We start from the raw sequence: 57,671 nt of genomic DNA, 5'->3' as shown, positions 1-57,671 counted from the left end.
ACCAGCTCCGTGTACCCGAAGTGCCCCCGCCACAGGTGCGCGATGTTCGAGTCCGCCGCCGCCAGGTCCGCCACCAGGTGCGCGAGTTCGACCAGCGTCACGCCGAAGCCGCCGCGGTCCTCCGGCACGCGCAGCCGCCCGAACCCCGCGTCGGCGAGCGCCCGGACCTCGGCGTGCGGCAGCGGCCGGTCGCCGGGCTTCCCGGACGCGAGCTCACGCTCGACCGCGCCGTCGCGGATGGTCGCGAACACGGGCGCGAAGCGTTCGCGCAGGGTCGCCAGACGGTCGGCCGGGAGGCCCGTCACGGCTCCGTCGGTCGTCGTCGCGGCCGTCATGCGGGCACCTCCACCGCACGGGTCGCGTCGTCCGGGTGGGTCGCGTCGTCGGGGTGGGTCGCGGTCGCGCCGGCACCGCCCGTGAACGCCCCGCGCCACCGCCTGGCGGGGTGCGAGTCCGGCAGCTGTGCGTGGCCGAAGAGCTTCTCGCGCAGGGTCCCCTCGCGGTACTCGGACTGCATCAGCCCGCGCTCCTGCAGGGTCGGCGCGATGTGGTCGACGAACTCCTCGTACGAGCCGGGCAGCGTCCAGTTGATGACGTTGACGCCGTCGACGCCCACGCGCTGCCAGTCGGCGAGCTCGTCGGCGATCTGCTCCGGCGTCCCGACGACCCGGGCGCGGAGCTTGGCGGACAGCCGGGCGAGGTCGGCGATGGTCGGTTCGCGGTCCCCGGCGGCCTCGCGGAGCCACTGCAGGTGCGACTGCCCGGCGTGGGTGCGGACCTCGGACAGCGGGGTGTCCGGGTCGAGGGGCTCGCCGGTGTCCGGGTCGAAGCCGAGGTTCGAGTGCACCAGGAACCCGTCGGCGGCCAGGTACTCGTCGATCTCCGCTTCCTTGGCCTTCGCCTCGGCCTCGGTGGAGCCGGTGACGAAGGTCAGGCCGAGGAAGAACGCGATGTCGTCCCGCTGTCGGCCGGCGGCCTCGGCCAGGTCGCGGGTCTCGCGGATGAGCTGTTCGGTGGCGTCCCGGTTCGAGGTCAGGATGAACTGCGCCTCGGCGTTCCGCGCGGCGAAGGCCCGGCCGGCGGGCGACGACCCCGCCTGGAACAGCACCGGGGTCCGCTGTGGTGACGGTGCCGACAGGTGCGGGCCCTGCACGTCGTAGCGCTTGCCGTGGTGGTCGATGCGGTGGACCCTGTCGGGGTCGGCGTAGCCGCGGACGGGGTCCTTCAGCACGGCGCCGTCCTCCCACGATCCCTCCCAGAGCTTCGCGCAGACCTCGAGGTACTCCTCGGCCCAGACGTAGCGCTCGTCGTGCTCCTCGAGCCGGTCGGCCCCGAAGTTCCGGGCGGCGCTGTCGAGGGCGCTCGTGACGACGTTCCAGCCGATGCGGCCCCGGGTGATGTGGTCGAGCGTGGAGACCTTGCGGGCGAAGTCGAACGGGTGCGCCTGGATGACGCTCGAGGTGAACGCGAGCCCGAGGTGCTCGGTCGACACGGCGAGCGCGGAGAGCAGCACGGAGGGGTCGTTCGAGGGGATCTGCAGCCCCTCGCGCAGGTTGGTCGAGTAGTCGCCACGACCGGGGCCGTAGGTGCCCACGACGTCGGCGAAGAACATCGCGTCGAACTTGCCGCGCTCGAGGGTCCTCGCCAGGTCGGTCCACAGCGTCACGTCGTCGAAGTCCGCCTGCCGGGCGTCGGGGTGCCGCCACAGGCCGTGCTGGATGTGCGAGGTCGTGTTCATGACGAAGGCCGCGAAGCGCAGCGGGCGGTTCGGTGCATCGCTCATGCGTCCCATGGTGGTCGGCGGGCACCCCCCGACGACAGCGACGTGACCTCCCGTTACGCGCGGTGTTCCCCGCGGCCCTGGACGCGACCATGCTCCTGAGGCATGCCGAGCCAGACCACCGTCACCGCGCCTCCAGGCCGTCCCGCCGCACCGTCGACCACCGCGACCCGTCGTCGGGTCGCCCTTGCGTCGTTCGTCGGGACGACCGTCGAGTACTACGACTTCTACCTCTACGCGACGGCCTCGGCGCTGGTGTTCGCACCGACGTTCTTCCCGTCCGTGACGCCGGCCGTCGGGGTCATCGCGTCGTTCGCGACCTACGGCGTCGGGTTCGTGGCGCGGCCGCTCGGCGGTGTGATCGCCGGCCACCTGGGTGACCGGATCGGGCGGAAGAAGCTGCTCGTCGCGTCGCTGGTGCTGATGGGCATCGCGTCCACGTTGATCGGGGTCATCCCGTCCGCCGCGACCATCGGGGTCGGTGCCGTCGTGGCCCTCGTGTTCCTGCGGCTGCTGCAGGGCGTCGCGGCCGGGGCGGAGTGGGGCGGCTCGGCGCTGCTGTCCGTCGAGCACGCGCCGGAGCGGCACCGGGGGCTGTTCGGGGCGTTCACGCAGATGGGGTCGGCCGGTGGGATGCTCCTGGCGACCGGGGTCTTCACGCTCGTGCGGTCCCTGCTCGGCACCGAGGCGTTCCTGGCCTGGGGCTGGCGGCTGCCGTTCCTGTTCTCGGCGGTGATCGTGGCGGTCGGGCTCGTGATCCGGCTCGGTGTGCAGGACGCCCCGGTGTTCCAGGAGCTGCGCGCCTCAGGTGGGGTCGAACGGTTCCCGGTGTGGCAGGCGATCCGGCAGCACCCGCGGTCGATCCTGGTGACGGCGGGTCTGCGCCTCGTGCAGCCGGCGCTGTACTCGATCCTGACGACGTACTCGCTGACCTACCTCGGCAACGTGCGCGGGCCATCGGGCTCGGACGCGGGGCTGCAAGCCGTGCTCGTGATCTCGGCGGTGTCGCTCGTGTCGACGCCGTTCTGGGGGTGGCTGTCGGACCGGGTCGGGCGGCGGGTGCTGACGATCTGGTCGGCGGTGGGCATCGCGGTGCTCATCTGGCCGTTCTTCGCGTTCCTCGACGCCGGGCCGCTCGTGCTGCTGCCGCTCGTGGCGCTGATCGGGATGTGCGTGTTCCACGACAGCATCTACGGGCCGCAGGCGGCGTGGTTCGCGGAGCAGTTCCCGACCGGGCGGCGGTACTCGGGGATGTCGCTCGGGTACCAGATCGGGTCGATCTTCTCGGTGGGGCTGACGCCGCTGCTGGCCGCGGTGTTCGTGCAGCTCGGGGGCGGGTCGCCGTGGATCCTGTGCGGGTACGTCGGGGTGTACGCGGTGCTGACGATCGTGGCGGCGGTGTTCGCGGTGGATCCGCGGGCGGTGGCGCGGCGGGAGGGGCGGGCGGGCGCGGGCGCGGGCGCGGCGGGTGCGGCGGGCTGACGTTTCGCGCTGGGCGACAGTTCTCGCCTTCCGGAGGCCGTGAGGTGTCGCTGAGCGCGAAACCTCGGTGCTCGCCGCGGGGCAGCGCGCGCCCGCGCCCTACGTCCGCAGGACCACGTCGGCCAGGGCGGCCGGGTCCTCGGCGGCGATGAAGGCCTGTTCCTGCGCGGCCCAGCGGTCCCACTCGCGCGCGAAGACCTCGCCGTCGCGGCCGATCGCCCGGTCCCACCGCACGGCGTCGTCGGCCTCGAGCCACACCCGCAGGGACGCCAGCGGCGCCGAACCCCGGGACAACGCCCCGCACCCCTCGACCACGACCGGCAGGTCGGGGTCCACCGACGCCCAGTCCGCGGGCGCGTCGGCCGCCCAGTCCCAGCGTCGGTACCCGCTCGGCGTTCCGAGGACGTCCGTCACCACGGCATCGGCAGCCGCACGTAGGCCGTCCCACCCCGGGTACAGGTCGTCCAGGTGCACGAGCTGCGCACCGAGCTGCTCCGCGACCTGTGCTCCGAGGGTGGTCTTGCCCGTGCCGGACCGGCCGTCGATGAGCACGACGGCGCGCCGACCCGTGGCAGCGGCGACACCGGCAGCAGCAGCGGCCAGGCCGGGGGCGAGGTCACCGGCGGTCGTACCCGTCGCGCGCTCGCCGTCCGTCGTGCCGGCTGCCGGCGTCGCGTCAGGCACGCCACGTCCCCACGCTCACCGCGACGGCGATCGACACCACGCCGATGCCGACCAGCACCGCCACCATCGCCCACTCCGGCCCGGCGAACCGTGCGACCCGCGCCCAGGTCCGCCGTCCGGGAGCACCGAACCCCCGTGACTCCATCGCCACCGCCAACGTCGTCGCCCGGCGCAGCGCGAGCACGAGCAGCGCGAACGCCATGGTCGCGCCGCGGCGGAGCCGTCCGGAGTCGGCGAGTCCTCGGGCACGCCTGGCCATCGCGAGCTGTCGCCAGTCGTCGACGAGCAAGGTCATCATCCGGACGGCGGCGAGCGCTCCGAGCACGAACCGCGCGGGCAGCCGGAGCACCTGCGCGAGCCCGTCGGCCAGGTCGGTCGGGTCGACCCGTACGAAGAGCGCGATGGCCGGCACGCCCACCGCGAGGACCCGGAGTGCCGTCGCCAACGCGAGTGTGAGCGACCCGTCGGTGACGTGCGCGAACCCGAGGTCGAACCACTCCCGCCCCGAGGGCCTGCCGTACAGCGCGATGCTCACCGCCGTCAGCGGCACCGCGACGAGCACCGGTGCGAGTCGGAGCAGCAGGGTCCGGACCGGCAGGCGCAGGAGCGGCAGCAGAGCGAGTTCGAGCGCCAGGGCGACGGCGGCGGAGACGACGTCGAGACTGAGCACCAGGCAGACGCCGAGGGCGAGCACACCGATCAGGGAGGCGACCGGCTGGACGCCGAGGATGCCGGTCGCGCGGGCCGGCAGCGGTCGTCGCGCCGGGTCCGTTCGGTCGGTTCCGTCCGCCACGTCCGCCCCATCCGCCGCGTCCACCGCGTCCGCTGCGTCCACCGCGTCCGCTGCGTCCGCTGCGTCCGTCCGGTCGTCCGTGTCGGTCCGGTCTGGAGGCCCGGGGCGGCGTCCGGCTGGCGGTCCCGTCTCCGGGGCGGTCGCGACGGACGGCCCCTGGTCGCGCCCGACGGTCCGGGCGCCGTCCGTCCCGAGCACGACCTCGTCGGCGTCGAGTGCCCGGACGAGATCGCGGTCGTGGGTGACCGCCACCACCGCGGTGCCGGCGTCAGCCAGGGCCCCGAGCCGCCCGACGACGGCCTGCCACGTGGCTCGGTCCTGCCCGGAGGTCGGTTCGTCGAGCACGACGACCGGCGGCCGGGCGGCGATGACCGAGGCGATCGCGAGTCGTCGTTGTTCACCCCCGGACAGGGTGAAGGGGTTGGCGTCGGCCAGGTGTGCCAGCCCGAACTCGTCGAGCAGCGCTGTGGCTCGTTCGGCGGCGTCAGGCGCATCGAGTGCTCGGGGGCCGGCCTCGATCTCCTCGCGGACGGAGCGGGCGACGAACTGGTGCTCGGGGTCCTGGAACACCGTGCCGATCCGTGCGGCGAGTTGGCGGCTCGTCCAGGTGTGCGGCGCCGCGCCGAGGCCGTCGGCGAGGGTGTCGGTGGCGTCGAGCTCGCCGGCGGCCGGTGCCAGCAGGCCCGCGAGGGTGAGCCCGAGCGTCGACTTGCCGACGCCGTTCGGGCCGGTGACCGCGAGGACCTGCCCTGCCCGGAGCCCGAGGTCGATGCCGTTCCCGACCGCTTGCTTCCCCCGTGCCGTGCCGAGCCCCCGGGCTTCGAGCAGCACCGCCGCCGCCTCGCCGAGCTCTCCCTCGCTGGGCTCTCCCTCGTCGAGCGCCCCCTCGCCGCGCTCCCCCTCGCCGAGCGGGCGGAATGCCGCGGTCGCCCCGCCGGACGTCCCGGGCATTTCGCCCGCTCGTCCGCGCGACGTCATCTCACGCGCTCCCTCGCCGAGCGCCGCCTCGCCGGGCTCTCCCTCGCCGAGCGGGCGGAATGCCGCGGTCGCCCCGTTGGACGCTCCGGGCATTTCGCCCGCTCGTCCGCGCGCACGCCGCAGCTGCCGAGCCGAACCACGCGCCGGCTCGGCACCGGGCACCCAGACCCCGGCCGCCGTGAGCGCCTCGCCGTGGTCCGCCAGCACCCGGGCCGGCGGGCCGTCCGCGACCACGCCGCCGCCTGGTTCGAGCAGCACGAGCCGATCGACCAGGTCCAGCCAGGTGCCGATCCGGTGCTCCACCACGAGCAGCGTCGCTCCGGTCTCGTCGAGCAGTGCCCGGACGGCGTCGTGCACCTGCGCCACGCCGTCCGGGTCGAGGTTCGCGCAGGGTTCGTCGAGCACGAGCGCACCCGGCCGCATCGCGAGCACGCCCGCGAGCGCCAACCGCTGCCGCTGCCCACCGGACAGCTGCGCGGTGGAACGGTCGAGCGGCAGGTCGAGGCCGACGACGTCGAGCGCCGTCCGCACCCGGTCCCAGGTCTCGTCGCGGGGGACGCCGGCGTTCTCGCAGCCGAAGGCCACGTCGTCGCCGACGCGGGACATCACGGTGTGTGCCTCGGGGTCCTGCATGACGAGACCGACACGCCCGCGGACCGCGCGGGGGTCGGCCTCGTCGACCAGGAGTGTCCCCTGCACCGAAGCAGCGGTGTCGTCGGTGGCGTCGGGCTCGTCGGGCAGCACGCCGGCCACCGCTCGCAGGAGCGTCGACTTGCCGGCACCGGACGGCCCGACGACGGCGACCCGCTCCCCCGGCTCGACGGTCAGGTGGACGTCACGGACGGCCCAGGCGTCTCGCTCCGGGTACCGCCAGCCCCAGCCACGGAACACGATCCGCGCCCCGCGGACGCCAGCACCTGCGCCGGCGTCGCCGCCGGTGGAAGGGGACGTCGCCGACGGAGCGCGCACGGTCACACCAGGGCGCGGGGCTCGCGGCGGCTGTGCTCACGGCCGGCCGCGAAGGACGACAGCACCCCGGTGCGGGCGAGAGCCCGGACGATCAGCCACGAGCCCGCCCCCGCGATCACGGCACCGGAGATGACCGCACAGATCACGTAGACGACCTTGAAGGCGACGTCGAGCCCCGGGTACCAGAGGACGGTGTCGTTGATGCCGAGCGCGAGTCCGGCCGCGGCACCGGCGAGCACGACGACCGGCAGGCGGTAGACGCGGTACAGGAACAGCGCGAGGACGATCTCGGCGCCGAGACCCTGGACGAGCCCGGCCTCGAGCGTGAGCCATCCCCACTGGGTGCCGAACAACGCCTCGACCGAGGCGGCGACCATCTCGCCGTAGAGCGCGGCGCCGGGCTTGCGGACGACGATCGCGACGATCGGTCCGGCGAGCAGCCAGACCCCGCCGAACAGGGCCTTCGTGCCGGGGAGCACGAGGTCCATGACGGCGCTGATGGGTTCGTAGCCGAACTCCCAGAGCCGGAAGACGACTCCGAGGGCCACCGCGAGGACACTCGCGACGACGATGTCGACGACCCGCCAACGCAGCGATCGCCGCGGAGCGGTGGTGACGGTTGTGGACGTGCCTGAAGGCATGCTGCTGACTCCTCCCTGCGCCGGCATGATCCGGATCAGGTTCGACGGTCGGAGCGCCGATCGCTCCCTCTCAGCCCGGCGGTCCCGGACTCCCGTGTGTGTGCCAGCAGTCTAGACGCGGTCGCGACCGCGTGACGGACGGGAGGCCCGTGGCGGCGTCGCCACGGGCCTCCCGTTGCGTCAGGTGCTCACTTCTTGAGCGCGCGCACCAGCTTGCGGAGGACACGCCCGGCCACCCACACGAAGGGGATGCCGACGACGATCAGCGAGATCGGGTTCGGCTCGAACACGAGGTCCTTGCCCGGGCGGCGGACGTAGGCGCCGACGGGGGCCGACAGGCCGCCGCCACCGCCGCCACCGTTCTCGTCGTCCCCGCCGCCTCCGAAGCCGAACCAGCTGACGGACACGGGGATGAGGGTCTGGTCGCCGACCTCGACGGGTTCTCCGTAGTTCGTGGAGACCCCGAGCGGGCGGACCTGGTCTGCGATCTTCGAGACGATGTTGGCCATGCGCGCGACGCTACTCGTCCGTTCCTCCACAGGCCGCGGGGCGCCGTGGGCATCCACAGCTGGGGCTTGTCTGCGGACGCGGACGAGCGCCGCCGATATGTTGGCCGCACCCACACCTGGAGGACCGTTTGCACACCTGGCCCGGAAACCCGTACCCGCTCGGGGCGACCTACGACGGGAGCGGCACGAACTTCGCGCTGTTCTCCGAGGTCGCCGAGCGCGTCGAACTCTGTCTGTTCGATTCCGACGGCAACGAAGAATGCGTCCGCCTGCTCGAGGTGGACGCCTACGTCTGGCACGCGTACCTCCCCAACATCGGCCCCGGTCAGCAGTACGGCTTCCGCGTGCACGGCCCGTACGACCCGGACTCCGGCGCGCGCTGCAACCCGTCGAAGCTCCTGCTCGACCCGTACGCCAAGGCGACCAGCGGCGAGATCGACTGGGACCAGTCGCTCTTCTCGTACACGTTCGGCGACCCGGACTCGACCAACGACGAGGACTCCGCGTCGCACATGATGAAGGGCGTCGTGATCAACCCCTTCTTCGACTGGCAGGGGGACCGTCCGCCGCGCACGCCGTACGGCGAGACCGTCATCTACGAAGCACACGTCAAGGGGCTCACCGAGACCCACCCGGACGTGCCGGAAGAGCAGCGCGGCACCTACGCCGGCGTCGCCCACCCGGCGGTCATCGAGCACCTGCAGCGCCTCGGCATCACCACGCTCGAGCTCATGCCGGTGCACCAGTTCGTGAACGACTCGACCCTGCAGGACAAGGGGCTGTCGAACTACTGGGGCTACAACACCATCGGCTTCTTCGCGCCGCACTCGGCGTACTCGTCGTCGGGCGACCAGGGCCAGCAGGTCCAGGAGTTCAAGACGATGGTGCGCGAGCTGCACCGCGCCGGCATCGAGGTCGTCCTCGACGTCGTCTACAACCACACCGCCGAGGGCAACCACCTCGGCCCGACGCTGTCGTTCCGCGGCATCGACAACGCGGCCTACTACCGCCTGGTCGACGACGACAAGAAGTTCTACATGGACTACACGGGCACGGGGAACTCGCTCAACGTCGGGCACCCGCACTCGCTGCAGCTCATCCTCGACTCGCTCCGCTACTGGGTGACCGAGATGCACGTCGACGGGTTCCGCTTCGACCTCGCCTCGGCGCTGGCCCGCGAGTTCTACGAGGTCGACCGGCTGTCGGCCTTCTTCGAACTGGTGCAGCAGGACCCGATCGTGTCGCAGGTCAAGCTCATCGCCGAGCCGTGGGACGTCGGCCCCGGTGGCTACCAGGTCGGCAACTTCCCGCCCCAGTGGTCCGAGTGGAACGGCAAGTACCGCGACACCGTCCGTGACTTCTGGCGCGGTGAGTCGTCGACGCTCGGTGAGTTCGCCTCGCGGATCTCCGGCTCGGCCGACCTGTACGAGCACGACGGCCGCACGCCCAAGGCGAGCATCAACTTCATCACCGCGCACGACGGCTTCACGCTGTACGACCTGGTGGCCTACAACGAGAAGCACAACGAAGCCAACGGCGAGGACAACAACGACGGCGAGAGCCACAACCGGTCGTGGAACTCCGGGGCCGAGGGCCCGACCGACGACGAGGCCGTGAACGCCCTGCGGCTGCAGCGTCGCCGGAACTTCCTGGCGACCCTGCTCCTGAGCCAGGGTGTGCCGATGATCGCGCACGGCGACGAGCTCGGCCGGTCGCAGTCCGGCAACAACAACGTCTACGCGCAGGACTCCGAGCTCAGCTGGATCGACTGGGACAGCGCGGACGAGGACCTCATCCAGTTCACCGCCGACGTGGTGAAGCTGCGGCACGACCACCCCACGTTCCGCCGGACCCGGTACTTCAACGGTCGTCCGGTCCGACGTGGCGAGGGCGAGCCGCTGCCCGACGTGGTGTGGCTGACCCCCTCGGGCGACGCGATGGACCCCGAGGACTGGGACTCCGGCTTCGGCAAGAGCGTCGGCATGTACCTGAACGGCGAGGGCATCCGCGGACGCGACGCCCGTGGTGAGCGCGTCACCGACGTCGGCTTCATCACGTACTTCAACGCCCACGACGACGTCGTGACCTTCACGCTCCCGCCCGAGGAGTACTCCCCCGGCTGGACCGTCCGGATCGACACCGCCGACCCCGGCGCCCGCGACGAGGTGCTCGACGCGGGTACCCCGCTCGACGTCCCCGCCCGGTCGATGATCGTGCTGCGTGCTGAGCCCGACCACGAGGTCACCAGCACCCCGGTCGACGCCGAGCAGGACGGCGCCCCCGCACCGGACGCCCCGCAGGACGCCGTCACACCGGTGAACCCGGCCGGTTCCACCGCACCGAGCGGAACCGCCCGATGACCGCCGGAACGCCCGGCGCCGCGAACCGCGTCCCCGCGTCGACCTACCGGCTGCAGGTCTCGGCCGACTTCGACCTCGATGCCGCACGCGACCTGGTCGACTACGTGCACGACCTCGGCGCCGACTGGCTGTACCTGTCGCCGGTGCTGCAGGCCGAGTCCGGGTCGAACCACGGCTACGACGTGGTCGACCACACGCGGGTCGACACCGACCGCGGCGGCGACCAGGCGATGCGGGCGTTGGCCGAGGCCGCGCACGCCGTCGGCCTCGGGGTCATCGTCGACGTGGTGCCGAACCACGTCGGCGTCGCGACCCCCGAGTCGAACCCGTGGTGGTGGTCCCTGCTCGAACTCGGGCAGGGCTCCCCCGTGGCCTGGGCCTTCGACGTGGACTGGGAAGCCGGCGACGGCAAGCTCCGCGTCCCCGTGCTCGACGACCGGCTGCTCGACGCCGTCACGCTCGACACGTCCGACGCCGAGCGTCCGGTGCTCCGCGTCGGCGAGACCGCCTACCCCACCGCCCCCGGAACGGTGCACGACGGCGACACCGTCGAGACCGTGCACGACCGCCAGCACTACGCGTTCGTGCACTGGAAGCGCGCCGACCACGACCTGAACTACCGCCGGTTCTTCGCGGTGAACACCCTCGCGGCGATCCGCGTCGAGGAGCCCGAGGTCTTCGCGGCCTCGCACGGGGTCATCGGCGCCTGGTTCCGCGACGGACTCGTCGACGGCCTGCGCATCGACCACCCGGACGGGCTGTACGACCCGGCGGGCTACCTGCAGGACCTGGCGGAGCTGACCGGTGGGGCCTACACCCTCGTCGAGAAGATCCTCGAGCCGGGCGAGCAGCTGCCCAGTTCGTGGCCGGTCGACGGCACCACCGGGTACGACGCCCTCGGGGTGCTCGACCGCGTGTTCGTCGACCCCGCGGGCGAGCAGGCGCTGACCGCGGCGTCGGGCGCCGAACCGACCGACTGGCAGCAGCTCACGCACGACACCCGACGGGGCATCGCGGACGGCATCCTCGGCAGCGAGGTCGAGCGGCTCGCACGCCTGCTCGCACCGAGCGCCGTGACGGAGACGATCACGCACGAGCGGATCGTCGACGCGGTCGCCGAGATCGTCGCCTCGTTCGACGTGTACCGCACGTACCTGCCCGAGGGCGCCCACCACCTCATCACCGCGCTCGAGCGCGCCGTCGAGGCCCGCCCGGACCTCGACGACGTCATCGACCGGATCGCACCGGCACTCGTCGACCCGACGGACGCCGCGGCGGTCCGACTGCAGCAGACCAGCGGCATGGTGATGGCGAAGGGTGTCGAGGACACGGCGTTCTACCGCACCTCGCGCCTGTCGTCCCTGAGCGAGGTCGGCGGTGACCCGAGCGTCTTCGCGGTCTCGGTCGCGGACTTCCACCGGGCCCAGCGCGAACGGCTCGGCAGCTGGCCGCACACCATGACGACGCTCACCACGCACGACACGAAGCGCAGCGAGGACACCCGCGCCCGCATCGCCGTGCTGGCCGAGCTCGGCGACGAGTGGGCCGCCACGCTCGAGCGTCTGCAGTCGCTCGTGCCGTTGCAGGACCGCGTGTTCGCCGACCTGCTCTGGCAGGCGATCGTCGGCGCCCGGCCCGCCAGCCGTGAGCGTCTGCACGCGTACGCCGAGAAGGCCTCCCGCGAAGCCGGTGACAGCACCACCTGGACCGAGCCCGACGAGGCGTTCGAGCAGAAGATGCACGCGATCGTCGACGCCGCGTTCGACGACCCGGACGTGGTCGCCGTGCTCGACGCCCTCGACGAGCAGATCGACGCCGCCGGGTGGTCGAACGGTCTCGCCCAGAAGCTCGTCCAGCTCACCGCCCCGGGCGTCCCCGACGTCTACCAGGGCACCGAGTTCTGGGACCGCTCGCTCGTCGACCCCGACAACCGTCGTCCGGTCGACTACGCCGAGCGGCGTCACGTGCTCGCCGAGCTCGACGGCCCGGACGACGACGGCCCCGAGGACCTGCCGACCATCGGAATCGACGGTGCCGCGAAGCTCCTGGTCACGACCCGCGCACTGCGCATCCGTCGGGACCGCCCGGAGCTGTTCACCCGGTACCTGGAGCTCGAGGCCACCGGCAGCGCGGCCGACCACGTCATCGCGTTCGACCGCGGCGGTGCCGTGACGATCGCGACGCGTCTGCCGATCGGCCTCGACCGGGTCGGCGGTTGGGGCGACACGCTGGTGCACGCCGTCCCCGTCGAGCGCATCGACCTGCTCACCGGCCGACGCGTCCCCGCCGACCGCGGGATCGCGCTGGCCGACCTGCTCACCACCTACCCGGTCGCGCTCCTCGTGCCCACCGACGCGGTCGGTGCAGCCGGCCACGCCGACGCGGTGACCGCCGTGTCCGGCGCGAGCGGTGCCTCCCGGCCCGCCGCCGGCCGCACGCCGGACGCCACCGAGACCGACGCGCAGGCCGAGATCGACATCCTGGAGGGTCACGCATGACCGCACCTGACCGTTACGCCGTCTGGGCGCCCGAGCCGGACCGGGTCCGGCTCGTCGTCGACGACGTCGAGTACCCGCTCACCAAGGGCGACGACGACTGGTGGTCCACCGACGCCGTGATGCCGGTCGTCGGCGCACGGTACGGGTTCCGCATCGGCGACGACGACGCGGTCCGACCGGACCCGCGCAGCCGCTACCAGCCCGAGGGCGTGCACGGCCCGTCCGAGGTCGTCGACCCCGCACGGTTCGCGTGGACCGACGAGTCGTGGACCGGACGCCCGGCCCGCGGCGCCGTGATCTACGAGATGCACGTCGGCACCTACACACCCGAGGGCACGCTCGACGCCGCCGCCCAGAAGCTGGACCACCTGGTCGAGCTCGGGGTCGAGTTCGTCGAGCTGCTCCCCGTCAACGCCGTCAACGGCGACTGGAACTGGGGCTACGACGGGGTCGGCTGGTTCTCCGTGCACGCCCCGTACGGCGGCCCCGACGCCTACGACCGGTTCGTCGACACGGCGCACGCGCTGGGGCTCGGGGTCATCCAGGACGTCGTCTACAACCACCTCGGACCGAGCGGCAACTACCTGCCGCTGTACGGCCCGTACCTGCTGGCCGGGCTCGGCAACACCTGGGGTGACTCGGTGAACGTCGAGCACCCCGAGGTCCGCCGGTACGTGCTCGACAACGTGCGCATGTGGTTCCGCGACCACCACGTCGACGGGCTCCGGCTCGACGCCGTGCACGCGATCCGCGACACCACCCGCCCGCACGTGCTGGCCTCGATGGCCGACGAGACCGACGCCTACTCGTCGTTCATCGGGCGTCCGCTGTCGCTCATCGCGGAGTCCGACCTCAACGACCCGGTGATGTTCCGGCCGCGCGAGGCCGCCGGGTACGGCCTCGCCGGGCAGTGGTCGGACGACTTCCACCACGCCGTGCACGTGGCGCTCACCGGCGAGACGAACGGCTACTACGCCGACTTCGCTCCGCTGTCGGCGCTGGCGAAGGTGCTCGAGGACGGCTTCTTCCACGACGGCACCTGGTCGTCGTTCCGCGGCAAGCGGCACGGCCGGCCGATCGACCGCGGGACCTCCCCCGCGACGGCCCTGGTCGTCGCGAACCAGAACCACGACCAGATCGGCAACCGCGCCGCCGGCGACCGGCTCGCCGCGACGCTCGACGACGAGGGGCTCGTGATCGCCGCGGCTCTGACGCTGCTCGGGCCGTTCACGCCGATGCTGTTCATGGGCGAGGAGTTCGCGGCCTCGACACCGTGGCAGTTCTTCACCTCGCACCCGGAGCCCGAGCTCGGCAAGGCCACCGCCGAGGGGCGCATCGCCGAGTTCGCTGAGCACGGGTGGGACGAGTCAGCGGTGCCGGACCCGCAGGACCCGACGACGTTCACCAACTCCAAGCTCGACTGGGCCGACGTCAGCTCGGAGCGCGGTGCGGCGATCCTGCGTGCCTACCGGGTGCTCATCGCCCTGCGGCGCACCGACCAGGCGTTCGTCGACCACCGCTACGAGGCGAACGCCGTCCGCTTCAGCGAGGACCGGCGTTGGCTGGTGCTCACCCGCGGGCTGCTCGGCCCCGACGTGGCGCCGGTGCACGTCGTGGTGAACTTCGCCGACGACGCAGCCGAGGTCCCGGTGCCCGATGCCGTGGGCGAGGAGCTCTACGGCTTCGGCGCGACCGAGGTTGATGCCGGCGTCGTCCGGTTCCGCGGCCGCGGCGTGGTCGTGCTGCGCTAACCGACCGCGTGCTGCGCGAGCCAACCGCGAGCCGCAGCTCCGCACGCACGAACGGCGACGAACCCCTGGGTCCGTCGCCGTTCGTGCGTTCGTGTGTCCGCAGCCTCAGCCGGCGTGGTCGGAGACCGCGTGCGCGTTCTTCCGCACCGAGGGCAGCTTGCGGTGGTCCTTGAGCAGGGACCGGGTCTCGCGGATCCGGCGGTCGATGCCCCACTTCGTCACGAGCGCCAGGCTCTCGCGCACGATGTTGCCGCTCATCTTCGAGACGCCGAACTCCCGCTCGGTGAAGGTGATCGGCGTCTCCACGACCCGTAGACCCGCCTCGAGGGCACGCCAGCACAGGTCCACCTGGAAGCAGTACCCCTTCGACGCCACACCGGCGAGGTCGATCCGCTCGAACGCCCGCGACGTGAAGACCCGGAACCCGCCGGTGGCGTCGCGCACCGCGATGCCCAGGGCGAGACGCGTGTAGAGGTTGCCACCGCGCGAGAGCAGGAGGCGGTACCAGGGCCAGTTCTCGACCTTGCCGCCCTTGATCCACCGGGAGCCGAGCACCAGGTCGTTCGAGTCCGCGAGCTCGAGCATCCACGGCAGGTACTCGGGGTGGTGGGAGCCGTCGGCGTCCATCTCGACGAGCTTGGCGTAGCCGTGTTCCAGGCCCCACGCGAAGCCGGACAGGTACGCGCCCCCCAGGCCGTCCTTGACGGTGCGGTGCATGACGTGCACCCGATCGGTCTCGCGGGCGATGGCGTCCGCGATGTCGCCGGTGCCGTCCGGTGAGTTGTCGTCGACGACGAGCACGTGCACGGAGTCGTCGGTCGCTGCCAACGTGCGCTCGACGATCGGCCGGACGTTCTCGGCTTCGTCGTAGGTCGGGATGATGACCAGGGTCTCGCTCATGGTGCTCCTCGTGCTCGCAGTCGAATGTATCGCTGGCTTGGTGGGTCAATCCGACGAGAGGTCTGCGAACACGATCAGATTGTCCGTGTAGTGCCCGGTGGCGGTGTCGAACGTGCCGTCGCAGGTGATGAGTCGGAGTTGCGGAGTAGGGGTGGGGCCGTAGACGTCGCTCGTCGGGAACGCCGACTTGGCGGCGCGTTCGGAACGGTCGACGGTGAAGGTGCGGGTGCTGCCGTCGGACATCCGGACGTGGACCTCGTCGCCGGCGACCAGTTCGTCGAGCCGGAAGAACACCGCGGCGCTCGTGGGGCTGTCGACGTGACCGGCGATGACGGCGGGGCCGACCTCGCCGGGGACGATCCCGTCGCTGAACCAGCCCGCGCTGTCCCAGTCGACGGGCGGGTCGAGTTCTCCGGCAGCGCCGCGGTGGAGGTCCTCGAGCGAGGATCGCACGCCGATGGCCGGGATCGACACGCTGACCGGGGTGGCCGTCGAGCGGGCCTCGGGTGCGGCCGGGTCCTGGAACCCGTCGGTGCCGGAACCCGAGGACGACGAAGAAGACGACTGCGACGAGGACGACTGCGACGGGGACGCCGACGCCGACGACGCGGCACGCTCCCCCGCGCCGCCGCCCACCGTCGACGCGACCGCCACCCCGGCCACGCCCCCGACCACCACGACGGCGGCGACCACGGCACCGATGACCACGCCTCGGCGCCGGACGGCCGAGACGCGCCCGGCGCTCCGACGGCCGCTCACGAGCCGGCTCCGACGTCGCTGGCACAGCCCCCGAGCACGTCGGAGGTCAGCATCGTCGAACCGAGGGCCAGCCAGGCGTCTCCGTAGTAGGTCGGTGTGGTCGCCGCCGTCCGGGCGGCCCGCTCGAGGTCGTCGGCAGCCGCACGGGAGGAACCCGCGGCCTGCTCGGCAGCGGCCCGCGCGGTGTAGGCCAGCGCGTTCGTGTCCTGCGTCACCGGGGTGCCACCGAGGTCGAGCTGCGAGGCGAGCCGCGTCGTCCGTCCGAGCGTGGGCGCGAGGGCCGCCGCGAGCTCCCGGTCGGGCGCCGAACACGCCTCGGCGTACCGGAGCGGCGTCCGCATCGCGTCGTACCCGTAGAGCACGCGCCCGTCCCCACCGACGGGCGGCATCGGGTCCACCGATCCGTCGGCGTGGACCTGGGACCAGTCGCTGGGCAGGTCGGAGGCGTCCAGCACGGCGGCCGTCACGGCGCGCGAACCCCGGTTCAGCGCGTTCCAGCGGTCGTCCCCGGTGGCGTCCGCCAGCACCGAGAAGGCCACGGGCGAGGCGTACGAGGCGTTGTACCGGTAGGGCTCCTGATCCGCCCACGGTCCGGGCAGCAGGATCGTGCCGAGGTCCGTCCGGGCCGTCTCGTGCTCGAGGATCGCCGCCGCGATGCGCTTCCCCGCGGCGGTGTACCGGTCGTCGTCCCAGGCCTTCCCCGCGAGCACGAGGGCCCGGGCGGCGTCGAGGTCGGCGTCGCTCGCGGACTGCTCGTCGGCGACGCCCTCGTCGGACGTCCACCGCCACGCCAGCAGGTCGTCGTCGGTGAGCAGGTGGTCCCTCGTCCACTCCCAGATCGCGTCGAAGCGCGCACGGTCGTCGTTCGCGTAGGCGATGAGCAAGCCGTACGCCTGCCCCTCGCTGACGGTGTCACCACCCTGGTCGGTGCGGACGACGCGACCGTCCTCGACGTAGCGGTCCAGGAACGCCGACCGCAGCTGCCGCGGCGAGCGCGCCGCGTCGGGCGCGGTGGTCGAGGTCGGGGTCGCCGTGCCGCGAGCGGCGGTCGTGGTGCTCGACGACCAGGGGCGGACCGCGACGATCGCGACGACGATGGCGACGATGACGGCCGCCGCGGCGGCGACCGGTATCCAGGTCCTGCGGGTCATGCTGGCCTGCCTCTCCGGGGATGGTGGGGGGGGGGGTCGAAGAGGAGGCGCGGATCGCGTGGGCCGTGCAGCGCACGTGATCCGCGCCTCCAGTCCGGGGCGTCAGCGGAACAGCGAGCGGAGCATCGCGACGGCCGCGTGGACCGTCTCGGTCACCGGACGGTCAGCGGCTGTGCCGCCACCGCCGGTCTGCACCCCGCCGGACGGGGTGGCGGCGGTCGCGGCGGCGTCCGTCACGGGCACGACCGTCAGGTTGCCCTTGCTGTCGTCGAGGACGAACAGGGTCGAGACGGTGTTGCCGGCGAGGTCGACCTTCGCGGTGCCCCGCTGGCCGCTGCCGGAGACGTCGAGCGACCACTTGCCGGCGTCGACCGTTGCGTACTTGGTGGCGGTGCCGAAGGTGGCATCCTCGGCGATCGGGGTGCCGTCGGAGGTCTGCACGTCGACGCGCTTCGCGGTGGTGGCGGCCTGCACGAGCCGGAGCTTCGCCTTGCCGTCGCCGGGCTGCTGCAGGTCGTCGGTGAACGCGGTCGTCTTCAGCCCGTCGTTCTTGCCGTAGGCGACGACGGTGCTGGCGTCGCCCTTCTGCACGGTGACGTCGGTGGAGATGACCGGGGTGGAACCCGGCGCGTCGGCGGCGCGCATCGACAGGACGTAGGTGCCGACCGGCAGCTTCTCGTACGGGCTGACCTGGCCGTAGGTGACGTCGTCGAGTTCGAAGACGGTCTTCCCCCCGGCGAGGCTGGACAGTTCGACGTCGACGCCCTTCGTGTCCGGCGACAGGTGTCCGACGCGGAGCCAGCCCTGGTCGGCGGTCGCGGCGGAAGCGGTCTGGGGGGCGGCGAGCCCGACGGTCGCGGCGACGAGTGTGGCGGCGAGCGCTCCGATGACGACGGTGCGGCGGCGGTTCGTGGTGCGTGCGGTCATGATGGGGCTCCTTCGGGTCGAGGTGCGGTTGGCGTGCGGTCGTCGTGTCGAGGTGTGGTTCGTGGGGTTGTCATCCGGGCCGCCGCGCGAGCGGGCGGAATGCCAGGGTGTGCGCCGGAGTCCCCCGGGCATTTCGCCCGCTCGTCCAGCGGGCGTTCCGCCCCGACGTGTTCGCGGGGAGCGGTTCCGCGGCCGATCCGTCGAGCGGGTGGAATGCCGGGGTGCGTGCCGGAGCCCTCCGGGCATTTCGCCCGCTCGCCCAGCACCAGCACCAGCTCCAGCCCCGGCGCGGCCGAGCGATCAGGGGTCACGAGGCGCTCGTCGCGGTCGTCGTCGGGTCGGCCGGGGTGTACGTCACCGTGAGCCGTGCTCCCTCACGCTCGACCGAGTCCGGCCGGAACGCCTGGGACATGGCGTCGAAGGTCCGAGCGACCCGTGCTGCCGACGCGTCGTCGCTCGTGTGCAGGACGACGGTGCGGAACGGCTGGCCGGTCTCCCCGGTGCGCGGGGTGAACCGGTCGACCCGCACGTCCTGGTCGGCGAGCACCTGTCCGAGCGCGATCATCGCCCGCGAGTCGACCTGTCCGGCACGGAACTGCGACTTCGTGCCGTCGTCCGCACGCAGGGCCGGGTTCGACGCGAGCTCGGTTCCCAGGGTCTTCCGGACGTCGGTGGCCCGGGTGATCGCCGTCTCGGCGGCGCTGGCTCCCTCGGCATGGATCCGGCGGACCTCGACCTGCTGGTCACCGGTGCCGAAGGTCGCGACGGCCGTGGAGTTCTCGATCGCCTGTCGGACGTCGGTGGACGAGTTGCCGCCGGTGCGCATGGAGTCCGTCGTGATGACGTAGTCCGAGTCCTTCCAGCCGTTCGGGGACTGCCGTTCCACTGCTCCGTCGGTGTCGAGCTTGTAGTACCAGACGACGTTGTTCCGGGCGAAGCCGTCGTCCACGAGGTCGACCCACATGGCGTCGTCGACCAGCAGACGCGAGGACTTCGGCACGTTGTCGCCCACCCACTGCTCGGCCTGCTGCATGGGCAGGTCGAGGTTGCCCAGCAGGAAGCCCCGCAGCTGTGTCCCCCACAGCGGCACCGCGACGACGAGGGCCGCAGCCGCGACGACGGCCCAGGTGATGCCGAGGCCGCGCCGTGCCCTCGGGCCGAACCGGCCCCGGGTGTGGACCCGACCGGCGATCGTCAGGACGGCACGCTCGACGGTGTACGCGACGAGGAGCGCTGCGAACGGGATGAGCATGATGACGTAGGGCACCGGCAGGTACCCGTTCGGCCGGAACATCACCGCGAGCAGGAACACGAGCATCGCGGCGATCGGTCGGACCCGTCGCAGGAACAGCCCGACGACGGCCGCGACCGAGCCGAGCACGATGAACACCGGGTCGAGTGCCCACCACTGCGCGGCCGCCTCGTTCGCCAGGCTGCCCCCGTCGAACACGGATCCGGAAGCGGTCCGCGACCCGAGCTGGTAGGTGACGCCCTCCCACAGGCTGACTCGCCCGTTGCCCGGCACGAGTTCGCCCTTCACCGCGGCGAGCAGCAGGTACCCGCCGCCGATCAGCACGAGCACGGCCCCGGCGACGCTGAGCGTGTACCGGCGGGTGCTCTTGTCGGCGCGACGCACGGCCATCCAGATCAGGAACGGCAGTGCGAGCAGGTAGGTCTCCTTGGACAGCACGGCGATGCCGAGGCAGGCAGCGGCACCGGCGAACCCGGCGAGCTGCTGGCGACGGCTCAGCACGAGGACGAACGCGGCGAGCAGCCAGGGCGTCGCGACGTTGTCGATGTACACGGTGCGGTGGTACTGCAGCGCGAGCGGTGACAGCGCGAAGACGAGTCCGGCCGCGGCCGCCGTGATCCGTCCGGCACCGAGACGTCGGGCCAGGACGAACAGCAGGATGCTCGAGACAGCGGAGAAGAACACCATGGCCTCGCGCCCGGCCTCCACCGCGAAGGGGTACCGCGCGAACGCCCCGGTCAACCCGGTGTACCCGGCGATCTGGATCCATCCGAGCGGCGGGTGGTCGTACCAGTACGTGTAGTGGGTGAGCTCGCCGAGGTTCGTGATCGCCCACGCCTGTGCGGTGTAGGTCCCCTCGTCGTCGATGCGCTGCGGTGTGCCCGACATGTTCCAGGCCTGGACGAGCACGGTCACCGCGACGACGGGCAGCAACCACGTCAGGCTGGCCGCGTGCCGGCGGAACCACGCCCCGACGCCGGCCCGGTGCGCGGTGGTGCCACCACGGATCGGGATGCCCGTGGTGTCGGTGATGCTGGCGGTCATCGGGTGCCTCCCGTGGTGGTGCCGGCGAACGCACGATCGGACGACGCTGCGCCCGCGGACGACGCTGCGCCCGATCCGGCGCCCGCGGACGACGCTGCGCCCGATCCGTCCAGGTCCGAGGCGAAGCCGACCACCTGTCCGGTGCGGTGCTGGCCGGTGTGCTCGGTCTTCTCCCACCCGTTCTGGCCCTTGGCGTGCCGGACGACTGCCCGGACCGCCGCGGCGGCGAGGAACACCTGGTACGGCACCAGGCCGAGCACGAGCCGCACGTAGTCGCGGAACCGGACCTTCTCGCCGTACAGACGACCGAACTCGTTCAGCCCGACGATCTCGACGGCGAGCAGCATGAGCGTCGGCGCCACCGGCACGAACGACACGAGGGCGATCGCCGTCGGCACCTTGACGAACAGGATCATCAGGACGCTCAGCGGGATGAGCAGCCCGGTGGCCGCCTGGATGAACGGCATCGTGAGCATGTAGCGGGCGAAGAACCGCTGCCGGAAGGACGGCAGCTTCTTCCACTCCCCCTTGCCCAGCACCTGCAGGAAGCCCTGGTTCCACCGCGTGCGCTGTTTGAGCAGCGAGGCGAAGGTCGGCGGGGTCTCCTCGCGGGTGACGGCCTCGGGGCTGTAGGCGACGACGACCTTCGCGCCGTCGGCGGAGAGCCGCACGCCGAGTTCGCAGTCCTCGGCGAGGCAGTGTGCATCCCAGCCGTTCGACCACTCCAGGCGGGAGCGGGTCACGAAGACGGTGTTGCCCCCGAGGGGGATGAACTTGGACCCGGCGTGGAAGTGCAGGCGCGAGCGGAACCAGAAGTAGTACTCCAGGACGTTCCGGAGCGACCACCAGCTCGACCTGAAGTTCATCAGCTGGACGCCGCCCTGCACCACGTCGGCGTCGGTCTCCTGGAACCGCGAGTCGACGAGGGAGAGCAGCCGCGGGTAGACCTCGTCCTCGGCGTCGAACACCCCGACGATGTCACCCGTCGCGTGCTGGAGCGCCAGGTTCATCGCCTTCGGCTTGTTCTTCGGCAGGGTGTCGTCCACCACGACCTTGATCAGGGAGGGGTGCCGAGCCGCCGCAGCACGCACGACGGCGTCGGTCTCCGGGTCGTCCTCCCCGACGATCGCGATGATCTCGAAGTCGGGGTGGTCCTGGGTCGCGAGCATGTCGAGCGTCTGCCCCATCACGTCCTGCTCGTGCCGACCGGGCACCAGGAGCGTGAACCGGTGCGTCGCCGGACGCGGGGTCTGGCTGAAGCTGGTGGACTTCAGCGCGTCCCGGGAGCGCCAGGCGTGCAGCATCCACCAGAGGGTGGTCAACGCGATGATCGTGAGCAGCACGGAGAGGGCGATGAGGGTCGAGTAGCCGAGCCACTCGCCCAGCGACCAGGCGGCCTGTGGGAGCTGCCCCGAGCCTCCCGTCGGCACGTCCGTGGTTCCTCGGTTCGGGACGTCCCCCGTCGTCCCGGTGTCGTTGTCGGGCTGGAGCAGCGGCCCTGCGGCCGTCAGCAACACGGCTGAGATGGTCATTCGGGGAACCCCTTCGGACGTGTGTCGGTGGACCGGAAGACGAGGGCCTTGTACGCGGCGAACCGGAACGCGGTGCCGAGGACGAGGCCGACGCCGTTGCCGGCGACGTTGTCGGCGAGGGTGGACGTGAAGCCGAGGACGTAGTGCGAGACGAACAGGCAGGCAGCGGCGATGCCGAGGCCGACGAGGTTCGTGGCAGCGAAGAGCAACCCCTCGCGGACGGTCTCGCGGCGGCCGGTCTGGCGCTGGGCGCGGAAGGTGATGAAGCGGTTGCCGATCCACGCGATCGAGGTCGCCACGATGGCCGACACGATCTTCGCTGCGATGGGACCGTCCGACATGACGGTGGCGCGGAGCAGGTTGTAGACGCCCAGGTCGACGACGAAGCAGACGGCACCGATGGTGCCGAACGACGCGAGTTGCCTCGCGGTGGCGAGCAGGCGCGGGACCGTGCCAGGGCGCACGGTCCGCACCGCACCGGTGTCGGGTGACACCAGAACGGGGGTATGAGTTCGGGTCATGCCCCCGATTCGGGGGACGCGGACGGGTGGTTTGGGCGGGGTACGCGATTTGCCAGGCCCCTGCCAGATGCGCGACACATGCCGTTCATCTTGACGATCCGTCAGCTGCGGTGGTCATGGGGCGGGCACGACGGACGGGAGGCCCGGTGCCAGCTGGCACCGGGCCTCCCGTCCGTCGGTCGGTTGCGTCTACGCGGGGCGCGACGACGGGGACACGTTCTTGGACGCGTCCCGTTCCGGGATGTCGCCGAGTGCCTCGTCGATCGCCGCGAGGGCGTCCGCGTCGAGCTTGACGCCGGCGGCCTTGACGTTGTCGGTGACCTGCTGCGGACGCGAGGCGCCGACGATGGCGCTCGCGACGTTCTCGTTCTGCAGGGTCCACGCGATCGCGAGCTGCGCCAGCGTGAGGCCGGCCTGGTCAGCGACGGGCTGCAGGCGCTGCACGGCTTCGAGGACCTCGTCGCGCATGAACCGCTTGATCATGTCCGCGCCGCCCTTCTCGTCCGTGGCTCGCGAGCCCTCGGGCAGGGGCTGACCCGGCTTGTACTTGCCGGTCAGGACGCCCTGCGCGATGGGCGACCAGACGATCTGCGACAGGCCGAGCTGCTTCGAGGCGGGGACGACCTCGCCCTCGATGACGCGCCACAGCATCGAGTACTGCGGCTGGTTCGAGATGAGCTGGAAGCCGAGCTCCTTGGCGAGTGCGGCACCGGCGCGGATCTGCTCGGCGGACCACTCGCTGACGCCGATGTAGAGCGCCTTGCCCTGGCGGACGACGTCGGCGAAGGCCTGCATCGTCTCTTCGAGGGGGGTCTCGTAGTCGTAGCGGTGTGCCTGGTAGAGGTCGACGTAGTCGGTCTGCAGTCGCTCGAGCGAGCCGTTGATCGACTCCATGATGTGCTTGCGGCTGAGGCCGACGTCGTTGTGCCCCTTCGGGCCGGTCGGCCAGTAGACCTTCGTGAAGACCTCGAGGGACTGGCGCCGCTCGCCCTTGAGCGCCTCGCCGAGGACGGTCTCGGCGGCGGTGTTGGCGTACGTGTCCGCGGTGTCGAACGTGGTGATGCCGGCGTCGAGCGCTGCCCGCACGCACTGGGTGGCGACGTCGTTCTCGACCTGCGAGCCGTGCGTCAGCCAGTTGCCGTAGGTGATCTCGGAGATCTTGAGTCCGGAGTTGCCCAGGTACCTGAATTCCATGGCTCCGACGCTACTGGAGTGAGCGCGCACGTGAGGGGTCCCGCGAGTGCCTGTCGGGGCCGGGGTGGGCGGGGGCGCGGGGCTGGGCGCGCGCGGGCGAAATGCCAGAGTGCCGCCGACGGCACACCCGGACATGTCGCCCGCTCGCCTGCTCGCCTCGGGCGACCCCGGCATCGGCTTCCGTGCAGCGGGTCCGGAACAGCGGGTCCAGAGCTGTCGGTGAGCGGGCCGCGCGAACGGGCGAAACACCGCCGTGCAGCCAGGCAGCCGGCACGGTGTTTCGCCCGCTGGCGGAAGCGACCATCCCTCCACAGCGGTGAAAGCGGGCCAGCCATCCACAAAGGAGGCCCGACTCACGTCCGCAAGACCGGCTCGCCGTCACGCTGTGGAGATGACCGCAAGACGGCGACTCCCGATGGCACTCCGCGACGCTTCGTTCCGAGTACGCGATGCGCTGCACCGAGGCGTTTCGCGTGGCCGACTCGACGCTCGCGATCTCATCCGACCGTTCCACGGCATCCGATCAGCGTTCCCACCGGTGTCCGTGGATGAACGTGCGAGAGCGCTCGCTCCTCGGCTCCGCCCCGATCAGGTGTTCAGCCACGTCACCGCCGCAGCGATCATCGGCGTCCCGCTGCCCAGACGTCTCGAACGCGACCAGCGGTTGCACGTCACGACGATCGGGACCGATCAAGCGCTCCGGGTTCGCGGCACGGTCGGCCACCGGGCTCGGTACGGATCAGTCCGCGCGACGATCGCACGAGGAGTGCCACTGACCACTCCGGCCGACACGTTCGTCGCGCTGGGCTCGATGCTGACGCTCGACGAACTCATCGTCGCGGGCGATGCACTCGTGGGGTGGCTCGGCTGGACGACGCTCGATGAACTCGCGCAAGCCGTCCGACGACGACGTGGCATCCGCGGGATCGTGAAGCTCCGCCTCGCGCTCGATGAGATCCGGAGGGGATCTCGGTCCCCCGGAGAGACCCGGACACGGCTGGCACTCATCCGCCGCGGACTCCCGGAACCGGCGCTCAACCACGATGTCGTCGTCGACGGGCAGTGGATCGCATGTGTGGACCTCGCCTACCCCGATGCCAGGGTCGCGATCGAGTACGAGAGCGATCTGCACCGCACCGATCCAGCCAGCTTCCGAAAGGACCTCACGCGCGGCGAGCATCTGAAGGACGTCGACTGGTGGCTCGTCAGAGCAACAGCAGACGACCTCGATCACGGGGTCGAGCGTTTCGTGCACCGCGTCAGGCGGCTGCTCGAGGTCGGTGCCAGAGGAGCTCACGACACGCGGTTTGCGACACTTGGGTGAACAATGGTTGACGCTTCAACCAAAACGGTGCACACTGTCGTAGTATCAACTCGATGCAGGCGCATGGAACGCGTCGCACCGCAGACTCTCGTTCGGAAGAAGGACCACCATGACGCTCACCGCTGACACCGTTCCCGGCTACAAGACCGGCACCTGGAAGATCGACCCCACCCACTCCGAGGTCACCTTCTCGGTCCGCCACCTCGCCATCAGCAAGGTCAAGGGCAAGTTCGAGACGTTCGACGCCACCGTCGTCACCGCCGAGAACCCGCTCGAGTCGACCGTCGAGGCCAACATCGACGTCGCGTCGATCAACACCGGCCAGGAGCAGCGCGACCAGCACCTCAAGACGAGCGACTTCTTCCTCACCGAAGAGCACCCGCAGCTGACCTTCCGTTCCACGAGCATCGAGGCGAAGGGCGACGACCTGCACATCGCGGGTGACCTGACCCTGCGCGGCGTCACCAAGCCGGTCGTCCTGAAGGCCGAGCTCGGCGGCTTCACCACGGACGGCTACGGCCAGGTCAAGTTCGGCGCCGAGGCGACCACGAAGATCGACCGCACCGAGTTCGGTGTGAACTGGAACGCGGCGCTCGAGGCCGGCGGCTTCACCCTGGGCAACGACGTCACGATCAACCTCGACGTCCAGTTCGTCCTCCAGGCGGCCTGAGCCGCCTCTGACGCAACGCCCGACTGAGGGCACCGAGCGTCACTCCCCGAACCCGAGAAGAACGCCCCGACTCCGCACGGAGTCGGGGCGTTCTTCGTTGCCCGCGCGGGGTCCCCCGACCACGAGCGGGCGAAATACCCCGGAGCTTCGTCCTGGCTCGTCGGGCATTCCACCCGCTCGCCGACGCCGGGGCCGAAGTCGATGCCGATCCCCGCAATCACGCCCACATCCACGCCCACGCCAACGCCCACGTCCACGCCCACGCCCACGCCCACGAGCGGGCGAAACACCATGCCGGCCCCCGTGGCGCGCCTGACATTTCGCCCGCTCGCGCAAGGACCCGAGCGCCGGGTGCGAGCGACCCCGGCGGAGATCGGAAGCGCGGCCGAACGGGCGGAATACCCGGGACACGGCGGGGACGAAGTGCGGCATTTCGCCCGCTCGCGCACAGGGGCGCTCGCGCGCAGGGGCTCGCGCGCAGGGGCGCGCGGAGGGGCACCAAGCGCGAGGCAGAGGCAGAGGCAGACGCAGAGGCAGAGCAAGGGCACCAGCGGGGACGAGCGGACGAGCAACGGCCGAGCGCCGCCCCCGCGTAACGTTGGCGCGTACGACAACAGCGCGGGGAATCCACACTCCGGACCCCGAGTTGCACCAAGCGCACCCGCCCGCACGACGAACAGGAGCACCACCATGGCCACCGACTGGATCGCGATGCAGGCCCTCGCGGCAGCCGAGTTCGGCCGCCGCGTCGCCGCCGTCACCGACTGGGACGCCCCGACCCCCGACTCCGAGTGGACCACCCGCGACCTCGTCGCCCACGTCGTCGACGAGCAGCGCTGGATCCCGAAGCTCCTCACCGGGTGCGACTACGCCCAGGCCCAGGCCGACCTCGAGCCGATCGGCGACGACCTGGTGGCCGAGTGGCACCGGTTCGCCACCGCGGCCACCGACGCCTGGCGGAACGCCCCGCAGGACACCCCCGTGCACCTCAGCACCGACGTCGTGCCCGCCGCGCAGTACCTCACCGAGCAGACGAGCGACATCACGATCCACACGTGGGACCTCGCCCGGGCGACCGGCGCCGAGGAGTCCCTGCCCGACGAGCTCGTCCGCGCCGTTTGGGAGTACTTCGAGCCGCAGATCGAGGACCTCGCCGCCACCGGTCTGTACGCACCCCCGGTCGACGTCACCGAGGACTCCCCGCTCCAGGTCCGCCTGCTCGCCGTCACAGGCCGCGATGCCAGAGTGACGGCATGACCACCGACACGAAACGCCTCGGCAACTCGGGGCTCGAGATCAGCAGCGTCGTCCTCGGCATGATGTCGTACGGCGACCCGGACCGGGGCTCGCACGCCTGGAGCGTCGGCATCGACGAGGCCCGCCCGTTCGTCCGCCGCGCGTTCGAGGCCGGCATCACGACCTTCGACACCGCGAACGTCTACTCGGACGGCAGCAGCGAGGAGATCACCGGCACGCTCCTCGCCGAGCTGGCTCCGCGCGAGGACGTCCAGGTCTTCACGAAGGTCTTCAACCGGATGCGTCCCGGCCGGAACGGCGCCGGGCTGTCCCGCGCGGCGATCATGCACGAGATCGACGCCTCCCTGACCCGGCTCGGCACGGACTACGTCGACCTGTACCAGATCCACCGCTTCGACCCGGTGACGCCGATCGAGGAGACCATGGAGGCCCTCCACGACGTCGTGAAGGCCGGCAAGGCGCGCTACATCGGCGCGAGCAGCATGTGGACGTGGCAGTTCGCCGAGATGCAGCACACCGCCGAGCGCCACGGCTGGACGAAGTTCGTGAGCATGCAGGACCAGTACAACCTGCTCGAACGCGAGGAGGAGCGCGAGATGCTCCCCTTCTGCGAGCACACCGGCGTCGGCGTGATCCCGTGGAGCCCCCTCGCCCGCGGCCGCGTCACCCGCCCCTGGGACGCCTCCGGGTCGGGCTCGCGCGCGCAGACCGACGAGTTCGGCAAGACCCTCTACAAGCAGGACGAGGACGCCAACCGCGCGATCGTCGACGCGGTCGAGGCCGTCGCCACGGAGCGCGGCGTCCCGATGGCGCAGGTCGCCCTGGCCTGGGTCGCCGGCAAGCCCGCGGTCTCCGCGCCCATCGTCGGCGCGACGAAGGAGCACCACATCGACGACGCGGTGGCCGCAGCGTCGCTGACGCTCACCGACGACGAGGTCACGCGACTCGAGTCCGCGTACACGCCCCGGGTGCCGTCCGGTTTCTGACGCCCCCACGAGCGGACGGGAGGCACGGTGCCAGCTGGCACCGTGCCTCCCGTCCGTCAGGTGGTCGCGGTGACGGCCGTGGTCAGGCGACCGCGCTGCCGTCAGTGCGCTGCAGGCGCGCGATGCGCCGCCGCGCGGCTCGTTCGGACCCGGTCTGGTCGTCGAGGACCGCACCGATCCCGTCGAGCACGAGCTTCGTGGTGCGGACCACCGGCAGCTCCAGCGGGCCGACGATCGGCGCACGGAGGCCGAGGAGTGAGCGGTGCCGCGGGTCGAGCGTGGACACCGCCCCCTGGAACACGGCGCGGTAGCCGGGTCGCAGCAGGCGGGACAGCGGCGGGTCCTTGATGAACCGGACGACGTCTCGGGTGCGCGAGTCGACCAGGAGTTCGCCGCGGTCGAGGTACCCGTTCATCTGGGCACGGAGCTCCGCCTCGGACTCGGGCGGGTCGACGATGCGCATGAGGCGCCCGGCCTCGGCCCACTCGCGCACGTAGGCGTCCGCGCCTCCGGGGATCGGGCCACCCCAGCGCTGGGCGGCGCGGAGGAACGCGTCGGTGAAGGCGAGGTGTACCCAGCGCGCCAGGTCCGGGTCGTTGGCCGCGTAGGGGCGGGTGGTGCCGTGCGCGTCGACGTACTGCCCACGGACCCGCTCGTGCAGCCGGAGCACCCAGTCGCTGCCGCTGCGGGCGGTCTGCCGGTCGCCGTACGTGACCGTCGCGATCCACCGGCTGGTGCCCGCCAGGCGACCGAACGGGTCCTCGCGGTACCGGGAGTGGTCGGCGACGCCGGCGAGCGCGCCGGGGTGCAGCGCCTGGACGAGCAGTGCCCGCACGCCGGCGACGATGCCGTGGCTCCCGCCGTGCACCGCCCACGTGGCGGAGCCCGGACCGAAGAAGCCCGCGTCGGTGCCGTGTTCCAGGTCGTCCATCCAGGCTTCCGTGCCGGTCGAACCGCCCGTGAACGTATGGTTGAGGCGGGACCGGAAGACGTCGGAGACAGTGGACATGTCGTCATGTTCCGTCCGTCACCTGGGCGTGGGGGTGCCATCGCGCAAAGTGGCCCTCCCAGCGTGCACGGGGGTGGCCCACTAGGTTGGGTCGGGTGAGCATCGACACGCCTCGTCCCTGGCTTGCCTCGTACGCCCCGGGGGTCCCGCACGACATCGAGGAACAGAGTGGTTCCCTGTACGACCTGGTCGAGCAGTCGGCCCGGAAGTTCCCCAGGCAGGTCGCCCTCGAGTTCTTCAAGCGCACCACGAGCTACGCCGACCTCGAGGAGCAGATCCTCCGCGCGGCGAACGGCCTGCGGAAGCTCGGCGTGGGGGCGGGTGACCGCGTCGCCATCGTCCTGCCGAACTGCCCGCAGCACATCGTGGCGTTCTACGCGGTGCTGCGGCTCGGCGCGATCGTGGTCGAGCACAACCCGCTGTACACGCCGCGGGAACTCCGCCACCAGTTCGAGGACCACGGCGCCAAGGTCGCCATCGCGTGGGACAAGTCCGTCGCGACGCTGCAGGACTTCCCGGCCGACGTGCACCTCGACGCGATCGTCTCGGTCGACATCACCCGGGCCATGCCCCGGAGCACCCGGCTCGCCCTGGCGCTGCCGGTCGCGAAGGCCCGCGAGTCCCGCGCGAAGCTGACGGCAAAGGTGCGCGGCACGGTCAAGTGGGACGACCTCGCCGACACCCGCAAGCTGTCGAAGCGGCACCCGCGGCCGGCCACCGACGACGTCGCGCTGATCCAGTACACGTCCGGCACCACCGGGACGCCGAAGGGCGCGGTGCTGAGCCACCGGAACCTGCTGGCGAACGCCGCGCAGGCCCGGGCGTGGGTGCCGCAGATCCGCCGCGGCGACAACGTCGTGTACGCGGTGCTGCCGATGTTCCACGCCTACGGCCTGACGCTCTGCCTGACCTTCGCGATGAGCATGGCCTCGCGGCTCGTGCTCTTCCCCGCGTTCGACCCCGCCCTGGTCCTGACGGCGATCAAGCGCCACCCGCCGACGTTCCTGCCGGCCGTGCCGCCGATCTACGCCCGGCTGCAGCACGCGGCCGACTCGGCGAAGGTGTCGCTCAAGGGCATCGAGATCGGCATCTCCGGTGCCATGCCGCTGTCGCAGGACATCGTCGAACCGTGGGAGGCCCGGACCGACGGCTACCTGGTCGAGGGCTACGGCCTGTCCGAGTGCTCCCCGGTCCTGATGGCCAACCCGGTCTCCCCCGAGCGTCGACTCGGATCGATCGGCCTGCCGCTGTCCTCCACCGAGGCGCGCGTGGTCGACCCCGACGACGACACGAAGGTGCTCGGCATCGACGAGCCCGGCGAACTGCAGGTCCGTGGCCCCCAGGTGTTCCGCGGCTACTGGGGCAAGGCCGAGGCCACCGACGAGGTCTTCACGCCCGACGGCTGGTTCCGCACCGGCGACATCGTGGCCATCGACGCCGACGGGTACGTCCGGATCGTCGACCGCCTCAAGGAACTCATCATCACCGGCGGCTTCAACGTGTCACCGTCCGAGGTCGAGGACACCCTGCTGAAGCACCCCAGCGTCAAGGAGGTCGCGGTCGTCGGCATCACGCAGGGCGGCAACGAGCAGGTCGTCGCCGCGGTCGTGCCGAAGGACCCCGCGACGTTCGACGGGGCCGCGCTCCGGGCCTGGTCGCGCGAGCACCTGGCGGCGTACAAGGTGCCGCGCCGGGTCGTCGTGGTCGAGGACCTGCCGCGCTCGATGATCGGCAAGGTACTGCGGCGGAAGGTGCGGGACCAGATCCTGGACGGCTGACCGGCGGCTCCGGGTCGGCGCCGGTCCGGCTGACGCGCGGGCGCCGCTGCTGGTCAGTGGGCGCGCCGCTGCTGGTCAGCGGGCCCGCCGCCGCTGGTCAGCGGGCCCGCCGCCCGGGCACCGCCAGCACGGACAGCCCGGCCACCACCAGCACGATCCCGGCCCATCCGCCGGTCCCCAGGCGCTCCCCCACCACGAGCACCGCCAGCACCGCGGCCACGACGGGCTCGAGCAGGGACAGCAGCGTCGCGACCGACGCGGTCACCGTCCGGAGCCCGAGCGCGTACAGCGAGTGTCCGATCACCGTCGGCACCAGCGCCAGGTACAGGAACACCGGCCAGTTGTCGGCGTCGGTCAGGAACGGTCCGCCCGCCACCACGGCGAGCACGACGAGCGGCACCGCGGCCACCCCGAACACCGCGCCGACGAGCCCGCGTTCGTTCGGCCCGCGGGCGGCCCGTGCGGCCGCGACCCCGACGTCCCCGCCGACACGCATGCTGTCGGACTCCGCTCGGACGACGGCGATCGGCATCCGGCTCGTCGCGGCGTGCATCCCCCGCGCCACCGCCCACGAGTACAGCGCGTACGTCAGACCGGCGACCAGGGCGCTGCCGACGCCGCCCGCGAGTGACCGCCCGCCGCCGTCGTGCTCGGAGCGCGCGAGGGTGACGACGACCATGCCGACCACGCTCACCAGGGTGGCGAGGAGCCACCGGCGGGTGACGCGTCTGCGGTCGGCGACCCACTCGACCAGGCCGGCGAAGACGGGCGACGACCCGATGGCCAGGGTCGTGCCGAGCGCGACCCCGGCGTCGGCGAGGGCCGCGTAGAACGCGACCGCGTAGACCACGAGCGATGCGGCCCCGAGCAGTGCCCATCCGCGGGTCCGGCGCTGCGTGACGGCACGCAGCGTGCCCCGGCCCGCGGTCGCGGCGAGCACGAGGCCGCCGAGCCCGAAGGTGACCGCACCGAACACGAACGCCGGCACACCGGGCGCGAAGTGCGTCGCGGTCCCGGTGGTGCCCCAGACCGCCGCGGCGACCGCGATCGCCGCCAGGCCGGCGACGGGCCTGGAGGCACGCCCCGCGCCCGGTCCGTGACTCACGAGACGTGGACGCTGGGCCGTCGGTTGACCTCGGGTTCCGCTTCGCGCAGGACCTCGCGCGTGACGGGGGCGACGTCGCCGGCGCCGGTGAACACGAAGCGCAGGGCGTTGCGGATCGGGCTGCCCTCGTTCCACTCGAAGTAGATGCTCGGTACCACCCCGGCGAGGTCCCGGATGGCGAGGAGCGTCGACGCGATGGTGTTCGGGACGTTGCCGGAGCGGACCTTGAGCACGCGGAACCCGTGGATGACGTGGCCTTCGACCACCAGGTCCTCTTCGAAGTCGGAGGAGTCGGCCGGCAGGACCTCGAGGAACATCGTCGGCACGCGGGCCGGGATTCCGGAGTCGCGGCGTTCCTCGCGCCCCTTCGCCCGGTACGCCTCGGCCGTGCCGGCACCGGGCTCGTTCGCGATGATGCAGACCGAACTGAACTGGTCGGCGTCGGCCTCGACGAACTGCCTGGCGGTCGCGTCGAGCTCGATCGACGACGCCCGGAGCTCGAACGAACGCCGCACGCGCGAGATGAGCGACACCACGACGATCGCGATGATGAAGATCGCCGCGATCCGCACGCCGTCGGGCCGCTCGATGACGTTGGCGACCGTGGTGTAGACGAACACGACCGAGATCACACCGAACGCGATGGTGCGCTTGCGCTGCTGCTTGCGGCGCGCGGACAGCGTCACCGCGACCGCTGCGCTCGTGATGAGCACCAGCACGCCGGTGGCGTAGGCGCCACCCTGGGCGTCGACGTCGGCCTGGAAGATGATCGTGATGACGAACGCGATGAGCGTGAAGATGATCACGAGGGGACGCACCGCACGCGCCCACTGCGGTGCCATGCCGTAGCGGGGCAGGAACCGCGGCACCAGGTTGAGGAGCCCCGCCATCGCGCTCGCACCGGCGAACCACAGGATGGCGACGGTCGAGAAGTCGTAGATCGACCCGAACACCCCGCCCATGTACTCGTGCGCCAGGTACGCCAGGGCACGGCCGTTCGCACCGCCGCCCGGCTGGAACTCGCGCTGCGGGATGAGGAACGTCGTCACGATCGACGACGTGATGAGGAACGAGCTCATGATGAGCGCCGCGACGGTCAGCAGTCGCTTGGTGCCGCGGATCCGGCCCTCGGGTCGATCGCTGGTGTCGTCGCTGGCGTCACCGCGGACCTGCGGCATCACCGCGACGCCGGTCTCGAAGCCGGAGAGCCCGAGCGCGAGCTTCGGGAACACGATCAGGGCGATGCCGACCATCACGAGCGGGTTGCTGTGCTGTGCCGTCAGCCCGGACCACCAGTCGCTCGCCACCATCGGGTTCTCGAACACGTGCCAGAGGGCGACGATGATGACGACGGCGTTCAGGGCGAGGAACACCGCGACGAGCCCGACCGCGATGCCGATGGCCTCCTTGAACCCGCGCAGGAACACGATGCCGAGCAGGAGCAGCAGCGCCAGGGTGAGCGGCACCGGGATCTCGGTGAACCAGTGCGGCGTGTACGGGTTCTCGGCGATGTGCGCCGTGGCGTCGGCCGCCGACAGGGTCATCGTGATCATGAAGTCCGTCACGGCGAACCCGAGCAGCACCAGCACGAGGAGCTTGCCCGCCCACCACGGCAGGAGCTTCTCGAGCATCATGATCGACCCGGCGCCCCGGAAGCTGTCGTGGGCGATCCGGCGGTAGACCGGCAGTGCCCCGAACAGCGTGACGAGCACGAGGACGATCGTCGCGATCGGCGACAGCAGACCCGCGGCGAGCGCGGCGATGGCGGGCTGGTACCCGAGGGTGGAGAAGTAGTCGACGCCGGTCAGGCACATGACCCGCCACCACGGGTGGGTCTTCTCGACCTCGACCTGGTGCGGGCCCTGGTGCGAGGCGCCCTGGTCGGCCCCGTGCAGCATCCACCGGCGCAGGCGGGTGCTGCGGTCGAGGGGCTGCTCGGTGGCGTCGCGCTGGGCGGCCCGCTCGGCGTCTGTCGCGGTCACGTGGATGATGCTAAGCCGTCCGGGTGACCCCCGTGCACACCTGGACAGCCCGGTGCACGGAGCGGTCCGACTAGCGCCGTGTGCGGGACAGGGCCGCCACGATCCCCGCCACGACCAGCAGCACACCGGCGGCGATGCAGGCGGCCAACAGCAGGGTCGTGGTGTCCACTGAGAACATCGGCAGCGCACTCACGGCCATCGCTCCGGCGAACACCAGCAGCAGCACGCCCCAGAGGATCGTGCCGAAGCGCGCGCCACCGCGTCGGGGCCGGTAGGCGGGCCCGTCCGGAGCCACCGGGGAGGCCACCGGTGCAGTCGCCGCGTCGTTCGTCGCGCCGTCGTTCGTCGCGCCGTCGTCCGTCGGGTTGTCGTTGGTCGTGCTGTCCGTCGTCATCGTCCCGTTCCTCACTCGCCGACCGTCATCGCCCGCGGCACCTCGACGCCACCGCCGAGGATCCACAGGTGCACCGTCGTCGTCTCGTCCGCGTCGGCCGTGCGTGCCGCACGGTTCTCGAGCGTGGTGGTCCGGAGCACCCCACCGGTGCCGTCGTCGTCGCCCCCGCCGGTGTCGATCCCGTAGCCGACACCGCTCACCTCGACCCGAACCGGCAGGTCGGTCGGCAGCAGCACCTCGGCTCCGCCGGCGCCCAGCCAGAGGCTCACGTCACCCCCGACCGCCGACGGTTCGAGCTCGCGGAGGTCCAGGGTGGGACCGCCCGCCAGCATCGCGAAGTCCCGCTCGGTCCCCGAGGCGGCGCGTTCGACCTGCCACGTGGTGCCGCCGATCAGCGAGACCCGGGTGCCGGCGGGCAGGACCCCGGTGACCACCAGGGCCACCGCGGCGATCGTCGAGAACAATCCGAGCACGTCGTCGTCACGGCCGCGGATCCCCGCGACGATCGTGGCGATCGCCAGCACCGCGAGCGCGGCAGCGATCCCGAGGACCGGGACGGACCACCCGGCCTGCTGCGCCCAGAACGCGACCCCGGCTCCGGCGACGAGCGCGAGTCCGAGGGACACGGCGACGTACGCCGCCCCGGGGCGTCGCTCGGCCCGCTCCGCCCGCCGTTCGGCCGTCCGCTCGCGTTCGGCGCGCAGCCGCTCCTCGTGCTGCCGTCGCCGGTCCTCGGGGCTCACCGGTGCACCCCACTGCCAGGAGGCCCGACCCGCGTCCGGCGCGCCGGTCGCCTCCGCGGTCCACGCGTTCCGGGCCGGGCGCGGCTCCTCGGGGCTGGTCCAGAAGTCGCCCCGCGGTGCGGCGGCCGGGTCGGTGCCGGTGCCGGTGCCGGTGCCCGCTGTCCGATCGCCGTCCACCCCGCGTCGGGCCAGGACCACGATGAGCCACACGATCCCGCCGACGAGCACGATGCTCCACGCGGTGGCGAGGGTCGCCTCGAGCCAGCCGGGCATCCCCCAGGCGTCCGGGACCCCCTGCCACCAGAGGCCCCGGGCCGCGGGCACGAACGTCAGTGCCACGAGCGCGCCGATCGCGATGAGCGCCGGGTCGAGGACCCCGCGGATCATCCGTTCGACGTGGATGCGTCCGGCGGTGTCGGGCAGCAGCGCCCAACCGACGGCGTAGGCGAGGAAGACCGGTCCGCCCAGCAGTGCGACGACGATCGTCACGCCGCGGACCACGAGCGGGTCGAGCCCGGTGCGGCGGGCGACGGCACCGCACACGCCGGCGAGCCAGCGGTCGTCGGTGCGCGCGATGCCGAGGCCGCGGACCCAGTCGAAGAACCGGGTCGTCGAGTCGGCGCTGCCGGCGGCGGTGCCGGGAGCGGAGTCGTGCTGGTGATCGGTCATGGCCACCAGCATCCCGGCAGTGCTGCGCTGACACCATCGGGGTTCCCCCTGACCGGTCCCTGATCGCGGCCCCGGACCCTGCAGGGACCGCCGTCCGGGTGCCAGGATTGCCCCATGGCCACCGCGACGATGACGCGCCCGACCCCCAGGGTCGTCGGCGGGGTCTGCAGCGGGTTCGCGGCGCACACCGGGCTGCCGGTCGGGGCCGTCCGGCTCGCCACCGCGGTCCTGGTGGTCTGCGGCGGCGCCGGGCTGCTGCTCTACGCCTGGCTCTGGGCGACCGTGCCGAGCGCAGCCGCCGGGGCAGCCGTCGGAAGCGCACCGCTCAAGTCCGTGCTGACCGCTGCCGCCGACGTCGACCAGGACGAGCCCACCGCGTCCGCCCGGCATGCCCCGGTCGTCGAGATCCTGCTCGGCGTCGCCCTGCTCGCCGCCGCCGGCGCGGTGGTCGCAGCGCGGATGGGCGCGACGGTCCCCCTCGAGGTCGTCGTGCCCGGCGTCGTGGTCGTCACCGGCGCCGCACTCGCCTGGCGGCAGTTCGACGCGCTCCGCAACGTCCGCACGGCCGGGTCCTCCGCCTTGGTCGTCCGGGCGCTCGGGGCCCTGGTGCTCGTCGTGCTCGGCATCCTGCTGTTCTTCACGACGAGCAGCCGCCCCAACGTCTGGACCGTGCTCACCGCCGCGGTCGCCGTCCTGGTCGGGGTCGCCGTCGTGGTCGCCCCGTGGGTGGTCCGGCTCGTCCGCGACCTCGCCGAGGAACGCGCCGCCCGCGTCCGCGACCTCGAACGGGCCGAGTTCGCGGCGCACCTGCACGACTCGGTGCTGCAGACCCTCGCCCTCATCCAGCAGAAGGCCGAGCCGGGTTCGGACGCGGCACGGTTGGCGCGGGCGCAGGAGCGCGAGCTGCGGTCCTGGCTCTTCACCGAGCAGGCGGAACCGGCACGCGACCTCGGCACGCAGCTGCGGGACGCTGCCGTGGACATCGAGGCCGAGTACCCCGCCCGCATCGAGGTCATCGCGGTCGGACCCGCCCGCAGCGACCTGCCGGACGGGCTCGTCGCCGCCGCCCGCGAGGCGATGCTCAACGCCGCCCGGCACGCCGGTGGGACCGTGAGCGTGTACGCCGAGACCGCCGGTGAGCGGGTCGAGCTCAGCATCCGCGACCGCGGCCCGGGCTTCGACGTCGACTCCGTGCCCGCGGGCCGGTACGGCGTCCGCGAGTCGATCATCGGCCGGATGCAGCGCCTCGGCGGCCACGCGACGATCGCGCCGGGGCCGGGCCGTACCGGCACCGAGGTCCGGCTGACCCTGCCGCTCGCACCCGCCACCCACGACGAGGAGCACGCATGACCGAGCCCGCCCCGTTGACGGTCGCGATCGTCGACGACCACTCCATCTTCCGAGCCGGCGTGCGCGCCGGGCTGCCACCGGGCCTCCAGGTCGTGGGTGAGGCGGCGACCGTCGACGAAGCCGTGACGCTCGTCGCGGCCACGCGCCCGCGCGTCGTCCTGCTCGACGTGCACCTGCCGGGCGGCGCCGGCGGCGGCGGTGCCGAGGTCATCACGCGGTCCGCACCCGGGAACCCGGACACCCGGTTCCTCGCGCTGAGCGTGTCGGACGCCGCCGACGACGTGGTGCGGGTCATCCGGGCCGGCGCCCGCGGGTACATCACGAAGAGCTCGTCGAGTGCCGAGGTCGCCGAGGCCGTGGCCCGCGTGGCGGACGGTGACGCGGTGTTCTCGCCGCGCCTGGCCGGCTTCGTGCTCGACGCCTTCGGGGCGGTCAGCGGCGAGACGGCGCAGCACGACGCCGAGCTGGACCGCCTGTCCGCCCGCGAGCAGGAGGTCATGCGGCTCATCGCGCGCGGGTACGCCTACAAGGAGGTCGCGACGGAGCTGTTCATCTCGGTGAAGACCGTCGAGACACACGTGTCGAAGGTCCTGCGGAAGCTCCAGCTGTCGAACCGGCACGAGCTGACCGCGTGGGCGCTGCAGCGCAAGCTGCTCTGAGCGTCCACGCCGGCCGGACCGGCCTCACTTCGCGCTGATGCGGGTGTACTTGTTCACCGCCCATGGGACGAAGACCACGAGCATCACGGCGATGCCGATCAGCACCGTCAGCACGGGGTGCTGCATCGTCCAGATGTCCGGCACCGGTGCGGACCCGACGTTGCCGAACAGCTCCCGCGCGGCCTGCACGAGCGACGACACCGGGTTCCACTCCGCGAACACGCGCAGCACCAGCGGCAGGGTGTCGCTCGGCACGAACGCGTTCGAGATGAACGTCAGCGGGAACAGGATCATGAACGAGGCGTTGTTGATGACCTCGGGCGTCTTGACGCTCATGCCGAGCAGCGCCATGACCCAGCTGAACGCGTAACTGAACAGCAGCAGCAGGGCGATGCCGGCCAGGAACTCGAGCGGCGACGAGTTCACCCGCCACCCGACCGCCAGGCCGGTGAGCATCATGATCGCCATCGAGATCGAGTTGAGGACGAGGTCGGAGTTGGTGCGCCCGACCAGGACCGCGGACGCCGACATCGGCAGCGTCCGGAACCGGTCGATCAGCCCTTCCTTCAGGTCCTGCGCCATCGCCGATCCGGAGAACGTCGCACCGAACACCACGGTCTGCGCGAAGATCCCCGCCATCAGGAACTGCGTGTAGTCGGTCCCCTGGACCTGGATGGCGCCGCCGTACACCTGGCTGAACAGCAGCACGAACATGATCGGCTGCAGCACGGCGAACACGAGCATGTCCGGCGACCGCTTGAGCTTGATGAGGTTCCGCTTGGTGACGGTCCAGCCGTCCTCGACCCAGACGGCGAGCGGCGAGGTGACGACGACGGGCAGCTGGCGGCCCGGCGCGAGGGACGTGGTGGTCATCGTGCCGTCTCCTTCTGCTTGGCCGCCGCGGGTTCGTCGGCGTCGTCGTCCGTCGCGGCGTGTCCGGTCAGGCGGAGGAAGACGTCGTCGAGGGTCGGGCGTCGCATGCCGGCGTCGTGGAGTTCGATGCCGGCCGCGCCCAGGTCGGCGAGCACGCGCTGCAGGGCTGCCGGTCCGGCCTCCACCGCGATGGCACGGGTGCGGCCGTCGCCCGAGGTCTCGACCTCGCCGACCCCGTAGCGGCGGAGCACGGTGGTCGCCGCGTCGCCGTCGGTCTCGTCGACCAGGGTGACGACCACCCGGTGCCCGCCGACCTGCGCCTTGAGCTGGTCCGCGGTGCCCTCGGCGATGACCGCACCGTCGTCGATGACCGCGATGTCGTCGGCGAGCCGGTCGGCTTCCTCCAGGTACTGGGTGGTGAGGAGCACCGTCGCCCCCTCGGCCACGAGGTCCTCGATGATGCCCCAGAGCGCCAGGCGGCTGCGGGGGTCGAGGCCCGTCGTCGGCTCGTCGAGGAACAGCACGCGCGGGTTCATCACCAACGCCCCGGCGAGGTCGATGCGTCGCCGCATGCCGCCGGAGAAGCCCTTCACCGGACGGTCGCCCGCCTCGGAGAGGTCGAAGACGTCGATGAGCTCCCGAGCACGATCGCGCGCGGTCCTGCGGCCCAGGTGGTAGAGCCGCCCGATCATCTCGAGGTTCTCGAACCCGGTCAGGTTCTCGTCGACCGCCGCGTACTGCCCGGACACCCCGATGGACCGCCGGGTGGCCTGCGGGTCGGCGATCACGTCGATGCCGTCGATCGTCGCGGTGCCCGAGTCCGGCGTGATGAGGGTGGTGAGCACCTTCACCACCGTGGTCTTGCCCGCGCCGTTCGGCCCGAGCAGCGCCTTCACGGTGCCCTGCGGCACCGACAGGTCGAGTCCGGCCAGCGCGTGCACCGGCCCGGACTTCGACCTGTAGGTCTTGGTCAGCCCGGAGGCTTCGATGATGGCCATGTCGCTCCTTCGTCGGACACGGTGGGTACCCGGGGGTCCGGTGGAGCGACGGACGTCACTCAGACGTCGAAGTCACCACCACCGAAGTCGCTGAAGCCACCGCCGAAGTCGGATCCGCTGTCGCCCCAGCCCGCATTGTCGAAGCCGCCGCCGTCGGATGCGCCGCCGTCGGACGCCCCGGCATCGCCGGATTCAGCACCAGTGTCCTCCGAACCACCGTCACCCGCAGCGTCGGTACCGCCATCGAACGAACCGGGGTCGGGCAGGAACGCACTCATGATCGCCGAACCGATGACGTAGCCGGCCACCGTCCCGAGGATCGAGGCGCCGATCATGCTGCCGAACGACGGGCCCCCGCGCTGGCCGCCGAAGCGTCCGCCGCCACCGCCGACGCCGCCGAGCGAGCGCTCCATGAAGCCCGGCTGGCGGATCTCGGAGCGGGTCGCCGACTGGGCGAGCGAGCGCGGATCGTCGCCACGGGGCGCCTCACCGGGAGGCGCGGTCCGGGTGAACTCGTCGTAGACCATGCGGCGCTGCTCGTCGGTCAGCTTGGCGAAGGCCTCGGCGTGGACCTCCTCGATGCGCTCCGGCGGGGCCGTGCGGAGCAGGTAGCGGTAGCGCTCGACCGCACGTTCGTCGTCGGTCGTCGCGCCCTGCTGCTGCGTCGGTGCACCGCCCCACTGCGGGACGCCGTACTGGCCGCCCTGCGGTGCGGACGGTGCCGGCTGCTGGTAGGACTGCTGGCCGTACCGGTAGCCCTGCTGCTGCGGCGGCTGCCCCCACTGGTTCTGCTGTGCGTCAGCGGATCGGTCACGCTCCGGACGTCCGAGCAGGCGGTCGAGGAATCCCATGGTCGATGCTCCTTCGGGTGCACGGCGGGTCCGGTCGGACCCGTCGTGGACTGCAACACTACGAACCCCCGGCGTCGGATGACTGAGCGCTCGCTCAGAGTCGGCCGGGAGGCGCGTGCCGGCCTGGCACCGTGCCTCCGGTCCGCACGGTGCGCCGCGGCTCACCCCGCGGCGAGCGCCGCCGTCCACACCGCGTGCAGCTCGTCCGCGGCCCCCGGGTGTGCCACGAGGAACGGCTCCCCCACGGGCGGGAAGCCCTCCACGGGGCCGGACGGCGTCAGCACGACGCCCCCGGCCTCGTGCACGAGCAGCACCGCGGCGCCGTGGTCGACCGGGTTGAACGCCGAGACGCAGCCGCCGATCCCGCGCCCCGCCGCGACCTGGGCGATCGTCAACGTGCCCGATCCCTGCACCCGGAGCGTGCACGACCGGTCGGCCAGGGCGTCGAGGAACGCCCCGAACCCCGGCCACGGGCGGTGTCCGTCGAGCTCGGTGCCGACGACGGCGCCGGCGAGCGGCCGGGGTGTGTCGTCGAGTCGGAGCTGGCGGTCGCGCAGGGTGGCGCCGCGGCCACGTCGGGCCTCGAGCACCTCGCCACGCCAGGGGTCCGCGACGACCCCGACGAGCGGACGGCCGCCACGGGTCAGGCAGAGCGACATCGACGTCCAGGGCACACCGTTCGCCAGGTTGGTGGTGCCGTCGACGGGGTCCAGGAACCAGCGGTGCCGGTCGCCGGGGGCCTCGCCGTACTCCTCGCCGGTGAACCCGTGCGTCGGGAACACCATCCGCACGCGGGACCGGACGTGCTGCTCCACCAGGCGGTCGACGTCGGTGACCAGGTCGGCGGGGTTCGCCTTGGTGTGGACCTCACTGACCGGGTGTTCGCGCGTGTACGCGATGACCTCGTGGGCGATCCGGTGGGCCAGGGCCTGGGCGCGCGAGGCGACCTCGGTCTCGGTGGGCTCGCGGTCGCGCTCGGGCCAGCCGTCACGCTCGGCCGCCGACAGGGCTGCTCCGATCGACCCGACGTCGTTCGTGGTGATCGAGTCGACACCGAGCCGGGCTGCCCAGATCGCGGGCTCGACGTCGTCGATGGTCCAGACGGCGACGCGCAGGCCCAGGGCGTGTGCGACCTCGACGGTGCGCGGGGTGAGGAACGCGACGTCGAGGTTGAGCGTCGACGGCTCGAGCGCCTCGAGGTCCGCGGCGACGGGCGGATCGAGCGACTCCCACGCCAGCCAGACGTCGGCGTCGGGCAGCACGGAGCGGACGGCCGCCATCGCCGCCGGTGGCCCGCACCAGGCCACCGCGGTGGAGCCGGTGAAGCCCGCGACGGTGCGGGCGGCGACCAGGGCGTCCTCGGCGTCGGTCAGGTCGACGAGCAGGGTCGACCGGCAGCCGACGAGCCGTTCGAGCGCACCGTCGAGCCGCGGGATCCGGTCGAGGCCGTTGCCGAGCCGGGCGACGTCGCACCAGTCGACGTCGGACACCCGGCGGGCGTCGCCCCACATCCGGCCGAGGGTCTCGTCGTGCAGCAGGACGGCGACGCCGTCGGCGGTGCGACGGACGTCGACCTCGATCACCTCGGCGCCGAGCGCCTCGGCGACCGCGATGGCGGGCAGCGTGTTCTCGCGCCGGACGCGCGGCGCACCGCGGTGGGCGACGAGGCGTGGCGGACGCACGCCGGGCCTGGCGTCCGCGCTGGCCGAGACCACACGGTCGACCGCAGGCGCAGGCGCAGCCGCAGCCGAAGCCGTGGACGTCGAAGCCCCCGCGCTCATCGGGCGACCTCGAGCAGCACGCCGTCGCGGTGGACGAGCACCTCGCCCAGGCGCACCCCGGTCTCGGTGCCGACCGCCGGCGGCGGCCCGGTGACATAGGCGCGGAGCTCCGCGCAGTCGGTGCTGAGCACGACCTCGGCGAAGTGCCCCCGCATGAGCACCCGCGCGACCGTCGCGCGGATCGGCGAGTCGTCGGTGAGCACGACCTGCTCGGGGCGGACCAGCACCGTGTCGGCCGCCGTCGGGCTGACCGAGGTGCCGGCGAGGAACCGGCCGGTGACGACGCTCGTCGACCCGATGAACGACGCGACGAAGCTCGTGGCGGGGCGGGCGTAGAGCTCGGTCGGTGTCGCGATCTGCTCGATGCGGCCGTCGTGCATGACGGCGATCCGGTCGGAGATGCTGAGCGCTTCGTCCTGGTCGTGCGTGACGATCACGGTCGTGATGCCGAGTCGCTGCTGGATGCGGCGGATCTCGTCGCGGACGCTCACGCGGAGCTTCGCATCGAGGTTCGACAGCGGCTCGTCGAGGAGCAGGACGTCCGGCTCCTGCACGATGGCGCGGGCCAGGGCGACGCGCTGCTGCTCGCCGCCCGAGATCGCGGTCGGCTTCGAGCCGGCGTGGTGGCTCAGGCCGACGAGCTCGAGCGCGTCGCGCACCCGCTCGGCGACCCGCTGCTTCGGCACCCGTCGGGTCCGCAGCGGGAACGCGACGTTCTGCGTCACCGTCATGTGCGGCCAGAGCGCGTAGTTCTGGAACACCATCGCGCTCGGCCGGCGTTCCGGGCCGAGCGACGTGACGTCGCGGTCCCCCATGGTCACGACGCCGCCGTCGGCGGGCAGGAACCCCGCCACCATGCGGAGCGTCGTGGTCTTGCCGCAGCCGGACGGGCCGAGGAGCGAGACGAGCTCGCCCTTCGCGACGTCGAGGTCGATGCCGGCGACGACGTCGCGCCCACCGAGCGTCTTGCGCAGTCCGCGGATGGTGAGTCCGCCGGAGCGGGTCCGGTCCGCAGTGCTGCCGTCGGCCTGGAGGCCCGGTGCGCGTTCTGCGACGAGCGCCTTGTCCGTCATCTGGTCGCCTTTCGTGCTGGTGTGGGTCATCGGATCTGGAAGCCGTCCGCCAGGCGGCCGCCCATGATGTGCTTCCGGGCGAGCAGCAGCAGGACCACGGACGGGATGCTCAGCGCGATCGCGAACACCGCCGAGACCTGGCGTGGGGAGTTCAGGACGAGCGAGTACATCGCCGTCGGCATCGTCATGTACGTCGGGGCGCCGACCAGGTACGTGCCCTGCGCCTCGTCGAAGGACGCCAGGAACGACATCACCATCGCGACGAGGATCCCGGGCCAGGCGATCGGGAACGTCACCTTCCAGAAGGTGCGCCAGCGGCTCGCCCCGGCATCGCGGGCGGCTTCCTCGAGGGACCGCGGCACGGCCGAGAAGGCTGCGGCGGGCAACCACGTCATGAACACGACGCAGCCCAGGACGTGGACGATCAGGATGCCGGTGACCGTGTTCATGAGGTTCAGCGCGGTGAACATCGCCGACATCGTGACGAAGAGGCCCATCTTCGGGAACGCGTTCGTGGCGAACAGTCCGACGAGCACGAGCCGCCGCCCCGGGAACTCGATGCGGCTGATCGCCCACGCGGCGGGCAGGCAGACCACCGCGGCGATGAGGACGGTGAGCGGGGCGAGGACGAGCGAGTTCTGCACCGCGACGGCCAGGCTGCGGTCCTCGAACACGGTGCCCCACCACTGCAGGGTCCAGCCGTCGGGCAGCAGGTTCGGGTAGGTCCACGTCGTGGCGAAGGCACGGGCGGCCAGCCAGACGAGCGGCCCGAGGATGAACACGGCCAGCACGATCGCGGTCGCCCAGACGAGGGCGTTGCCGGTCAGACGCTTGATCACTGCTGCTCCTGCTGCTTCTTGTCGAGCTCGCCCGCGTTCGAGCGGACCGTCGAGCGGAGGTAGAAGATGCTCGCGGCCGCGGCGAACGCGAACACGATGAACGCCATCGCCGTCGACTGCTGCGGGCGGTTGTAGGCCTGGAAGTACTTCGAGATGTCGACGCCGAGCATCGTCGGGGCGTTCGGACCGGTGAAGTACGGCACGGTGAACGAACCGAGGACCCCGATCACGGTGAACGTCGTCGCGATGACGAGCGGGGTCGCGGCCATCGGCAGGAGCACCTGCCAGACGACGCGCCAGGTGCTCGCCCCGGCGTCCTTCGCGGCCTCGACCAGGGCGTCCGGTGTGCCCTGCAGCGCCCCGGCGATCATGAGCACCGCGAACGGCAGGCTTGTCCAGACGCTGCCGAACACCACGGCGACGAGGGTGTAGCCCCACACCGGGACGTCGAGGCCGAACTGGGCACCGAGGCTCCGGAGGAACCCCTGCGCGTCGGTGAACGTCAGGATGGACCAGCTGGCGATGACCACCGGCACGAAGATCGGTACCACGGCCAGGACACTGAGGGTCTTGCCGAGGAAGCCTCCGCGGAGTCGCAGGATCACCGCGACGACGACCGCGAGTCCCACGGTCAGGCCGGTCGACAGTGCGGTGACGCCGAGCGTCGCGACCAGGTCCCGCAGGAACGTGGCGTTGCCGAGCAGGGTGGCGTAGACCGCGAACGAGAAACCGCGCACGGTGTCGCCGCCGATGTCGGCGAGCGCCTGGTTCAGACCGCCGGTGAACCCGAGGCTGAACAGGGCGGCGTTCACCACCGGGACGCCGACGAACAGGACGACGACCAGCACCGGGGCGGCGACGAGGGCGAGGCCCTGCCACCGCCGGCGGCGGGCCAGCCGCTCCTGCGCCGTGCGCCCGATGGCGGGGTGCGCCGGGCCCTGGGCGTGGGGCGGGACGGGCGGGAGGCCCGTGGCGGAGTCGCCACGGGCCTCCCGGCCGGTTGCCGGGCCGTCCTGGACGGTCTGGGTCACTGCGGGACCTTCGCGTCCCACGCCGCGTTCATGTCGGCGGCGAAGTCGCTCTGGAACCCGAGGCGGAGCTGCGAGGGGTTCGCGTCGGCGAACTGCTCGGCGACCGACGCCGGCAGGCTGTCGAGCGGGATCACCGGGTAGCCGGAGACGGCGCTCGCGACGAGCTGCTGCCCCTTCGCGCTGAGCACGAAGTCGGCGAGCTTCTCCGACGCCGCCTTCTTGGCCTTCGGCTCGGTCTTGGGGATGCCGAGGAAGCTCGCGCTGCCGGTGAACGACGGGTCGTCGATCTGCACGGCCTTGACGGTCTTCGGGATGATGCCGGTCTTCTGCGAGGTGATGAACTGGTCGCTCCAGACCGGGGCCATCGCGATCTGGCCACTGCCGAGCAGCTGCACGACCTGGTCGTTGCCGTTCGGGTAGACGCCCTTCTGGTACGTCGACGGGCCGAGGTCCTTCAGGGCCGCGAAGCCCTTGTCCCACTTCGACTCGAGCGACTTGTCGTACTTCGTCTGCATCGTCTCCTGCTCGGCGGGCGTCAGGTACTTCGCGAGCACCGTGGCCACGAACGAGCCACCCGAACCGCCGGACGACGGGGAGTTGTAGGCGAACTCGCCCGGGTTGGCCTTGATCCAGGCGAGCAGGTCGTCGAGGGTCTTCGGCGGGTCCGTGACCTTCTTCGCGTCGTACGCCAGCAGCACGCTCGAGGCGCGGTACGGGATGGCGCTGTCGCCGCCCTGCTGCTTCGTGGCGTCCGGGACGTCCTTCAGGTTCGGGATCGTGCTGTCGCCGACCTTCGCCATCAGCCCGGCCTTGCCGGCGGTGGTGACGAACCCGGCGTCGACGAGGTCGTACGCGACGGACTTGCCGGCCTTGACCGCGGTGGCGAGGTTCGCCTGGGTCTGGGCGTCGTGCTCGCCGTGCAGGTCGATGCTCGTGCTGACGTGGATCTTCGGGTTCGCCTTCTCGAAGGCGGGGATGAGCGACTTGTCCCAGAGGTCCTGGACGTTGGTGTCGCCGCTGATGAACACGGTGAGGTCGGTGGTGCCGTCGGTGTCGGAGGCGTTCGAGGCGTTGGCGCTCTGGACGCAGCCGGAGAGTGCGACGGTCGCGGCTGCCGCGATGGCGAGGCCGGCGAGGACTCGGGTCTTCACGTGGGTTCTCCCTGTTCCGTGGTGCGGTGGGGTCGTGCGGGGTGGGGGTGTGCGGGGTCGTGCGGGTGTGCGGGTGTGCGGGTGTGCGGGGTCGTGCGGGCGGGTCGTGTGGGAACGTTCCCGCGCCGGGGTCGAGTGTGGCGCTGCCGGGTGAACTCCGGGTGCCTCCGGCGTCGCCGCCGGGTGAACTCCGGGTGCAGGCGTGCGGGGGCGCCTCGCCCTGGTGCGAGGTTCCGTACTCCGTGCCCGCCCCGGAGCCCTGCACCGAGTACGGAACCTCGCACCGTTCACGCCGTCCCTCGCACCGTGCGAGGTCACCGCGACATCGGTACCCGCGCGTTCCGGAGCTTCGCGCGGAACGCGGACTCGTCCCACACGTCCTTCCAGCCGTACCGGATCACACCGCGCACCTCGGGGAAGGAGCGCAAGCGGTCTTCGCGGTACTTCTCCGCGATGACGACGTCCTCCGCCGACCGCCCTCCGCGCAGCGCTGCATCGCGGTACTTCACCTCACCGTCGAACTCGATCACCACGCCCTGGTCCGGTAGCCAGAAGTCCACGACGATGTCCGGCCCGCCCGAGGTGGTGAAGCGTCGTTGCAGCACCGGGGTGGGAGCGCCGTACTCGTCCAGGCGGACCCGGACCAGCGATTCCCCGACCGAGTCGGCGGCTGCGTCCGCGAAACCAACGGACCGCAGGGCACGGCGCCGGCCCTTCCGTCCCCGCCGGGCGACCCCGTCCAGGACGGCGTCGCGGTCCGCGCCGAGGGCGAGGAGCCGGTCGAGGGCCACCACCGCTTCCGTCATCGGCAAGGTCATGGCGCGGTCCACGGCCGTCCGGTCGAACCCCGTCAGGGTCAGGTCGTCCGTGCGGAACCGCCACGTGCCCGCCATCGACGGGTCGAAGTCGGCGTGCACGACGAACGTGGCGTTGGTGGTCCGCGCATCACGCCCGGGTCTGGTCAGGTGGACTCGTTCCGGCCACCGGCCCACGTGCGGCACACCGATGACCGCTGCCGCCGACAGGTGCGACACGACGAAGCGGGGTCTGATCCGGTCGACGAGTGATCGCACGAGCACGTGGTGCCGCTGCTCGGGGCGGAGGCCCTTCCACCGCTCGGCGTCCGCGTACCGGCCGTGCGCGATGCGGACCAGTTCCCCAGCGCGGGCCCGGACCCGGATCGCGGCGGCCTCGTCCGGCCGTGACTCGTGCGCGATGAGGACCGTGCAGTCGGGGACGGCGGGGAAACGGGGATGAGCAGTCATGCATCGGATGCTGGCCGACACCTCGCACGGTGCGAGTGCAGCCGGATCAGACTGTGGACAGCCGCATCCGTCCACAGTCGCAGGCGGATGAATCAGCAGCTGCGACAATGAGCGGGTGAACGCACGCACCTGGGGTTGGCTCGCAGCCGTCATCGACGTCGTCCTCATCGTCGTCTTCGCACTCATCGGGCGCTCGTCGCACGGTGAGGCCAACACGGCGCTGGCGCTCTGGACCACCGCGTACCCGTTCCTGGCCGGTTGGGCGATCGGGTACGTGACGAGTGGAGCCTGGGCTCGACCGCTGCGCTTCTGGCCGACCGCCGTCGTGGTCTGGATCCTCACGGTCTTCGTCGGTCTGGCCATCCGCGTCGCCACCGGGCAGGGCGACGTCGACGGCAACCCGCTGCCGATCTCGTTCGTCATCGTCGCGACGATCGTGCTCGGGGTGTTCCTGCTCGGCTGGCGCGCGATCGCCCGCGGCGTGCTCCGGTTCACCGCGTCGCGGTCGCGACGGGACGCCGCAGCGTCCGACGCGTGAACGGCAGCCGCGGTTCCCAGCCGACGATCCTCGACGTCGCCGCACGTGCGGGGGTCTCGAAGTCGGCGGTGAGCCGCGTGCTCTCCGGGACCGGCCGGTTCTCGGACGAGACCCGCGAACGCGTCGAACGAGCGGCAGCCGAGCTCGGGTACGTCGCGAACGCGATGGCTCGCGGACTGGTCAGCGGGCGCACGAACACGATCGGGATGCTCGTCCGGGACGCCTCGTCCATGGTCTACACCGCACTGCACGCCGTGATGGAGCGCCGCGCATCGGAGCTCGGCTACCGCGTCGTCACCACGACGGGCGTCGGTCGGGTCGAGGACGAGAAGTCCGCCCTCGCCGCACTCGTGTCGATGCGCGTCGACGGACTCGTCGTGTGCAGCGGCCTGATGCCGTCCGCCGACATAGCCGAGTTCGCGCCCCGCATCGCCACCGTCGTCGCGGGTCGGCCCGAGCTACACCCGGCGCTCTCGAGCGTCTACTGCGACGAGGTCGACGGTGGGGCTTCCATCGCGGATGCCGTCGCCGATGCCGGCCACACCACGGCCGTGGTGTTCACCGTTCCGCTCGACAACGCGATCACGCAGCACGCGCGATCCTCGGCGATGCTCGAGCGGCTCCGAGCACGTGGCGTCCGGGTGATCGACATCGACGCGAGCTTCGTGCGGCCACCCGACGACCTCGCCGCCGACCTGGTGGACGCCGTGCAGGAGTCGAGCGTGACCGCGGTGATGTGCCCGACCGACCGGCTCATGCTCGACGTGTGCGAGGCGCTCGCCCGCCGCGGTGTCGAGGTCCCGCGCGATCTCTCCGTCACCGGGTTCGACGGCGTCTACCCGCTGGCGAGCGACTGGATCGGCTTCACGACACTCGAGCAACCGATCGAGCGCATCGGCCGCGAGGCCATCGACCTGGTCATCGGCCGCATCGACGACCCCACGCGCCCGGTCGAGCACCGCTCACTGCGCGGCACCGTGATCCCCGGCCGCACCCTGCTCCCCCGCTGACCCCGACCCACGCGACCTCGCACCGTGCGAGGCGCCACGCGAACGGTGCGAGGTTCCGTACTCGGTGCGGCCGGACAACGCTCGCACCGAGTACGGAACCTCGCACCGAACGCACCCGCAGCCGCGCCCGCACCCACGCCCGCAGCCGCGCGCACGCGCACCCACGCCCGCGCCTAGAACAACCCGCTGCGCGGGCCGTCCTCCGGCCCGTCGAACCCGCGGAACATGTCCGACACCAGCGCCTCGATCTGCGGCTCCACGAGCCGTTCGACGGCCTCGGCGATCCGCGGCCGGTGGTCGATGAGCGCCAGGCACACCGCGGTGCCGGTCGACCGCGCACACTCGTCGGACAGCGCGATCTCGTGCCGGAGCGCGGCCTTCGCCTCGTCGGACAACGGCTCGCGCGGCGTCTGCTCCCCCGCACCGGTGCCGGCGAGCTCGCCGAGCGTGAACAGGAACGGCGACCCCGGCGACGGCTCGGGGTCCACGTCCAAGCCCTGGAACTCCGGCGACAACCCCTCGGCCGGCTGGTACCCCGCGTGCCGCTTCCGGGCCGCCGCCCGCTCGAGTTCACGCTGCAGCAGCGGCAGGTTCTTCGCCGTGTAGTCGTCGACGGCGTCCTCGACGATCGTCGAGATCCGCCCGATCAGCGCGTGCTGGACGGCGTGCGGCACGTCGGGTCCGAACCCCGCGGCCGCGGCGATCGGGGACCCGGTGCACTTCCGGCAGATGCGCGTGCGCGGGCGGGCGGTACCGATCTGCCAACGCGGCAGCCAGCGCAGCCACAGGTCGACCGCGCCCCGCACGCGACCGTCGATGCCGTCCATCCCTCAACAGTAGGCCTGGAGGCGCGGATCACCCCCGGCACACCGCGCCGGTCGGGCAATCCACCGGTTCTCAGGCCTGTGGTTCCGTCACGAAGTCGATCAGCTCCTCGACACGGCCGAGCAGCTCCGGCTCCAGGTCGGCGAAGGTGCGCACCTGCCCGAGGATCCGCTGCCATGCCCGAGCGATGTCGGCCTGCTCGGCGTGCGGCCAACCGAGCGCCTGGCAGATGCCCGCCTTCCACTCGATCGAGCGCGGGATCGTCGGCCACGCCCGCAGCCCGACCCGCGCCGGCTTGACCGACTGCCAGACGTCGACGAACGGGTGCCCGACGACGAGCACGTGCGCTCCCCACCTGCCACGCATCACGGCGTCGGCGAAGCGGGACTCCTTCGACCCGGGCACCAGGTGGTCGACCAGAACCCCGACCCGGCGCTCCCGCGTCGGCTGGAACTCGTCGAGCACGGCGGCCAGGTTGTCGACGCCGGAGAGCTCCTCGACCACGACGCCCTCGACGCGCAGGTCGGCGCCCCAGACCTTCTCGACGAGTTCCGCGTCGTGCTTGCCCTCGACCATGATGCGGCTGGGGAGCGCCACCCGAGCACGCTGCGACTCCACGGCGAACGATCCGGACGCGGTGCGGAGGCGACCGCCGTCGGACGCCTGCCGCACGGCGGGCGCGCCCCCGGGCCTCCAGTCCGAATGAACGGAACCCAGCGAACCCGGCGAGCCGGCAGCGGCTGCGGCAGACCGGCCGACCGGCGCCGACGGCCGCCCCAGCGTCACCAGCTCACCCTCGAGCAGGAACTGCCCGGTGAAGGGGAAGGAGCGCGTGCGGCCCTTCCAGTCCTCGAGCGCGATGTTGCCGGCCTCGAGCCCCACCACGGCACCGGCCCACCCGGAGTCCGGGTCCTCGAGCACCATGTCCCGTTCGAGCGGCACCTGCCGCACCTTCTTCACTCCGCGCGAGCGCCAGTCCCCCGAGAGCACATCGCCGCCGTACCGGTCGTCGTCCACCCGCACGAGGGTACTGTCGACGACGGCCCGGACGACGTCGACCGCGCCGGTTCCCCATCATCTCGACGGAAGGCCCGCCCGTGCGCGCAGCGATCATCCACGCCCCGAACGACATCCGCGTCGAGGAGCGCGACCGACCCGGGCTCCTGTCCGGCAAGGACGTCGTCGTCAAGGTCCTCGCGGCCTGTGTCTGCGGATCGGACCTCTGGCCCTACCGCGGCGTCACCGAGACGAAGCAGCCGCGGCCGATCGGCCACGAGCTCGTCGGCGAGGTCGTCGCCGTCGGTGACGACGTCACCGGCCTGCACGAGGGCGACTTCGTCATCTCCCCCTTCACCATGAACGACGGCACCTGCCAGGCCTGCCGGAACGGCATGACCACCGGCTGCGACCACCTGTCCGGCTTCGGCAGCACGGACGCCTACGGCGACCCCGTCGGTGGCGCACAGGCCGAGTACGTGCGGATCCCGGACGCCGACGCCACGCTCGTCGTCGTCCCCGGCCCGGTCGACCCGGCCCTGGTGCCGTCGCTGCTCACCCTGTCCGACGTCTTCTCGACGGGGCACCACGCCGCCGTGTCGGCAGCGGTCGGCCCCGGCAAGACCGTCGTCGTGGTCGGCGACGGCGCGGTCGGCCTGTCCGCCGTGCTCGCCTCGAAGCGGCTCGGTGCGGACCGCATCATCGCGATGAGCCGGCACGCGGACCGCCAGGCGCTCGCCCGCGAGTTCGGCGCGACCGACATCGTGGCCGCCCGTGGTGCCGAGGGCGTCGAAGCCGTCCGGGAGCTCCTGGGCGGCGACCTGGCCGACTGCGCCGTCGAGGCCGTCGGCACCGAGGAGAGCATGGACCAGGCGCTGCACTCGGTGCGCCCCGGTGGCAACGTCGGCTTCGTCGGGGTCCCGCACGGGGTGCCGACGATCGGCACGCGCTACCTGTTCGACACGAACATCGCCATCGCGGGCGGCATGGCCCCGGCCCGGAAGTACATCCCCGAGCTGCTGCCCGACGTGCTGTCCGGCGCGATCGACCCCGGTCGCGTCTTCGACCTGGAGCTGCCGCTCGACGAGGCCGCCGAGGCCTACCGCGCGATGGACGAACGCCGGGCCATCAAGGTGCTGCTGCGGCCGTAGCGGCGCGCGTCGCGCGTCGCGCCGGGCCGCCGGCCGGTCGTTCGCGCTCAGCGACAGTTCACGGGCGTGCCCGCGCGTGAACTGTCGCTGAGCCCGAAACGTGGCCCCGCGCCCGCGGCCCCGCGGCCCGCGGCCCGTGGCCCGCGGCCACGCCCGCTCACGCGTCGCGGATCGCCAGCACCCGGTGCGGCGCAGCCGCCTCGGCCCGCCACCCGCCGGGCAGCACGTCGCGGAGTTCGGGCACGGTGAAACTCCGGCGGATCGACCGTAGGCCGTCGACCCGGATGAACGTCCCCGCCGCCACGAGCGGTGACGCCAGCGCGTAGGCACGGTAGGCCGCCGACGACCGCCGGATGTCGGAGTGCAGGCTGCGCCCGCTCGCGAGCAGTTCGGAGTCGGCCAGGAACCCCCGCCGCTCCTCGTCACCCAGGTGGTGCAGCACGTGGTTCGACACGACGACGTCGAACCGCTCACCAGCCGCGACCAGGTCACCGCTCGACTGCTGCCGGAACGTCACACCGGTCGGGGACGACCGCCGTGCCGCGGCGATGGCGCGTTCGTCCGGGTCGACCCCGACGACCTCGAGGTCGAAGCCGTCGCTCGCCGCCCACCGCACCAGCGAGCGGGCCAGGTCGCCGCCGCCGCACCCCAGGTCGAGCACCCGGCCACGGCCGCTGGCGGGCAGGGCCGGCACGACGTGCGAGCGCCAGGCCGCACGCCAACCGCTCACGAGCGCGTTCACGACGGCGAAGCGCCGGAAGGTGCGCGCGAGCGCACGCGGGTCGCAGTCCGGGTCGTCCATCAGTTCGGTCAGGCTGAGCGCGCGGGTGCGTAGGTCGACGGCCGGGAGGCCCGTGGTGCCGCCGCCCTGACGGCTCACGCCGCGCCCGTGGTCGCGACGGGCACGCGGTCGGCTGCGACGGCGGGTTCCGCCGCGGGCAATGCCTCGGGTTCCGCCGCAGGTTCTGCCGCGGGCGTTGCCTCGGTCCGCACCGCGGTGAGCCGCGCACTCTCCACCGTGAGTCCGGGGCCGAAGGCGAGCGCGACGACGGCGCTACCGTCCTCGAGGCCGGCGTCGACCGCGTCGCGGAGGACGAAGAGCACGGTGGCGCTCGACATGTTGCCGTGTTCGCGCAGCACCCGCCGGCTCGACTCCATCGCACTGTCCGGCAGGCCGAGCGACTCCTGGGTGCGGTCGAGGATGGCTCGGCCGCCCGGGTGGACCGCCCACACCGGCACGTCCGAGGCGGGCGCGCCGTCGAGCAGCGGTTGCACGGCGCTCGGGACGTGCAGGCCGACGAGCTTCGGCACGGCGGTGGACAGGACCATCTCGAAGCCCTCGTCCCCGATGTTCCACGCCATCTCGGACGCTCCCTCGGGCACCACGGCCGTCGTGAAGTCGTCGAAGCGCAGACCGGCTCCGTCGCGGGCGACCACCGCGGCGGCCGCACCGTCGCCGAAGACGCTGTTGGCGACGATCTGGTCGGGGTCGTTCGAGGCGCGGACGTGCAGGGTGCAGAGTTCGCCGCAGACCACGAGCACGACGGCGTCCGGGTCCTGGTCGACGAACGCCGCGGCGATCCGCAGGGCGGGGAACGCGGCGCAGCACCCCATGAAGCCGATGTGGTGCCGGAAGACGCCACCGGGGAGCCCGAGCTGCTCGACGACGTCGATGTCGGGCCCGGGCTGCGTGAACCCGGTGCAGGACACGGTCACCAGGTGTGTGACGGCCTCCGGCGCGATGCCGGCGCGTTCGACGGCGTCGCGAGCGGCGGCGACGAACAGCGGCGGGGCGAGTTCGCGGTACCGGTCGTTGCGTGACCCGGTGGACGGCGAGCGCAGGGCGCCGTCGTCGTCACGGAACGCACCACCGGCACGTGCGGAGTCGAGTTCCTGGAGGACGGTGTGCCGCTGGTCGACCGCCGACCCGTCGAACGCGGCGGGGACGAGCCGTTGGCCGAGCCGCCCGAGGTCGGGTTGGGCGGAGAACAGATCACGCACCCGGGGCTGGTCGAGGGTCGTCTCGGGGACGGCGGTTCCGATGGCGCGGATCGTTGCGGACACGACTCATCCTGTCACCCGATCGCTGACGTGTCCCCAGGATGCCCACGGCGACCGGGACGCACGCAAGGGCACGGCACCGACCGGTGCCGTGCCCTTGCGAGGTGGGACTGCCTACGACTGCTGTGCGCGCTCCAGCACGAGTTCCCGCACGCGGGCGGCGTCGGCCTGGCCCTTCATGGCCTTCATGACCGCACCGATGATCGCGCCGGCTGCCTGGACCTTGCCGTCCTGGATCTTCGCCAGCACGTCGGGCTGCGCCGCGAGTGCTTCGTCGACCGCGGCCGTCAGGGCGGAGTCATCCGAGACGACCTTGAGCCCGCGGGCCTCGACGACCTGCGCCGGCGAGCCCTCGCCCGCGATGACGCCCTCGAGCACCTGGCGTGCCAGACGGTCGGTCAGGTCGCCGGACTCGACGAGCGCGATGACCTCGGCAACGTGCTTCGGCGACACCAGGTCACCGGGGGCTGCGTCCTGCGCGTTGGCGACGCGGCTGATCTCACCGGTCCACCACTTGCGGGCGGCCTGGGGTGCGGCGCCGGCGGCGACGGTGCCCTCGACCTCGTCGAGCAGGCCGCCGTTGACGACGTCCTGGAACTCCAGGTCGGCGAAGCCCCAGTCACCCTTCAGGCGACGGCGGCGTGCGACGGGGGCCTCGGGCAGCGAGGCACGGAGCTCCGCGATGACGGCCGGGTCCGGCACGACGGGCAGCAGGTCGGGCTCCGGGAAGTACCGGTAGTCGTCGGCGTCCGACTTGGGGCGACCGGCCGACGTGCGGCCGGTGTCCTCGTGCCAGTGACGGGTCTCCTGCGTGATCGTGCCACCGGCGGCGAGGATCGCGGCCTGACGCTGGATCTCGTAGCGGATCGCACGCTCGACGGCGCGGAACGAGTTGACGTTCTTGGTCTCGGTGCGGGTGCCGAGCTTCTCCTGCCCGCGGGGGCGCAGCGAGATGTTCGCGTCGCACCGCAGGTTGCCGCGCTCCATGCGTGCCTCGGAGACACCGAGCGCCCGGACGAGGTCGCGGATGACCTGCACGTAGGCGGCTCCGAGCTCGGGGGCACGGTGCTCGGCGCCGAAGATCGGCTTCGTGACGATCTCGACCAGGGGCACGCCGGCGCGGTTGTAGTCGACGAGCGAGTACTCGGCGCCCTGGATGCGGCCGGTGGCACCACCGACGTGCGTCAGCTTGCCGGCGTCCTCTTCCATGTGGGCGCGCTCGATCGGGATGTTGTAGATCGTGCCGTCGGCGAGCTCGACCTCGACCTCGCCCTCGTAGGCGATGGGCTCGTCGTACTGCGAGACCTGGTAGTTCTTCGGGTTGTCCGGGTAGAAGTAGTTCTTCCGGGCGAACCGCGAGGACTCGGCGATCGAGCAGCCGAGCGCGAGCCCGAGCTGGATCGAGTACCGCACGGCCTGTGCGTTGACGACCGGCAGCGACCCGGGCAGCCCGAGGTCGACCGGGGTGACGTTCGTGTTGGGCTCGCCGCCGAAGAAGTTCGGGGCGTCCGAGAACATCTTGGTCTTCGTCGCGAGTTCGACGTGGACCTCGAAGCCGAGCACCGGCTCGTAGCGCTCGAGCGCCTCGTCGAAGTCCATCAGCGCGTCCTTCTGCGCCATCAGATCACACCTTCCTGCGCAGCGGACTGCTGACTCTGGTCGAGGTCCGGGACGGACGCGATGAGCGGCGCGCCCCACTGCTGTTCGAGCAGACGCTCGAGGGCGGCACCGTAGCGGTACAGCCGGGCGTCCTCACGCTGGGGCGCCATCAGCTGCACGCCGACGGGCAGGCCGTCCTCGGGCGCGAGGCCGTTCGGGATGCTCATGCCGGGGACACCGGCGAGGTTCGCCGGGATCGTGGTGAGGTCGTTGAGGTACATCGCCAGCGGGTCGTCGATGCGCTCACCGATCGGGAACGCGGTCGTCGGCGCCGACGGGCTGACGAGCAGGTCGACCTGCTCGAAGGCGGCCTGGAAGTCCCGCTGCACGAGCGTGCGGACCTTCTGCGCCGAGCCGTAGTAGGCGTCGTAGTAGCCGGCGCTCAGGGCGTAGGTGCCGAGGATGATGCGCCGCTTGACCTCGGGTCCGAAGCCGGCTTCACGCGTGGCGGCCATGACGTCCTCGACGGTGGCACCGTTCTCGGGCGTGACCCGGAGGCCGAAGCGCACCGAGTCGAACTTGGCGAGGTTCGACGACGCCTCGGCCGGGAGGATCAGGTAGTACGCACTGATCGCGTACGCGAACGACGGGGCGTCGATCTCGACGACGACCGCGCCGGCCGACTCGAGCAGCGCGACCGTCTCCTGGAATCGCTGGGTGACACCGGCCTGGAACCCGTCGCCCCCGGCGAGTTCCTTCACCACGCCGACGCGCAGGCCGCGGAGCGTGTCCGCCTGGAGCCCTTCGCGTGCGGCGGCGGCCATCGAGGGCCAGGCGTCCGGGATGGACGTGGAGTCCTTCGGGTCGTGCCCACCGATGACGTCGTGCAGGAGCGCGGCGTCGAGGACGGTGCGGGACACCGGGCCGATCTGGTCGAGGCTGGACGCCAGCGCGATGGCGCCGTAGCGGCTCACCCCGCCGTAGGTCGGCTTCACGCCGACCGTGCCCGTCACGGCACCGGGCTGGCGGATGGAGCCACCCGTGTCCGAACCGAGGGCGAAGGGTGCTTCGTGCGCGGCGACCGCGGCGGCCGAGCCACCGCCGGACCCGCCGGGGATCCGGTCGAGGTCCCACGGGTTGCGGGTCGGACCGTACGCCGAGAACTCGGTGGTCGAGCCCATCGCGAACTCGTCCATGTTGGTCTTGCCGAGCGGCACGAGGCCGGCGGCGCGGAGCTTCGCGACGGGGGTGGCGTCGTACGGCGGCACCCAGCCCTCGAGGATCCTGGACCCGGCGGTCGTGGGCATGTCCTGCGTGCACAGGACGTCCTTGACGGCGATCGGCACACCGGCGAGCGGGCCGAGGTCGTCGCCGGCGGCACGGCGGGAGTCGATCGACTTCGCCACTGCCAGGGCGTTCTGGTTGACGTGCAGGAACGCGTGCACGTCGCCGTCGACGGCGGCGATCCGGTCGAGGTGGGCCTGGGTGGCCTCGACGCTCGAGACGTCGCGCGCCACGAGGGCGTCGGCGAGCGCCGCGGCGCTCAGCTTCGTGATGTCGTCAGTCACTGTTCTTCGCCCTACTGTTCTTCGCCGAGGATGGCGGTCACGCGGAACCGTTCGCCGTCGGAGTCGGGTGCCCCGGAGAGCGCCTGCTCCTGCGTCAGCGTCGTGCCGACCACGTCGGGTCGGGTGACGTTGCCGAGCGGCACGGGGTGGCTCGTCGCCGGGACGTCGTCGGTCGCGACCTCGGCGACCTTGGCGACGCTCTCGACGATGTGCGACAGCTCCCCGGTCAGCTTCTCGATCTCGTCGGGCGTGAGTGCGATACGTGCGAGGTTCGCCAGGTGCGCGACCTGCTCGCTCGTGATGTCAGGCATGGTGCTCCGTCGATCGGTTCGTGGAATGCCCCACAGTCTATTGGCTGCGTCGGGCGCGCAGGCGCGGCTGTGGACAACGCCCCGCGGGGCCCGGTGCCG

General features: G+C 72.0%; 49 protein-coding genes and 1 riboswitch (1 of these 50 cut by a window edge). Of the genes, 14 read left to right on the top strand and 35 right to left on the bottom strand.

Going from position 1 to position 57,671, the window contains the following annotated elements; all coding sequences use genetic code 11:
- Positions 1–335: the 5' end (the start) of an acyl-CoA dehydrogenase family protein gene (locus BIU89_RS11375; protein WP_071246626.1), read on the bottom strand. It extends 931 nt beyond the left edge of the window; only the first 335 of its 1,266 coding nucleotides appear in the window; the start codon lies at positions 333–335; its stop codon lies off the left edge, out of view.
- Positions 332–1,783 carry an LLM class flavin-dependent oxidoreductase gene (locus BIU89_RS11370; protein WP_071246721.1) on the bottom strand — a complete coding sequence of 484 codons (1,452 nt, stop codon included), beginning with the start codon at positions 1,781–1,783 and terminating at the stop codon, positions 332–334. The genes BIU89_RS11375 and BIU89_RS11370 overlap by 4 nt, the downstream gene beginning before the upstream one ends.
- A 102-nt stretch (positions 1,784–1,885) precedes the next feature.
- Between BIU89_RS11370 and BIU89_RS11365 the strand changes: the two genes are divergently transcribed.
- Complete coding sequence (locus BIU89_RS11365; protein ID WP_071246624.1) at positions 1,886–3,262, top strand: MFS transporter; 1,377 nt, start codon at positions 1,886–1,888, stop codon at positions 3,260–3,262.
- 99 nt (positions 3,263–3,361) lie between these two features.
- Here BIU89_RS11365 and BIU89_RS11360 read toward each other — a convergent pair whose 3' ends face one another.
- The 4 genes from BIU89_RS11360 to BIU89_RS11345 form a co-directional block, all read right to left on the bottom strand.
- On the bottom strand, positions 3,362–3,946 hold the full coding sequence (locus tag BIU89_RS11360; RefSeq protein ID WP_254791606.1) for an ATP-binding protein: 585 nt from the start codon (positions 3,944–3,946) through the stop codon (positions 3,362–3,364).
- Positions 3,939–6,686, bottom strand: coding sequence for an ATP-binding cassette domain-containing protein (locus BIU89_RS19095; RefSeq protein ID WP_368073335.1), 2,748 nt, complete (start codon positions 6,684–6,686; stop codon positions 3,939–3,941). The genes BIU89_RS11360 and BIU89_RS19095 overlap by 8 nt, the downstream gene beginning before the upstream one ends.
- 2 nt (positions 6,687–6,688) lie before the next feature.
- Positions 6,689–7,327: an ECF transporter S component gene (locus tag BIU89_RS11350; RefSeq protein WP_027464637.1), complete on the bottom strand. Its 639-nt coding sequence runs from the start codon at positions 7,325–7,327 to the stop codon at positions 6,689–6,691.
- Positions 7,322–7,433: riboswitch (TPP riboswitch) on the bottom strand. Its footprint overlaps the gene before it by 6 nt.
- Positions 7,434–7,515: 82 nt before the next feature.
- Positions 7,516–7,836 carry a hypothetical protein gene (locus BIU89_RS11345; protein WP_027464636.1) on the bottom strand — a complete coding sequence of 107 codons (321 nt, stop codon included), beginning with the start codon at positions 7,834–7,836 and terminating at the stop codon, positions 7,516–7,518.
- A 128-nt stretch (positions 7,837–7,964) separates the two neighbouring features.
- Between BIU89_RS11345 and glgX the strand changes: the two genes are divergently transcribed.
- The 3 genes from glgX to treZ are packed head-to-tail and all read left to right on the top strand — an operon-like array spanning position 7,965 to position 14,445.
- A complete protein-coding gene (glgX, locus tag BIU89_RS11340; protein WP_071246620.1) occupies positions 7,965–10,196 on the top strand; it encodes a glycogen debranching protein GlgX in 2,232 nt (743 codons plus the stop codon).
- Complete coding sequence (gene treY / locus BIU89_RS11335) at positions 10,193–12,694, top strand: malto-oligosyltrehalose synthase (protein ID WP_071246618.1); 2,502 nt, start codon at positions 10,193–10,195, stop codon at positions 12,692–12,694. Before glgX ends, treY begins: the two co-directional genes overlap by 4 nt.
- The gene (treZ, locus tag BIU89_RS11330) at positions 12,691–14,445 is read left to right on the top strand and encodes a malto-oligosyltrehalose trehalohydrolase (RefSeq protein WP_071246616.1); all 1,755 of its coding nucleotides are present in this window, start codon (positions 12,691–12,693) and stop codon (positions 14,443–14,445) included. Before treY ends, treZ begins: the two co-directional genes overlap by 4 nt.
- A gap of 105 nt (positions 14,446–14,550) precedes the next feature.
- Here treZ and BIU89_RS11325 read toward each other — a convergent pair whose 3' ends face one another.
- From BIU89_RS11325 to BIU89_RS11290, 8 genes are all read right to left on the bottom strand, one after another.
- Complete coding sequence (locus BIU89_RS11325) at positions 14,551–15,345, bottom strand: polyprenol monophosphomannose synthase (RefSeq protein ID WP_035807608.1); 795 nt, start codon at positions 15,343–15,345, stop codon at positions 14,551–14,553.
- A gap of 45 nt (positions 15,346–15,390) precedes the next feature.
- Positions 15,391–16,104 carry a class F sortase gene (locus BIU89_RS11320; RefSeq protein WP_083404323.1) on the bottom strand — a complete coding sequence of 238 codons (714 nt, stop codon included), beginning with the start codon at positions 16,102–16,104 and terminating at the stop codon, positions 15,391–15,393.
- Complete coding sequence (locus tag BIU89_RS11315) at positions 16,101–17,255, bottom strand: glycosyl hydrolase family 8 (RefSeq protein WP_071246612.1); 1,155 nt, start codon at positions 17,253–17,255, stop codon at positions 16,101–16,103. The genes BIU89_RS11320 and BIU89_RS11315 overlap by 4 nt, the downstream gene beginning before the upstream one ends.
- Positions 17,256–17,357: 102 nt before the next feature.
- Positions 17,358–18,182, bottom strand: coding sequence for a DUF4397 domain-containing protein (locus BIU89_RS11310; RefSeq protein WP_071246610.1), 825 nt, complete (start codon positions 18,180–18,182; stop codon positions 17,358–17,360).
- Positions 18,183–18,489: 307 nt separating this feature from the next.
- Positions 18,490–20,478: an ArnT family glycosyltransferase gene (locus tag BIU89_RS11305; protein ID WP_071246609.1), complete on the bottom strand. Its 1,989-nt coding sequence runs from the start codon at positions 20,476–20,478 to the stop codon at positions 18,490–18,492.
- Complete coding sequence (locus tag BIU89_RS11300) at positions 20,475–22,010, bottom strand: glycosyltransferase (protein WP_083404321.1); 1,536 nt, start codon at positions 22,008–22,010, stop codon at positions 20,475–20,477. The genes BIU89_RS11305 and BIU89_RS11300 overlap by 4 nt, the downstream gene beginning before the upstream one ends.
- Positions 22,007–22,504 (bottom strand): GtrA family protein, encoded by a 498-nt coding sequence (locus tag BIU89_RS11295; protein ID WP_254791604.1) that lies wholly within the window; start codon positions 22,502–22,504, stop codon positions 22,007–22,009. Before BIU89_RS11295 ends, BIU89_RS11300 begins: the two co-directional genes overlap by 4 nt.
- A gap of 216 nt (positions 22,505–22,720) precedes the next feature.
- Positions 22,721–23,725: an aldo/keto reductase family protein gene (locus BIU89_RS11290; RefSeq protein ID WP_027464631.1), complete on the bottom strand. Its 1,005-nt coding sequence runs from the start codon at positions 23,723–23,725 to the stop codon at positions 22,721–22,723.
- Positions 23,726–24,263: 538 nt separating this feature from the next.
- On the opposite strand from BIU89_RS11290, the gene BIU89_RS18115 reads away from it, so the two are divergent.
- The 4 genes from BIU89_RS18115 to BIU89_RS11265 all read left to right on the top strand — a co-directional run bounded on the left by BIU89_RS18115 (position 24,264) and on the right by BIU89_RS11265 (position 27,962).
- Complete coding sequence (locus tag BIU89_RS18115; protein WP_217642825.1) at positions 24,264–25,049, top strand: hypothetical protein; 786 nt, start codon at positions 24,264–24,266, stop codon at positions 25,047–25,049.
- Positions 25,050–25,158: 109 nt separating this feature from the next.
- A complete protein-coding gene (locus BIU89_RS11275) occupies positions 25,159–25,719 on the top strand; it encodes a YceI family protein (protein WP_027464630.1) in 561 nt (186 codons plus the stop codon).
- Between the two features lie 690 nt (positions 25,720–26,409).
- The gene (locus tag BIU89_RS11270) at positions 26,410–26,976 is read left to right on the top strand and encodes a TIGR03086 family metal-binding protein (protein ID WP_071246600.1); all 567 of its coding nucleotides are present in this window, start codon (positions 26,410–26,412) and stop codon (positions 26,974–26,976) included.
- Positions 26,973–27,962 (top strand): aldo/keto reductase, encoded by a 990-nt coding sequence (locus BIU89_RS11265; protein ID WP_027464628.1) that lies wholly within the window; start codon positions 26,973–26,975, stop codon positions 27,960–27,962. The genes BIU89_RS11270 and BIU89_RS11265 overlap by 4 nt, the downstream gene beginning before the upstream one ends.
- A gap of 82 nt (positions 27,963–28,044) precedes the next feature.
- On the opposite strand, the gene BIU89_RS11260 is transcribed toward BIU89_RS11265, so the two are convergent.
- Positions 28,045–28,971, bottom strand: coding sequence for an oxygenase MpaB family protein (locus tag BIU89_RS11260; protein ID WP_071246599.1), 927 nt, complete (start codon positions 28,969–28,971; stop codon positions 28,045–28,047).
- 95 nt (positions 28,972–29,066) lie between these two features.
- Here BIU89_RS11260 and BIU89_RS11255 point away from each other — a divergent pair, with 95 nt between their 5' ends.
- Positions 29,067–30,749, top strand: a complete 1,683-nt coding sequence (locus BIU89_RS11255) for a long-chain-fatty-acid--CoA ligase (protein ID WP_071246596.1) — start codon at positions 29,067–29,069, stop codon at positions 30,747–30,749.
- A gap of 97 nt (positions 30,750–30,846) precedes the next feature.
- Here the strand turns inward: BIU89_RS11255 and BIU89_RS11250 are convergent, their stop codons facing one another.
- The 4 genes from BIU89_RS11250 to BIU89_RS11235 all read right to left on the bottom strand — a co-directional run bounded on the left by BIU89_RS11250 (position 30,847) and on the right by BIU89_RS11235 (position 35,642).
- A complete protein-coding gene (locus BIU89_RS11250; protein ID WP_071246594.1) occupies positions 30,847–31,854 on the bottom strand; it encodes a DMT family transporter in 1,008 nt (335 codons plus the stop codon).
- Positions 31,851–33,752, bottom strand: coding sequence for an amino acid transporter (locus BIU89_RS11245; protein WP_231495623.1), 1,902 nt, complete (start codon positions 33,750–33,752; stop codon positions 31,851–31,853). The genes BIU89_RS11250 and BIU89_RS11245 overlap by 4 nt, the downstream gene beginning before the upstream one ends.
- A gap of 154 nt (positions 33,753–33,906) precedes the next feature.
- Complete coding sequence (locus BIU89_RS11240; RefSeq protein ID WP_071246592.1) at positions 33,907–34,230, bottom strand: hypothetical protein; 324 nt, start codon at positions 34,228–34,230, stop codon at positions 33,907–33,909.
- A gap of 11 nt (positions 34,231–34,241) precedes the next feature.
- Positions 34,242–35,642, bottom strand: a complete 1,401-nt coding sequence (locus BIU89_RS11235) for a PspC domain-containing protein (protein WP_175475009.1) — start codon at positions 35,640–35,642, stop codon at positions 34,242–34,244.
- A gap of 114 nt (positions 35,643–35,756) precedes the next feature.
- Between BIU89_RS11235 and BIU89_RS11230 the strand changes: the two genes are divergently transcribed.
- Positions 35,757–36,992: an ATP-binding protein gene (locus BIU89_RS11230; RefSeq protein WP_071246588.1), complete on the top strand. Its 1,236-nt coding sequence runs from the start codon at positions 35,757–35,759 to the stop codon at positions 36,990–36,992.
- Positions 36,989–37,651, top strand: coding sequence for a LuxR C-terminal-related transcriptional regulator (locus BIU89_RS11225; protein ID WP_071246586.1), 663 nt, complete (start codon positions 36,989–36,991; stop codon positions 37,649–37,651). Before BIU89_RS11230 ends, BIU89_RS11225 begins: the two co-directional genes overlap by 4 nt.
- 24 nt (positions 37,652–37,675) lie before the next feature.
- On the opposite strand, the gene BIU89_RS11220 is transcribed toward BIU89_RS11225, so the two are convergent.
- The 9 genes from BIU89_RS11220 to BIU89_RS11180 all read right to left on the bottom strand — a co-directional run bounded on the left by BIU89_RS11220 (position 37,676) and on the right by BIU89_RS11180 (position 47,513).
- Positions 37,676–38,524, bottom strand: coding sequence for an ABC transporter permease (locus tag BIU89_RS11220; RefSeq protein ID WP_051596514.1), 849 nt, complete (start codon positions 38,522–38,524; stop codon positions 37,676–37,678).
- On the bottom strand, positions 38,521–39,522 hold the full coding sequence (locus tag BIU89_RS11215) for an ATP-binding cassette domain-containing protein (protein WP_071246583.1): 1,002 nt from the start codon (positions 39,520–39,522) through the stop codon (positions 38,521–38,523). The genes BIU89_RS11220 and BIU89_RS11215 overlap by 4 nt, the downstream gene beginning before the upstream one ends.
- A gap of 59 nt (positions 39,523–39,581) precedes the next feature.
- Positions 39,582–40,373 carry a hypothetical protein gene (locus BIU89_RS11210; protein WP_071246581.1) on the bottom strand — a complete coding sequence of 264 codons (792 nt, stop codon included), beginning with the start codon at positions 40,371–40,373 and terminating at the stop codon, positions 39,582–39,584.
- A gap of 161 nt (positions 40,374–40,534) precedes the next feature.
- Entirely contained in the window at positions 40,535–42,055 is a 1,521-nt protein-coding gene (locus BIU89_RS11205; RefSeq protein ID WP_071246579.1) for an inositol monophosphatase family protein, read from the bottom strand.
- 95 nt (positions 42,056–42,150) lie between these two features.
- Complete coding sequence (locus BIU89_RS11200) at positions 42,151–43,257, bottom strand: ABC transporter ATP-binding protein (RefSeq protein ID WP_071246577.1); 1,107 nt, start codon at positions 43,255–43,257, stop codon at positions 42,151–42,153.
- The gene (locus tag BIU89_RS11195) at positions 43,254–44,066 is read right to left on the bottom strand and encodes an ABC transporter permease (protein ID WP_017886992.1); all 813 of its coding nucleotides are present in this window, start codon (positions 44,064–44,066) and stop codon (positions 43,254–43,256) included. The genes BIU89_RS11200 and BIU89_RS11195 overlap by 4 nt, the downstream gene beginning before the upstream one ends.
- A complete protein-coding gene (locus BIU89_RS11190; protein WP_083404318.1) occupies positions 44,063–45,097 on the bottom strand; it encodes an ABC transporter permease in 1,035 nt (344 codons plus the stop codon). Before BIU89_RS11190 ends, BIU89_RS11195 begins: the two co-directional genes overlap by 4 nt.
- Positions 45,094–46,248, bottom strand: coding sequence for an extracellular solute-binding protein (locus BIU89_RS11185; RefSeq protein WP_071246575.1), 1,155 nt, complete (start codon positions 46,246–46,248; stop codon positions 45,094–45,096). The genes BIU89_RS11190 and BIU89_RS11185 overlap by 4 nt, the downstream gene beginning before the upstream one ends.
- Positions 46,249–46,562: 314 nt before the next feature.
- Entirely contained in the window at positions 46,563–47,513 is a 951-nt protein-coding gene (locus BIU89_RS11180) for a hypothetical protein (RefSeq protein WP_071246573.1), read from the bottom strand.
- A gap of 115 nt (positions 47,514–47,628) precedes the next feature.
- On the opposite strand from BIU89_RS11180, the gene BIU89_RS11175 reads away from it, so the two are divergent.
- Together BIU89_RS11175 and BIU89_RS11170 are read left to right on the top strand one after the other, a co-directional pair.
- Positions 47,629–48,051 carry a DUF3054 domain-containing protein gene (locus BIU89_RS11175; RefSeq protein WP_071246571.1) on the top strand — a complete coding sequence of 141 codons (423 nt, stop codon included), beginning with the start codon at positions 47,629–47,631 and terminating at the stop codon, positions 48,049–48,051.
- The gene (locus BIU89_RS11170) at positions 48,048–49,061 is read left to right on the top strand and encodes a LacI family DNA-binding transcriptional regulator (protein WP_071246570.1); all 1,014 of its coding nucleotides are present in this window, start codon (positions 48,048–48,050) and stop codon (positions 49,059–49,061) included. The genes BIU89_RS11175 and BIU89_RS11170 overlap by 4 nt, the downstream gene beginning before the upstream one ends.
- Positions 49,062–49,234: 173 nt before the next feature.
- Here the strand turns inward: BIU89_RS11170 and BIU89_RS11165 are convergent, their stop codons facing one another.
- Together BIU89_RS11165 and BIU89_RS11160 are read right to left on the bottom strand one after the other, a co-directional pair.
- Entirely contained in the window at positions 49,235–49,888 is a 654-nt protein-coding gene (locus BIU89_RS11165) for a hypothetical protein (protein WP_017886998.1), read from the bottom strand.
- Between the two features lie 70 nt (positions 49,889–49,958).
- Positions 49,959–50,903: a DUF3097 domain-containing protein gene (locus tag BIU89_RS11160; RefSeq protein WP_071246568.1), complete on the bottom strand. Its 945-nt coding sequence runs from the start codon at positions 50,901–50,903 to the stop codon at positions 49,959–49,961.
- 80 nt (positions 50,904–50,983) lie between these two features.
- Here BIU89_RS11160 and BIU89_RS11155 point away from each other — a divergent pair, with 80 nt between their 5' ends.
- Positions 50,984–52,033: a zinc-dependent alcohol dehydrogenase family protein gene (locus BIU89_RS11155; protein ID WP_071246566.1), complete on the top strand. Its 1,050-nt coding sequence runs from the start codon at positions 50,984–50,986 to the stop codon at positions 52,031–52,033.
- Positions 52,034–52,190: 157 nt separating this feature from the next.
- Here BIU89_RS11155 and BIU89_RS11150 read toward each other — a convergent pair whose 3' ends face one another.
- The 5 genes from BIU89_RS11150 to gatC form a co-directional block, all read right to left on the bottom strand.
- Entirely contained in the window at positions 52,191–52,913 is a 723-nt protein-coding gene (locus BIU89_RS11150) for a methyltransferase domain-containing protein (RefSeq protein WP_083404317.1), read from the bottom strand.
- Positions 52,910–54,097, bottom strand: a complete 1,188-nt coding sequence (locus BIU89_RS11145; protein ID WP_071246564.1) for a type III polyketide synthase — start codon at positions 54,095–54,097, stop codon at positions 52,910–52,912. The genes BIU89_RS11150 and BIU89_RS11145 overlap by 4 nt, the downstream gene beginning before the upstream one ends.
- Before the next feature lie 111 nt (positions 54,098–54,208).
- Positions 54,209–55,714 carry an Asp-tRNA(Asn)/Glu-tRNA(Gln) amidotransferase subunit GatB gene (gatB, locus tag BIU89_RS11140; RefSeq protein WP_035807593.1) on the bottom strand — a complete coding sequence of 502 codons (1,506 nt, stop codon included), beginning with the start codon at positions 55,712–55,714 and terminating at the stop codon, positions 54,209–54,211.
- Entirely contained in the window at positions 55,714–57,261 is a 1,548-nt protein-coding gene (gatA, locus tag BIU89_RS11135; RefSeq protein WP_027464607.1) for an Asp-tRNA(Asn)/Glu-tRNA(Gln) amidotransferase subunit GatA, read from the bottom strand. The genes gatB and gatA overlap by 1 nt, the downstream gene beginning before the upstream one ends.
- Positions 57,262–57,272: 11 nt before the next feature.
- Positions 57,273–57,572 carry an Asp-tRNA(Asn)/Glu-tRNA(Gln) amidotransferase subunit GatC gene (gene gatC / locus BIU89_RS11130; protein ID WP_017887005.1) on the bottom strand — a complete coding sequence of 100 codons (300 nt, stop codon included), beginning with the start codon at positions 57,570–57,572 and terminating at the stop codon, positions 57,273–57,275.
- Positions 57,573–57,671: the final 99 nt, after the last annotated feature.

The organism is Curtobacterium sp. MCBA15_005 (assembly GCF_001864855.1).
Classification (GTDB): domain Bacteria; phylum Actinomycetota; class Actinomycetes; order Actinomycetales; family Microbacteriaceae; genus Curtobacterium; species Curtobacterium flaccumfaciens.
The sequence above is the reverse complement of the archived record's forward strand: the minus strand, read 5'-3'. Positions and strand labels throughout refer to the sequence as shown.

What these genes read in the sequence shown, in the direction of transcription:
- BIU89_RS11290 (WP_027464631.1), bottom strand. Translation starts at nt 23,725, where the DNA reads ATGGAATTCAGGTACCTGGGCAACTCCGGACTCAAGATCTCCGAGATC.
- BIU89_RS11230 (WP_071246588.1), top strand. Translation starts at nt 35,757, where the DNA reads ATGGCCACCGCGACGATGACGCGCCCGACCCCCAGGGTCGTCGGCGGG.
- BIU89_RS11210 (WP_071246581.1), bottom strand. Translation starts at nt 40,373, where the DNA reads ATGGGATTCCTCGACCGCCTGCTCGGACGTCCGGAGCGTGACCGATCC.
- BIU89_RS11165 (WP_017886998.1), bottom strand. Translation starts at nt 49,888, where the DNA reads ATGGACGGCATCGACGGTCGCGTGCGGGGCGCGGTCGACCTGTGGCTG.
- BIU89_RS11215 (WP_071246583.1), bottom strand. Translation starts at nt 39,522, where the DNA reads ATGGCCATCATCGAAGCCTCCGGGCTGACCAAGACCTACAGGTCGAAG.
- BIU89_RS11260 (WP_071246599.1), bottom strand. Translation starts at nt 28,971, where the DNA reads ATGTCCACTGTCTCCGACGTCTTCCGGTCCCGCCTCAACCATACGTTC.
- BIU89_RS11300 (WP_083404321.1), bottom strand. Translation starts at nt 22,010, where the DNA reads ATGACCATCTCAGCCGTGTTGCTGACGGCCGCAGGGCCGCTGCTCCAG.
- BIU89_RS11240 (WP_071246592.1), bottom strand. Translation starts at nt 34,230, where the DNA reads ATGACGACGGACAGCACGACCAACGACAACCCGACGGACGACGGCGCG.
- BIU89_RS11235 (WP_175475009.1), bottom strand. Translation starts at nt 35,642, where the DNA reads ATGACCGATCACCAGCACGACTCCGCTCCCGGCACCGCCGCCGGCAGC.
- BIU89_RS11225 (WP_071246586.1), top strand. Translation starts at nt 36,989, where the DNA reads ATGACCGAGCCCGCCCCGTTGACGGTCGCGATCGTCGACGACCACTCC.
- BIU89_RS11275 (WP_027464630.1), top strand. Translation starts at nt 25,159, where the DNA reads ATGACGCTCACCGCTGACACCGTTCCCGGCTACAAGACCGGCACCTGG.
- BIU89_RS11200 (WP_071246577.1), bottom strand. Translation starts at nt 43,257, where the DNA reads ATGACCCACACCAGCACGAAAGGCGACCAGATGACGGACAAGGCGCTC.
- BIU89_RS11180 (WP_071246573.1), bottom strand. Translation starts at nt 47,513, where the DNA reads ATGACTGCTCATCCCCGTTTCCCCGCCGTCCCCGACTGCACGGTCCTC.
- BIU89_RS11365 (WP_071246624.1), top strand. Translation starts at nt 1,886, where the DNA reads ATGCCGAGCCAGACCACCGTCACCGCGCCTCCAGGCCGTCCCGCCGCA.
- BIU89_RS11350 (WP_027464637.1), bottom strand. Translation starts at nt 7,327, where the DNA reads ATGCCTTCAGGCACGTCCACAACCGTCACCACCGCTCCGCGGCGATCG.
- BIU89_RS11310 (WP_071246610.1), bottom strand. Translation starts at nt 18,182, where the DNA reads ATGACCGCACGCACCACGAACCGCCGCCGCACCGTCGTCATCGGAGCG.
- BIU89_RS11305 (WP_071246609.1), bottom strand. Translation starts at nt 20,478, where the DNA reads ATGACCGCCAGCATCACCGACACCACGGGCATCCCGATCCGTGGTGGC.
- BIU89_RS11220 (WP_051596514.1), bottom strand. Translation starts at nt 38,524, where the DNA reads ATGACCACCACGTCCCTCGCGCCGGGCCGCCAGCTGCCCGTCGTCGTC.
- gatB (WP_035807593.1), bottom strand. Translation starts at nt 55,714, where the DNA reads ATGGCGCAGAAGGACGCGCTGATGGACTTCGACGAGGCGCTCGAGCGC.
- BIU89_RS11315 (WP_071246612.1), bottom strand. Translation starts at nt 17,255, where the DNA reads ATGACCCGCAGGACCTGGATACCGGTCGCCGCCGCGGCGGCCGTCATC.
- gatC (WP_017887005.1), bottom strand. Translation starts at nt 57,572, where the DNA reads ATGCCTGACATCACGAGCGAGCAGGTCGCGCACCTGGCGAACCTCGCA.
- BIU89_RS11270 (WP_071246600.1), top strand. Translation starts at nt 26,410, where the DNA reads ATGGCCACCGACTGGATCGCGATGCAGGCCCTCGCGGCAGCCGAGTTC.
- BIU89_RS11370 (WP_071246721.1), bottom strand. Translation starts at nt 1,783, where the DNA reads ATGAGCGATGCACCGAACCGCCCGCTGCGCTTCGCGGCCTTCGTCATG.
- treZ (WP_071246616.1), top strand. Translation starts at nt 12,691, where the DNA reads ATGACCGCACCTGACCGTTACGCCGTCTGGGCGCCCGAGCCGGACCGG.
- BIU89_RS11245 (WP_231495623.1), bottom strand. Translation starts at nt 33,752, where the DNA reads ATGCTGCACGGGGCCGACCAGGGCGCCTCGCACCAGGGCCCGCACCAG.
- treY (WP_071246618.1), top strand. Translation starts at nt 10,193, where the DNA reads ATGACCGCCGGAACGCCCGGCGCCGCGAACCGCGTCCCCGCGTCGACC.
- BIU89_RS11325 (WP_035807608.1), bottom strand. Translation starts at nt 15,345, where the DNA reads ATGAGCGAGACCCTGGTCATCATCCCGACCTACGACGAAGCCGAGAAC.
- BIU89_RS11265 (WP_027464628.1), top strand. Translation starts at nt 26,973, where the DNA reads ATGACCACCGACACGAAACGCCTCGGCAACTCGGGGCTCGAGATCAGC.
- BIU89_RS11345 (WP_027464636.1), bottom strand. Translation starts at nt 7,836, where the DNA reads ATGGCCAACATCGTCTCGAAGATCGCAGACCAGGTCCGCCCGCTCGGG.